The sequence below is a fragment of the Pseudonocardia sp. ZF1 genome, from assembly GCF_056835605.1.
Genome location: NZ_JAJNBY010000001.1, coordinates 2,551,974 through 2,609,644 on the forward strand (window position 1 = coordinate 2,551,974; position 57,671 = coordinate 2,609,644).

At 72.9% G+C, this 57,671-nt stretch carries 48 protein-coding genes, 1 tRNA gene, 3 rRNA genes and 1 pseudogene (1 of these 53 only partly in view); 40 read left to right on the forward strand and 13 right to left on the reverse strand.

Going from position 1 to position 57,671, the window contains the following annotated elements:
• The 23 genes from argC to ZF1_RS12590 all read left to right on the forward strand — a co-directional run.
• On the forward strand, positions 1–558 hold the 3' portion of the coding sequence (gene argC, locus ZF1_RS12480; protein ID WP_208823930.1) for an N-acetyl-gamma-glutamyl-phosphate reductase. Its footprint begins 477 nt before the window's first position; only the last 558 of its 1,035 coding nucleotides appear in the window; its start codon lies off the left edge, out of view; the stop codon is at positions 556–558.
• Positions 555–1,727: a bifunctional glutamate N-acetyltransferase/amino-acid acetyltransferase ArgJ gene (gene argJ / locus ZF1_RS12485; RefSeq protein WP_476654508.1), complete on the forward strand. Its 1,173-nt coding sequence runs from the start codon at positions 555–557 to the stop codon at positions 1,725–1,727. The genes argC and argJ overlap by 4 nt, the downstream gene beginning before the upstream one ends.
• 34 nt (positions 1,728–1,761) lie before the next feature.
• The gene (gene argB, locus ZF1_RS12490) at positions 1,762–2,682 is read left to right on the forward strand and encodes an acetylglutamate kinase (protein WP_062404726.1); all 921 of its coding nucleotides are present in this window, start codon (positions 1,762–1,764) and stop codon (positions 2,680–2,682) included.
• Positions 2,679–3,872 (forward strand): acetylornithine transaminase, encoded by a 1,194-nt coding sequence (locus ZF1_RS12495; RefSeq protein ID WP_482637321.1) that lies wholly within the window; start codon positions 2,679–2,681, stop codon positions 3,870–3,872. The genes argB and ZF1_RS12495 overlap by 4 nt, the downstream gene beginning before the upstream one ends.
• Positions 3,872–4,795: an ornithine carbamoyltransferase gene (argF, locus tag ZF1_RS12500; RefSeq protein ID WP_251786452.1), complete on the forward strand. Its 924-nt coding sequence runs from the start codon at positions 3,872–3,874 to the stop codon at positions 4,793–4,795. The genes ZF1_RS12495 and argF overlap by 1 nt, the downstream gene beginning before the upstream one ends.
• Positions 4,788–5,345: an arginine repressor gene (locus ZF1_RS12505; RefSeq protein ID WP_062402841.1), complete on the forward strand. Its 558-nt coding sequence runs from the start codon at positions 4,788–4,790 to the stop codon at positions 5,343–5,345. The genes argF and ZF1_RS12505 overlap by 8 nt, the downstream gene beginning before the upstream one ends.
• The gene (argH, locus tag ZF1_RS12510) at positions 5,342–6,787 is read left to right on the forward strand and encodes an argininosuccinate lyase (RefSeq protein WP_178375044.1); all 1,446 of its coding nucleotides are present in this window, start codon (positions 5,342–5,344) and stop codon (positions 6,785–6,787) included. The genes ZF1_RS12505 and argH overlap by 4 nt, the downstream gene beginning before the upstream one ends.
• Positions 6,784–8,007, forward strand: a complete 1,224-nt coding sequence (locus tag ZF1_RS12515) for an aspartate aminotransferase type Ic (protein WP_405417489.1) — start codon at positions 6,784–6,786, stop codon at positions 8,005–8,007. Before argH ends, ZF1_RS12515 begins: the two co-directional genes overlap by 4 nt.
• 2 nt (positions 8,008–8,009) lie before the next feature.
• Positions 8,010–8,675, forward strand: coding sequence for a DNA-3-methyladenine glycosylase (locus tag ZF1_RS12520; RefSeq protein WP_405417486.1), 666 nt, complete (start codon positions 8,010–8,012; stop codon positions 8,673–8,675).
• A gap of 46 nt (positions 8,676–8,721) precedes the next feature.
• Positions 8,722–9,996, forward strand: coding sequence for a tyrosine--tRNA ligase (tyrS, locus tag ZF1_RS12525; RefSeq protein WP_482637322.1), 1,275 nt, complete (start codon positions 8,722–8,724; stop codon positions 9,994–9,996).
• A 435-nt stretch (positions 9,997–10,431) separates the two neighbouring features.
• A 16S ribosomal RNA gene (locus ZF1_RS12530) occupies positions 10,432–11,951 on the forward strand.
• Positions 11,952–12,275: 324 nt separating this feature from the next.
• Positions 12,276–15,358 (forward strand): 23S ribosomal RNA (locus tag ZF1_RS12535).
• A gap of 145 nt (positions 15,359–15,503) precedes the next feature.
• A 5S ribosomal RNA gene (rrf, locus tag ZF1_RS12540) occupies positions 15,504–15,620 on the forward strand.
• Together the 16S, 23S and 5S rRNA genes form the textbook arrangement of a ribosomal RNA operon.
• A gap of 158 nt (positions 15,621–15,778) precedes the next feature.
• Positions 15,779–18,715 (forward strand): tetratricopeptide repeat protein, encoded by a 2,937-nt coding sequence (locus tag ZF1_RS12545; protein WP_482637323.1) that lies wholly within the window; start codon positions 15,779–15,781, stop codon positions 18,713–18,715.
• Positions 18,712–19,719 carry an HAD-IIA family hydrolase gene (locus ZF1_RS12550; protein WP_482637324.1) on the forward strand — a complete coding sequence of 336 codons (1,008 nt, stop codon included), beginning with the start codon at positions 18,712–18,714 and terminating at the stop codon, positions 19,717–19,719. Before ZF1_RS12545 ends, ZF1_RS12550 begins: the two co-directional genes overlap by 4 nt.
• A 70-nt stretch (positions 19,720–19,789) precedes the next feature.
• Entirely contained in the window at positions 19,790–19,996 is a 207-nt protein-coding gene (locus ZF1_RS12555; protein ID WP_062402852.1) for a hypothetical protein, read from the forward strand.
• A gap of 2 nt (positions 19,997–19,998) precedes the next feature.
• Positions 19,999–20,832: a TlyA family RNA methyltransferase gene (locus ZF1_RS12560; protein ID WP_251787150.1), complete on the forward strand. Its 834-nt coding sequence runs from the start codon at positions 19,999–20,001 to the stop codon at positions 20,830–20,832.
• Positions 20,829–21,755: an NAD kinase gene (locus ZF1_RS12565; protein ID WP_476654512.1), complete on the forward strand. Its 927-nt coding sequence runs from the start codon at positions 20,829–20,831 to the stop codon at positions 21,753–21,755. The genes ZF1_RS12560 and ZF1_RS12565 overlap by 4 nt, the downstream gene beginning before the upstream one ends.
• A 90-nt stretch (positions 21,756–21,845) precedes the next feature.
• Positions 21,846–23,819: a DNA repair protein RecN gene (gene recN / locus ZF1_RS12570; protein WP_476654513.1), complete on the forward strand. Its 1,974-nt coding sequence runs from the start codon at positions 21,846–21,848 to the stop codon at positions 23,817–23,819.
• Positions 23,820–23,993: 174 nt separating this feature from the next.
• The gene (gene steA / locus ZF1_RS12575; RefSeq protein ID WP_073575228.1) at positions 23,994–25,181 is read left to right on the forward strand and encodes a putative cytokinetic ring protein SteA; all 1,188 of its coding nucleotides are present in this window, start codon (positions 23,994–23,996) and stop codon (positions 25,179–25,181) included.
• The gene (locus tag ZF1_RS12580) at positions 25,178–26,101 is read left to right on the forward strand and encodes a copper transporter (protein ID WP_346105041.1); all 924 of its coding nucleotides are present in this window, start codon (positions 25,178–25,180) and stop codon (positions 26,099–26,101) included. Before steA ends, ZF1_RS12580 begins: the two co-directional genes overlap by 4 nt.
• A gap of 22 nt (positions 26,102–26,123) precedes the next feature.
• Complete coding sequence (locus ZF1_RS12585) at positions 26,124–27,893, forward strand: CTP synthase (RefSeq protein ID WP_405417473.1); 1,770 nt, start codon at positions 26,124–26,126, stop codon at positions 27,891–27,893.
• A 169-nt stretch (positions 27,894–28,062) separates the two neighbouring features.
• Positions 28,063–28,695: an NUDIX domain-containing protein gene (locus tag ZF1_RS12590; protein ID WP_073575225.1), complete on the forward strand. Its 633-nt coding sequence runs from the start codon at positions 28,063–28,065 to the stop codon at positions 28,693–28,695.
• Positions 28,696–28,825: 130 nt separating this feature from the next.
• On the opposite strand, the gene ZF1_RS12595 is transcribed toward ZF1_RS12590, so the two are convergent.
• Positions 28,826–29,833, reverse strand: a complete 1,008-nt coding sequence (locus ZF1_RS12595) for a DUF1707 domain-containing protein (RefSeq protein WP_482637325.1) — start codon at positions 29,831–29,833, stop codon at positions 28,826–28,828.
• A 19-nt stretch (positions 29,834–29,852) separates the two neighbouring features.
• Positions 29,853–30,170, reverse strand: coding sequence for a hypothetical protein (locus tag ZF1_RS12600; RefSeq protein WP_208823957.1), 318 nt, complete (start codon positions 30,168–30,170; stop codon positions 29,853–29,855).
• Between the two features lie 348 nt (positions 30,171–30,518).
• On the opposite strand from ZF1_RS12600, the gene ZF1_RS12605 reads away from it, so the two are divergent.
• The 17 genes and pseudogenes from ZF1_RS12605 (at position 30,519) to ZF1_RS12685 (ending at position 46,823) form a co-directional block, all read left to right on the forward strand.
• Entirely contained in the window at positions 30,519–31,511 is a 993-nt protein-coding gene (locus ZF1_RS12605; RefSeq protein ID WP_482637326.1) for an LLM class F420-dependent oxidoreductase, read from the forward strand.
• Between the two features lie 2 nt (positions 31,512–31,513).
• Complete coding sequence (locus ZF1_RS12610) at positions 31,514–32,437, forward strand: site-specific tyrosine recombinase XerD (RefSeq protein WP_178375003.1); 924 nt, start codon at positions 31,514–31,516, stop codon at positions 32,435–32,437.
• Between the two features lie 55 nt (positions 32,438–32,492).
• Positions 32,493–33,167: a DUF4097 family beta strand repeat-containing protein gene (locus ZF1_RS12615; protein WP_482637327.1), complete on the forward strand. Its 675-nt coding sequence runs from the start codon at positions 32,493–32,495 to the stop codon at positions 33,165–33,167.
• A gap of 190 nt (positions 33,168–33,357) precedes the next feature.
• A complete protein-coding gene (locus tag ZF1_RS12620) occupies positions 33,358–34,251 on the forward strand; it encodes a ParA family protein (protein ID WP_482637328.1) in 894 nt (297 codons plus the stop codon).
• Between the two features lie 2 nt (positions 34,252–34,253).
• A pseudogene (locus tag ZF1_RS12625) lies at positions 34,254–35,117 on the forward strand (segregation and condensation protein A); the annotation flags it as partial.
• Positions 35,118–35,370: 253 nt separating this feature from the next.
• A complete protein-coding gene (gene scpB, locus ZF1_RS12630; RefSeq protein WP_482637329.1) occupies positions 35,371–36,825 on the forward strand; it encodes an SMC-Scp complex subunit ScpB in 1,455 nt (484 codons plus the stop codon).
• Positions 36,826–36,830: 5 nt separating this feature from the next.
• Positions 36,831–37,592, forward strand: a complete 762-nt coding sequence (locus ZF1_RS12635; RefSeq protein ID WP_062394310.1) for a pseudouridine synthase — start codon at positions 36,831–36,833, stop codon at positions 37,590–37,592.
• The gene (aroH, locus tag ZF1_RS12640; protein ID WP_062394311.1) at positions 37,592–37,954 is read left to right on the forward strand and encodes a chorismate mutase; all 363 of its coding nucleotides are present in this window, start codon (positions 37,592–37,594) and stop codon (positions 37,952–37,954) included. The genes ZF1_RS12635 and aroH overlap by 1 nt, the downstream gene beginning before the upstream one ends.
• Before the next feature lie 39 nt (positions 37,955–37,993).
• Positions 37,994–38,731 (forward strand): (d)CMP kinase, encoded by a 738-nt coding sequence (gene cmk, locus ZF1_RS12645; RefSeq protein WP_062394313.1) that lies wholly within the window; start codon positions 37,994–37,996, stop codon positions 38,729–38,731.
• Positions 38,728–39,423 carry a lysophospholipid acyltransferase family protein gene (locus ZF1_RS12650; protein ID WP_208823969.1) on the forward strand — a complete coding sequence of 232 codons (696 nt, stop codon included), beginning with the start codon at positions 38,728–38,730 and terminating at the stop codon, positions 39,421–39,423. The genes cmk and ZF1_RS12650 overlap by 4 nt, the downstream gene beginning before the upstream one ends.
• A gap of 167 nt (positions 39,424–39,590) precedes the next feature.
• Positions 39,591–40,919, forward strand: a complete 1,329-nt coding sequence (der, locus tag ZF1_RS12655) for a ribosome biogenesis GTPase Der (protein WP_357547657.1) — start codon at positions 39,591–39,593, stop codon at positions 40,917–40,919.
• Positions 40,919–41,893: a quinone oxidoreductase family protein gene (locus ZF1_RS12660; RefSeq protein ID WP_482637330.1), complete on the forward strand. Its 975-nt coding sequence runs from the start codon at positions 40,919–40,921 to the stop codon at positions 41,891–41,893. The genes der and ZF1_RS12660 overlap by 1 nt, the downstream gene beginning before the upstream one ends.
• A 59-nt stretch (positions 41,894–41,952) precedes the next feature.
• Positions 41,953–42,186: a hypothetical protein gene (locus tag ZF1_RS12665; RefSeq protein WP_062394321.1), complete on the forward strand. Its 234-nt coding sequence runs from the start codon at positions 41,953–41,955 to the stop codon at positions 42,184–42,186.
• Between the two features lie 26 nt (positions 42,187–42,212).
• Complete coding sequence (locus ZF1_RS12670; protein WP_482637331.1) at positions 42,213–45,122, forward strand: ATP-binding protein; 2,910 nt, start codon at positions 42,213–42,215, stop codon at positions 45,120–45,122.
• A gap of 74 nt (positions 45,123–45,196) precedes the next feature.
• A complete protein-coding gene (locus tag ZF1_RS12675) occupies positions 45,197–45,970 on the forward strand; it encodes a DUF5995 family protein (RefSeq protein WP_482637332.1) in 774 nt (257 codons plus the stop codon).
• Positions 45,971–46,014: 44 nt separating this feature from the next.
• A complete protein-coding gene (locus tag ZF1_RS12680) occupies positions 46,015–46,722 on the forward strand; it encodes a LuxR C-terminal-related transcriptional regulator (protein ID WP_482637333.1) in 708 nt (235 codons plus the stop codon).
• A gap of 27 nt (positions 46,723–46,749) precedes the next feature.
• Positions 46,750–46,823 (forward strand) — tRNA-Pro (locus tag ZF1_RS12685).
• 352 nt (positions 46,824–47,175) lie between these two features.
• Here the strand turns inward: ZF1_RS12685 and ZF1_RS12690 are convergent.
• The 11 genes from ZF1_RS12690 to ZF1_RS12740 all read right to left on the reverse strand — a co-directional run bounded on the left by ZF1_RS12690 (position 47,176) and on the right by ZF1_RS12740 (position 57,642).
• The gene (locus ZF1_RS12690; RefSeq protein WP_482637334.1) at positions 47,176–49,104 is read right to left on the reverse strand and encodes an FAD-dependent monooxygenase; all 1,929 of its coding nucleotides are present in this window, start codon (positions 49,102–49,104) and stop codon (positions 47,176–47,178) included.
• Positions 49,105–49,107: 3 nt separating this feature from the next.
• Entirely contained in the window at positions 49,108–49,821 is a 714-nt protein-coding gene (locus ZF1_RS12695; protein ID WP_482637335.1) for a class II aldolase/adducin family protein, read from the reverse strand.
• 52 nt (positions 49,822–49,873) lie between these two features.
• The gene (locus ZF1_RS12700; RefSeq protein WP_482637336.1) at positions 49,874–50,665 is read right to left on the reverse strand and encodes an IclR family transcriptional regulator; all 792 of its coding nucleotides are present in this window, start codon (positions 50,663–50,665) and stop codon (positions 49,874–49,876) included.
• Between the two features lie 86 nt (positions 50,666–50,751).
• Positions 50,752–51,480 (reverse strand): 3,4-dihydroxyphthalate decarboxylase, encoded by a 729-nt coding sequence (phtC, locus tag ZF1_RS12705; protein ID WP_179760128.1) that lies wholly within the window; start codon positions 51,478–51,480, stop codon positions 50,752–50,754.
• Positions 51,477–52,721 carry an NAD(P)/FAD-dependent oxidoreductase gene (locus tag ZF1_RS12710; protein ID WP_482637337.1) on the reverse strand — a complete coding sequence of 415 codons (1,245 nt, stop codon included), beginning with the start codon at positions 52,719–52,721 and terminating at the stop codon, positions 51,477–51,479. Before ZF1_RS12710 ends, phtC begins: the two co-directional genes overlap by 4 nt.
• A complete protein-coding gene (locus tag ZF1_RS12715; RefSeq protein WP_010223632.1) occupies positions 52,721–52,915 on the reverse strand; it encodes a ferredoxin in 195 nt (64 codons plus the stop codon). Before ZF1_RS12715 ends, ZF1_RS12710 begins: the two co-directional genes overlap by 1 nt.
• A 32-nt stretch (positions 52,916–52,947) precedes the next feature.
• On the reverse strand, positions 52,948–53,751 hold the full coding sequence (hcaB, locus tag ZF1_RS12720) for a 3-(cis-5,6-dihydroxycyclohexa-1,3-dien-1-yl)propanoate dehydrogenase (protein WP_482637338.1): 804 nt from the start codon (positions 53,749–53,751) through the stop codon (positions 52,948–52,950).
• Complete coding sequence (locus ZF1_RS12725; RefSeq protein ID WP_482637339.1) at positions 53,748–54,083, reverse strand: hypothetical protein; 336 nt, start codon at positions 54,081–54,083, stop codon at positions 53,748–53,750. The genes hcaB and ZF1_RS12725 overlap by 4 nt, the downstream gene beginning before the upstream one ends.
• Positions 54,080–54,688, reverse strand: coding sequence for a 3-phenylpropionate/cinnamic acid dioxygenase subunit beta (locus ZF1_RS12730; protein WP_073575176.1), 609 nt, complete (start codon positions 54,686–54,688; stop codon positions 54,080–54,082). Before ZF1_RS12730 ends, ZF1_RS12725 begins: the two co-directional genes overlap by 4 nt.
• Entirely contained in the window at positions 54,685–56,067 is a 1,383-nt protein-coding gene (locus ZF1_RS12735) for a Rieske 2Fe-2S domain-containing protein (RefSeq protein WP_482637340.1), read from the reverse strand. Before ZF1_RS12735 ends, ZF1_RS12730 begins: the two co-directional genes overlap by 4 nt.
• Before the next feature lie 105 nt (positions 56,068–56,172).
• Positions 56,173–57,642 carry an aldehyde dehydrogenase family protein gene (locus tag ZF1_RS12740; protein WP_482637341.1) on the reverse strand — a complete coding sequence of 490 codons (1,470 nt, stop codon included), beginning with the start codon at positions 57,640–57,642 and terminating at the stop codon, positions 56,173–56,175.
• Positions 57,643–57,671: the final 29 nt, after the last annotated feature.

The window sequence follows — 57,671 nt, forward strand, 5'->3', positions numbered from 1 at the left end:
CTGGTCGCGGGCCTGGTCGCCCCCGAGGTCGTGATCACCGCGGTCACCGGCACCTCCGGCGCGGGCAAGTCGCCCAAGCCGCACCTGCTGGGCGCGGAGGTCATGGGGTCGCTGTCGGCCTACGGCGTCGGCGGCGTGCACCGGCACACCCCGGAGATCGCGCAGAACCTGTCCACCGCGCTCGGCTCTCCCGTGTCGGTGAGCTTCACACCGGTGCTCGCGCCGCTGCCGCGCGGCATCCTCGCCTCCTGCTCCGCCCCGCTGGCCGACCCGGCGACCGACGCCGAGGCGGTCCGGGCGGTCTACGAGAAGGCCTACGCCGACGAGCCGTTCGTGCGGCTGCTGCCCGAGGGCCAGTGGCCCACCACGGCGCAGACCCTCGGCTCCAACATGGTCGCGCTGCAGGTCACCGTCGACGTCGACGCCGCCCGGCTGGTCGTCGTCTCCGCGATCGACAACCTCACCAAGGGCACTGCGGGCGGCGCCGTCCAGTGCATGAACCTGGCCCTCGGTCTGCCCGAGACCACCGGCCTGCCGACGACGGGAGTGGCGCCGTGAGCGTGACCGCAGCCCAGGGCTTCCGGGCCGCCGGGATCGCCGCCGGGATCAAGAAGTCCGGGAGGGCCGACCTGGCGCTCGTCGTCAACGACGGCCCGCGCGCCGAGGCCGCCGGGGTCTTCACCCGCAACAAGGTCAAGGCCGCCCCCGTCCTCTGGTCCCAGCAGGTGCTGACCACCGGCTCGCTGCGCGCGGTCGTCCTCAACTCCGGCGGGGCGAACGCCTGCACCGGCCCCGAGGGCTTCCAGGTCGCGCACGCCACCGCGGAGCAGGTCGCCGAGGTGGTCGGCTGCGGCGCGATCGACGTCGCCGTGTGCTCCACCGGCCTGATCGGTGAGCAGCTCCCCCGGGAGACCGTGCTGGCCGGGGTCCGGTCGGCCGCCGCGGAGCTGGCGTCCGGGCCCGAGGCCGGTTCCGCCGTCGCCGCCGCGATCATGACGACCGACACCGTCCCGAAGGAGTCCGCGGTGACCGACCCGGCGGGCTGGACCGTCGGGGGCACCACCAAGGGCGCCGGGATGATCTCCCCGTCGATGGCGACCATGCTCAGCGTGCTCACCACCGACGCCGTCCTCGACCGGGCGACGCTCGACGCCGCGCTGCGCGAGGCGGTCCGCTACAGCTTCGACCGGCTCGACGTCGACGGCTCGATGTCCACCAACGACACCGTGCTGGTGCTGGCCTCCGGCGCGTCCGGCGTCGAGGCCGACCCGGCGGTGTTCACCGCCGCGCTCACCCGCGTGTGCCGCGACCTCGCCGAGCAGATGCAGGCCGACGCCGAGGGCGTCACCAAGCGGATCACCGTGCGGGTCACCGGCGCCGCCTCCGAGGACGACGCGGTCACCGTCGCCCGCACGATCGCCCGCGACTCCCTGGTCAAGACCGCGATGTTCGGGTCCGACCCGAACTGGGGCCGGGTCGCCGCCTCCGCCGGGTACGCCGACGCCGAGATCGACCCCGAGCGCCTCGACGTCACGATCAACGGCGTGCTGCTGTGCAAGGGCGCCGTCGTCGCCGGGGACCGGGCCGACTGCGACCTGTCCGGGAAGGACGTGCTGATCGAGGTCGAGCTGGGCCTGTCCGGTGGGGCCGACGGGCACACCGCCGAGATCCGGACCACCGACCTGTCGCACGCCTACGTGGAGGAGAACAGTGCCTACTCCTCCTGAGCCGGTCGCCCCGGACGCGCTGCCGCAGCCGCAGATCGCGCCGTCCCCGGAGACCCCGGCCCGGCTGAAGCGGGCGGGGGAGAAGGCCGGTGTGCTCGCCGAGGCGCTGCCCTGGCTGCAGCGCTTCCACGGCCGGATCGTCGTCGTCAAGTACGGCGGCAACGCCATGATCGACGACGAGCTGAAGCAGGCCTTCGCCCGGGACATGGTGTTCCTGCGGCTCGCGGGCATCCACCCGGTCGTCGTGCACGGCGGCGGGCCGCAGATCTCGGCGATGCTGAAGCGGCTCGGCATGCCCGGCGAGTTCCGCGGCGGCCTGCGCGTCACCACCCCGGAGACGATGGAGATCGTCCGGATGGTGCTGTTCGGCCAGGTCGGGCGCGAGCTCGTCGGGCTGATCAACGCCCACGGGCCGCTCGCCGTCGGCCTGTCCGGGGAGGACGCGGGCCTGTTCACGGCCGAGAAGCGCACCGCGCTGGTCGGGGGCGAGCCCGTCGACATCGGCCTGGTCGGTGACGTCACGAAGGTCAACCCGGACGCGGTGCTGGACATCATCGCGGCGGGTCGCATCCCGGTCGTCGCCGGGATCGCGCCGGACGCCGACGGCCAGGTCCACAACATCAACGCCGACAGCGCCGCCGCGGCGCTCGCCGGCGCGCTGGACGCCGCGAAGCTCGTGGTGCTCACCGACGTCGAGGGGCTCTACGCGAACTACCCCGACCCGGAGTCGATCATCACCTCGCTGACCGCGGACCAGCTCGAGCCGATGCTGCCCCGCCTGGAGAGCGGCATGGCCCCGAAGATGGAGGCCTGCCTGCGCGCCGTGCGGTCGGGCGTCGGACAGGCCCACGTGATCGACGGGCGGGTGCCGCACTCGGTCCTGCTCGAGGTGTTCACGCACGAAGGCGTCGGCACCATGGTGCTGCCGGACGCCACAGCTGGGGGAACGACATGACCACGCACGCGCAGCGGTGGCAGGCCGCACTGATGAACAACTACGGCACCCCGCCGCTGACCCTGGTCCGCGGCGAGGGCGCCCGCGTCTGGGACGCCGAGGGTCGCGCGTACCTGGACCTCTACTCCGGGATCGCGGTCAACGCGCTCGGACACGCGCACCCGGCCGTCGTCGAGGCGGTGTCCGAGCAGGTCCGCAGCCTGGGCCACACCTCGAACTTCTTCATCACCGAGCCCGCGCTGCAGCTCGCCGAGCGGCTGCAGGCACTGCTCGGCCGCGACGACGCCCGGACCCTGCTCTGCAACTCCGGCACCGAGGCCAACGAGGCCGCCTTCAAGATCGCCCGCCGGACCGGCCGGCCGGACATCGTCGCCTGCGAGGGCGCGTTCCACGGCCGCACGATGGGTGCGCTCGCGCTGACCGGGCAGCCCGCCAAGCGTGCCCCGTTCGAGCCGATGCCCGCCGGGGTGACCCACATCCCGTTCGGTGACGCCGCCGCACTCGACGCCGCCGTCACCGAACGGACCGCCGCGGTGTTCCTGGAGCCGATCCTCGGCGAGGCCGGGGTGATCGTGCCGCCCGAGGGGTACCTGGCGCAGGCCCGTCGGATCACCGCCGAGCGCGGCGCACTGCTGGTCCTCGACGAGGTGCAGACAGGCATCGGCCGTACCGGATACTGGTTCGCCCACCAGGCGCACGGCATCGTCCCCGACGTGATCACCCTGGCCAAGGGCCTCGGCGGCGGTCTCCCGATCGGGGCCTGCGTCGGGTTCGGCGACGCCGCAGCCCTGCTCGAGCCCGGCCAGCACGGCACCACCTTCGGCGGCAACCCGGTGTCGTGCGCCGCGGCGCTCGCCGTCCTCGACACGGTCGCCGCCGAGGGGCTGCTCGCCCACGTCGACCGGCTCGGCAAGGAGATCCGCAGCCGGATCGAGGGATTCGGCCACCCCCTGGTCGGCGACGTCTCCGGCGCCGGTCTGCACATCGGCGTCGGCCTCACCGCGCCGGTCGCCGCCCAGGCCGCCGCGGCCGCGCGCGACGCCGGGATCCTGGTGAACAACGCCACCCCGGACCGGCTGCGGCTGGCCCCGGCCCTGACCCTGACCGACGACGAGGCCGAGGAGTTCCTGACGGCGCTGCCCGCCGTCCTCGACGCGGCCGCCGCCCAGCACGAGGGGCAGGGGAACTGATGGTCCGCCACCTGCTCCGCGACGACGACCTGACCCCGGCCGAGCAGGCCGAGGTCCTCGACCTCGCCGACCGGCTCAAGGCCGACCCGTTCGCCGAGCGCCCGCTCGCCGGGCCGCGCGCCGTGGGGGTCGTGTTCGACAAGTCCTCCACCCGTACCCGGGTGTCGTTCGAGGCCGGGATCACCCAGCTCGGCGGCACCGCGATCATCCTCGACGGCACCACCAGCCAGCTGGGGCGCGGCGAGACGATCTCCGACACCTCCCGGGTGCTGTCGCGCTACGTCGACGCGATCGTGTGGCGCACCAGCGGCCAGGAGCGGATCCGGGAGATGGCCGGCGCGGCGACCGTGCCGGTCGTCAACGCGCTCACCGACCTGTTCCACCCGTGCCAGATCCTGGCGGACCTGCAGACCGTGCGGGAGCGGTTCGGCCGCCTCGCCGGGCTCACCCTGACCTACCTCGGCGACGGCGCGAACAACATCGCCCACTCGCTGCTGCTCGGCGGGGCCACCGCCGGGCTGCACGTCCGGATCGCCGCACCCGCCGGGTTCACCCCCGACGACGACGTGCTGCGCGATGCGAAGACCCGGGCCGAGCAGACCGGGGGATCGGTCACGCTCGTCGCGGACCCGGTCGCCGCCGTCGACGGCGCCCAGGTCGTCGTCACCGACACCTGGACCTCGATGGGCCAGGAGGACGACGGGCTGGACCGGGTGGCGCCGTTCCGGCCCTACCAGGTGAACGCCGCGCTGCTGGAGCGCGCCGCACCGGACGCGATCGTGCTGCACTGCCTGCCCGCCCACCGGGGCGACGAGATCACCGACGAGGTCCTCGACGGCCCCGCCAGCGCCGTCTGGGACGAGGCCGAGAACCGGTTGCACGCGCAGAAGGCGCTGCTCACCTGGCTCCTGCGGCATGGGTGAGGCGGACCGCGACCGCAGGAACCCGGTGAGCCGGGCCAGCCGGCAGGCGGCCGTCATCGACGTGGTCTGGAACTACGAGCTGAGCAGCCAGGTGGAGATCATCGGGTTGCTCCACGAGCGGCACGGCATCGAGACGACCCAGGCCACGCTCTCGCGAGACCTGGACGAACTGGGCGCGGTGAAGCTCCGCGGCGCGGACGGCGGGCAGCCGGTCTACCGCATCCCCGAGGACGGCAGCCCCGTGCGCGGGGTCGAGGGCGGCACCGGGCGGGTCGCCCGGTTGCTGGGGGAGCTGCTCGTGTCCGCCGACGCGAGTGGGAACCTGGCGGTCCTGCGGACCCCGCCGGGCGCGGCGCACTACCTCGCGAGCGCACTCGACCGGGCCGCACTGCACGACGTCGTCGGCACCATCGCCGGCGACGACACGGTCATCGTCGTCGCCCGCGAGCCCCTCACCGGGGCGGAGCTGGCCGAACGGCTGCAGGACCTGCCCCGGAGGGCCCACGCGGCCGCCGGGACGCACGACGAACGAGAAGGAGACCCGACATGACCGACGCGGACCCCCGACAGGGCGCGGTCGCCGGTGGCGGAGCGCTGTGGGGTGGCCGGTTCGCGTCCGGTCCGGCCGACGCGCTCGCGGCGCTGTCGAAGTCCACCCACTTCGACTGGGCACTGGCCCCCTACGACATCCGCGGCTCGAAGGCGCACGCCCGGGTCCTGCACCGCGCCGGTCTGCTGACCGACGAGGAGCTGTCGGGGATGCACAAGGCGCTCGACGAGCTCGCCGCCGACGTCGCCTCCGGGGCGTTCGGCCCCGACCCGGGCGACGAGGACGTGCACACCGCGCTGGAGCGCGGCCTCATCGAGCGGGCCGGTGCCGACCTGGGCGGCAAGCTGCGGGCCGGTCGCTCGCGCAACGACCAGGTCGCCACCCAGTTCCGGATGTGGCTGCGCGACGCCACGCGACGGGTCGGCTCCGGCGTGCTCGACGTCGTCGACGCCCTCGTCGCCCAGGCGCAGGCCCACCCCGGCGCGCCGATGCCCGGCCGCACCCACCTGCAGCACGCCCAGCCGGTGCTGCTCGGCCACCAGCTGGCCGCGCACGCCCAGGCCCTGCTGCGCGACGTCGACCGGCTCGCCGACTGGGACCGGCGCAGCGCCTGGTCGCCCTACGGCTCCGGCGCGCTCGCCGGGTCCTCGCTCGGGCTCGACCCGGAGGCCGTCGCCGCCGAGCTCGGCTTCACCGGGTCCTCGGCCAACTCGATCGACGGGACCGCCTCGCGGGACTTCGCCGCCGAGGCCGCGTTCGTCCTCGCGATGATCGGCGTCGACCTGTCGCGGCTGTCGGAGGAGATCATCCTCTGGGCGACGGCCGAGTTCGGCTACGTCACCCTCGACGACGCGTTCTCCACCGGCAGCTCGATCATGCCGCAGAAGAAGAACCCCGACGTCGCCGAGCTGGCCCGCGGCAAGTCCGGCCGGCTCGTCGGCAACCTCGCCGGGCTCATGACCACCCTCAAGGGGCTCCCGCTGGCCTACAACCGGGACCTCCAGGAGGACAAGGAGCCGCTGTTCGACTCCGTCGCGCAGCTGGAGCTCCTGCTCCCCGCGGTCGCCGGGATGGTGGCCACCCTGACCTTCCACACCGGGCGGCTCGCCGAGCTGGCCCCGGCCGGGTTCACCCTCGCCACCGACGTCGCCGAGTGGCTCGTCCGGCAGGGCGTCCCGTTCCGCGTGGCGCACGAGGCCGCGGGCGGCTGCGTCCGCGCCGCCGAGGCCCGCGGCGTCGGGCTGGAGGACCTGACCGACGCCGAGCTGGCCGCCGTGCACCCGGCACTCGACCCGAGTGTCCGCGACGTACTGACCGTGGAAGGCTCCATCGCGTCGCGGAACGCGCGCGGTGGGACGGCCGGCGACCGGGTCGCCGAGCAGCTCACCGACCTGCGTACCGCGGTCGCAGCAGCGCGAGAGTTCACCGGAGGAACCGCATGACCGACCCTGCCGCAGCCTACGAGGAGCTCAAGGCCGCCGGCCTGAAGCTCGACCTGACGCGGGGCAAGCCGTCCGCGCAGCAGCTGGACCTGTCCCACGAGCTGCTCGGTCTGCCGGGCGCGGGACAGTTCCGCGCGGCCGACGGCACCGACACCCGCAACTACGGCGGCGGCCAGGGTCTGCCCGAGCTGCGGGAGATCTTCGCGCCGTCGCTGCAGGTCCCGGTCGGGCAGCTGGTGGCATCGAACAACTCCAGCCTGGAGCTGATGCACGACACGCTCGTGCACGCGTTGCTGACCGCGCTGCCCGGCGCCCCGACCCGCTGGGTCGACGCCGGCCGGGTCGCGTTCATCGCCCCGGTCCCCGGCTACGACCGCCACTACGGCGTGTGCGAGCGGCTCGGGATCGACCTGGTCACCGTCCCGATGACCGCGGACGGCCCCGACATGGACGAGGTCGAGCGGCTCGTCGCCGAGGACCCGTCGATCAAGGGCATCTGGTGCGTGCCGAAGTACTCGAACCCCGACGGGGTCGTCTACTCCGACGAGGTCGTGCGCCGGCTGGCCACCATGCCGACGGCCGCGCCGGACTTCCGGATCATGTGGGACAACGCCTACGCGGTGCACCACCTGACCACCGAGGAGGTCGAGATCGCCGACGTCCTCACCCTGGCCGCCGACGCGGGCAACGCGGACCGCCCGTTCGTCTTCGGGTCCACCTCCAAGATCACCCTCGCCGGTGCGGGCGTCGCGTTCTTCGGTGCCTCGCCGGCGAACGTCGACTGGTGGCTGAAGCTGGCGTCGAAGAAGACGATCGGCCCGGACAAGGTCAACCACCTGCGGCACGCGCTGTTCCTCAAGGACGCCGCCGGGCTGCGGGCGCACATGGCCGCCCACCGCGAGCTGATCGCGCCGAAGTTCGCCGCGGTCGACCGGCTGCTGACCGAGGCGTTCTCCGACGTCGAGGGCGTGTCCTGGACCAAGCCCCGGGGCGGCTACTTCGTGAGCCTGACCGTCCCGGACGGCCTCGCCTCGGAGGTCGTGCGGCTGGCGAAGGAGGCGGGCGTCGTCCTGACCCCGGCCGGTGCGACGCACCCCTACGGCAAGGACCCGCAGGACGCGACCATCCGCCTCGCCCCGACCCTGCCCCCGCTCGACGAGGTCGAGAAGGCCATGGCCGGTGTCGTGACCTGCGTGCAGCTGGCGCTCGCGCGCCGCTGACGGTGGACGACCACACGGCGGGGCCCGGCCGGGACGACCGGCCGGGCCCCGCCGGTCTGCTGGACCGGTCCGCCCTGGCCGTCGACGTCCTGCCCGCCGCACGACGCCTGCTCGGCTGCGTCCTCGAGGCCGACACCCCCGACGGCACGGTCGCGGTGCGCCTCGTCGAGGTGGAGGCCTACCGGGGCCGCGACGACCCCGCGTCGCACTGCTACCGCGGCCGGACCCCGCGCAACGCGGTGATGTTCGGCCCGCCCGGGCACCTGTACGTCTACTTCGTCTACGGCATGCACTTCTGCGCGAACGTCTCGTGCCTGTCCGACGGCGAGCCGGGCGCGGTGCTGCTGCGCGCCGGGGAGCTGCTCACCGACCCGGGGGTGGCCCGGGAGCGCCGGCCCACCGCCCGTCGCGATGCGGACCTGGCCCGCGGACCCGCGCGCCTCGCCGCGCTCCTCGGGCTGCGCCGTGAGGACGACGGGACCGACGTCACCGACCCTGCCTCCCGGGTGCGGCTGCGCGCCGGGGCCCCGGTCGCCCCGGAGCTCGTCCGGACCGGCCCCCGGGTGGGCGTCGCCGCGGCGGCCGAGCTGCCGTGGCGCCACTGGGTCGACGGCTCACCGGCGGTCAGTCCGTACCGGGCCGGGACGCGCCGTCGTCGCAGCGCCTGAGGCACCCGCGTGCACGGGCCGCGGCGGCCCGACCAAGATGGGCACCGTGGGTACCGACATCCTCGACGACCTGGAGTGGCGCGGCCTGATCGCGCAGAGCACCGACCGCGACGCGCTCGCGAAGGAGCTCGCCGCCGACGACCCGGTGTCGATCTATGCGGGCTTCGACCCGACCGCGTCGAGCCTGCACGCCGGGCACCTGATCCCGATGCTGACCCTGCGTCGCTTCCAGGAGGCCGGGCACCGTCCGGTCATCCTCGCCGGCGGGGCGACCGGGATGATCGGGGACCCGCGCGACGTGGGGGAGCGGACGCTCAACGACGCCTCGACCGTCGCCGACTGGACGGTGCTCATCCGGGGCCAGCTGGAGCGGTTCGTGTCCTTCGACGACGGGCCGACCGGCGCCGTCGCCGTCAACAACCTGGACTGGACCGGGCAGCAGACGGTCCTGGAGTTCCTGCGCGATCTCGGCAAGCACTTCCCGGTCAGCACGATGATCTCGCGGGACACGGTGAAGCGCCGCCTCGCCGGCGACGGGATGTCCTACACCGAGTTCAGCTACCTGCTGCTCCAGGCCCAGGACTACCTGCACCTGTACCGCGAGCTCGGGGTGCGGCTTCAGATCGGCGGCTCCGACCAGTGGGGCAACATCGTCGGCGGTGTCGACCTCGTCCGGCGGGTGACCGGCGACCACGTCCACGCGTTGACGCTGCAGCTGGTCACCGACTCCGAGGGCCGCAAGTTCGGCAAGTCCACCGGGGGCGGCAACGTCTGGCTCGACCCGGAGCGCACCTCGCCGTACGCCTGGTACCAGTACTTCGTGAACGTCGCCGACGCCGACGCGATCACCTACCTCAAGCTGTTCACCTTCCTCGACCGCGCCGAGATCGAGGCACTGGAGACCCAGCTCGCCGAGAAGCCGCATCTGCGTGGCGCGCAGCGACGTCTCGCCGCCGAGCTGACGACGCTGGTGCACGGCGAGGAGCAGACGAAGCAGGTGACGACGGCGAGCCAGGCCCTGTTCGGCCGCGCGGAGCTCACCGACCTGGACGCGGCCACCCTCGGTGCTGCGCTCGCCGAGGTGCCGACGGCCGACGCAGGCCCGGCCGACACGATCGTCGACCTGCTCGTCGCCACCGGTCTGACCGACAGCAAGGGAGCCGCGCGCCGCGCCGTGAAGGAGGGCGGGGCGTACGTCAACAACGTCAAGGTCGTCGACGAGGAGTGGGTCCCGGGTGCCGGGGACGTCCTCGACGGCGGCTGGCTGGTGGTGCGGCGGGGGAAGCGCAACCTGGCCGGTGTGCGGGTCGGATCGGCATGATCGGCCGCTGACCTGCGGAAACGCTGAACAGGTACCCCCCTGTGAATCGCCTCCGGGCAGTCCTGTAACTTTCTCGTTGTCGCCAGGACGGGACGGACGAGAGCGAGACCGGCCGAGAGGCCAGGGACGCTGATCCGGCCCGGAGGCGACGGCCCACGAACTCCATCTCGGTGGAGATCCGGCCGCCCGGAGTAAGGTTTGACGCTGCTCTCCGGTACACGTAGCATAAGAGAGTTGCCTCCTAGCGAGGCCGACTCTGGCGCCCCGGGGCGACGGTCATCAGGTCCGGTCCTCGAGTGCGGGTGTCTTTTGAGAACTCAACAGTGTGTCGAGCTATTTTGATTCGGTTTGGCGTTTTGTGCCAAATTGTTTGTTTGGTTGCAGCATTCGATCCCGTCGGGTGTTGTGGCTAGTTGTTTGTTGCAAGTCAGGGTTTTGTTGGAGAGTTTGATCCTGGCTCAGGACGAACGCTGGCGGCGTGCTTAACACATGCAAGTCGAGCGGTAAGGCCCTTTCGGGGGTACACGAGCGGCGAACGGGTGAGTAACACGTGGGTGACCTGCCCTCCACTCTGGGATAAGCCCGGGAAACTGGGTCTAATACCGGATAGGACCACTGATCGCATGGTTGGTGGTGGAAAGTTTTTTCGGTGGGGGATGGGCCCGCGGCCTATCAGCTTGTTGGTGGGGTGATGGCCTACCAAGGCGGTGACGGGTAGCCGGCCTGAGAGGGCGACCGGCCACACTGGGACTGAGACACGGCCCAGACTCCTACGGGAGGCAGCAGTGGGGAATATTGCGCAATGGGCGGAAGCCTGACGCAGCGACGCCGCGTGGGGGATGACGGCCTTCGGGTTGTAAACCTCTTTCGCCAGGGACGAAGAGCGATTGACGGTACCTGGAGAAGAAGCACCGGCCAACTACGTGCCAGCAGCCGCGGTAACACGTAGGGTGCGAGCGTTGTCCGGAATTATTGGGCGTAAAGAGCTCGTAGGCGGTGTGTCGCGTCGGCCGTGAAAACTTGGGGCTTAACTCTGAGCGTGCGGTCGATACGGGCATCACTTGAGTTCGGCAGGGGAGACTGGAATTCCTGGTGTAGCGGTGAAATGCGCAGATATCAGGAGGAACACCGGTGGCGAAGGCGGGTCTCTGGGCCGATACTGACGCTGAGGAGCGAAAGCGTGGGGAGCGAACAGGATTAGATACCCTGGTAGTCCACGCCGTAAACGTTGGGCGCTAGGTGTGGGGACCATTCCACGGTTTCTGTGCCGCAGCTAACGCATTAAGCGCCCCGCCTGGGGAGTACGGCCGCAAGGCTAAAACTCAAAGGAATTGACGGGGGCCCGCACAAGCGGCGGAGCATGTGGATTAATTCGATGCAACGCGAAGAACCTTACCTGGGTTTGACATGCACCAGACATCCCTAGAGATAGGGCTTCCCTTGTGGTTGGTGTGCAGGTGGTGCATGGCTGTCGTCAGCTCGTGTCGTGAGATGTTGGGTTAAGTCCCGCAACGAGCGCAACCCTTGTTCCATGTTGCCAGCACGTAATGGTGGGGACTCATGGGAGACTGCCGGGGTCAACTCGGAGGAAGGTGGGGATGACGTCAAGTCATCATGCCCCTTATGTCCAGGGCTTCACACATGCTACAATGGCTCATACAGAGGGCTGCGAGACCGTGAGGTGGAGCGAATCCCTTAAAGTGAGTCTCAGTTCGGATCGGGGTCTGCAACTCGACCCCGTGAAGTTGGAGTCGCTAGTAATCGCAGATCAGCAACGCTGCGGTGAATACGTTCCCGGGCCTTGTACACACCGCCCGTCACGTCACGAAAGTTGGTAACACCCGAAGCCGGCGGCCCAACCCTTGTGGAGGGAGCTGTCGAAGGTGGGACTGGCGATTGGGACGAAGTCGTAACAAGGTAGCCGTACCGGAAGGTGCGGCTGGATCACCTCCTTTCTAAGGAGTCCCATCATGTGATGGGGCGCCACGATGCTCTGTGAGTTCTGCTCATGGTGAGTCTGTGGTTCCTTCATTGAATCGCATTTGCGGCCTCGTTCGTGGGTCGGGTGCGTTGGGTGGAACGCAGTACGTCGGACCGTTTGGCTTGGCACACTGTTGGGTCCTGAGAGGACATCTTGTGGTTCTTCGGAGCTGGGGTTGTTTTCTTTGGCCGCTCTGGTTGAGGGCTTCCTAACGCCTGCGTGTGTGGGTGGTGGTTGTTTCTTGGTTGGGTGTGGTTGTGGGTTGAGTGTTGCATAGTGGATGCGAGCATCTTGTTGTGGTCAAGTTGTTAAGAGCACATGGTGGATGCCTGGGCATCAGGAGCCGATGAAGGACGTGGGAGGCCGCGATAGGCCTCGGGGAGCTGTCAACCGAGCTGTGATCCGAGGGTGTCCGAATGGGGAAACCCAGCGCCCGTCATGGGGCGTTACCCGTACCTGAATTCATAGGGTGCGTGGAGGGAACGTGGGGAAGTGAAACATCTCAGTACCCACAGGAAGAGAAAACAATAGTGATTCCGTGAGTAGTGGCGAGCGAAAGCGGAAGAGGCTAAACCGTGTCCGTGTCAAGCCGGCAGGCGTTGCGGGTGCGGGGTTGTGAGACGTGTCGTTCATCTTCTGCCGAGGGTGGGACAGCAAGTGCCTGTGTTAGCGGAACGACTCTGGGATGGTCGGCCGTAGTGGGTGATAGCCCCGTACGCGAAAACACTGGGTTCTGTTGTGGGCGTGTTCTCGAGTAGCAGCGAGCCCGTGAAATTCGCTGTGAATCTGGCGGGACCACCCGTCAAGCCTAAATACTACCTGATGACCGATAGCGGACAAGTACCGTGAGGGAAAGGTGAAAAGTACCCCGGGAGGGGAGTGAAATAGTACCTGAAACCGTGTGCTTACAAGCCGTCAGAGCCTTTCGGGGTGATGGCGTGCCTTTTGAAGAATGAGCCTGCGAGTTATGCTTCGTGGCGAGGTTAACCTGTGTGGGGTAGCCGTAGCGAAAGCGAGTCCGAATAGGGCGTCTGAGTCGCGGGGTGTAGACCCGAAGCGGAGTGATCTACCCATGGCCAGGGTGAAGCGTCGGTAAGACGTCGTGGAGGCCCGAACCCACCAGGGTTGAAAACCTGGGGGATGAGCTGTGGGTAGGGGTGAAAGGCCAATCAAACTTCGTGATAGCTGGTTCTCCCCGAAATGCATTTAGGTGCAGCGTCGTGTGTTTCTCACCGGAGGTAGAGCACTGGATGGCCTAGGGGGCCGACAAGCTTACCGAAGTCAGCCAAACTCCGAATGCCGGTGAGTGAGAGCGCGGCAGTGAGACTGCGGGGGATAAGCTTCGTGGTCGAGAGGGAAACAGCCCAGATCACCGGCTAAGGCCCCTAAGCGTGCGCTAAGTGGGAAAGGATGTGGGATCGCCCGGACAACCAGGAGGTTGGCTTAGAAGCAGCCACCCTTGAAAGAGTGCGTAATAGCTCACTGGTCAAGTGGTCCTGCGCCGACAATGTAGCGGGGCTCAAGCGCACCGCCGAAGCCGTGGCAATGACACTTAGGTGTTGTTGGGTAGGGGAGCGTCCTGCATCTGGTGAAGCCCGGGAGTGATTTACGGGTGGAGGGTGTGGGAGTGAGAATGCAGGCATGAGTAGCGAATGCAGAGTGAGAATCTCTGCCGCCGGATGACCAAGGGTTCCTGGGCCAGGTTGTTCCGCCCAGGGTGAGCCGGGACCTAAGGCGAGGCCGTCAGGCGTAGTCGATGGACAACGGGTTGATATTCCCGTGCTCGTGATAGTGCGTCCATGCCGAGGCTGGTGATGCTAACCATCCGAACCCACCTTCGTTCCTTCGGGAGTGTTGTTTGTGGGGGAGCGTGGGATCCGATCTGGTAGTAGGCAAGTGATGGGGTGACGCAGGAGGGTAGCTCCGCCACGCGGTGGTTGTCGTGGTGTAAGCCTGTAGCCCGAGTCCTAGGTAAATCCGGGGCTCATCAAAGGGTGAGAGGTGATGCGTAGCCGATTGAGGCGAAGAGGGTGATCCCATGCTGTCGAGAAAAGCCTCTAGCGAGTGCTGTTGCGGCCCGTACCCCAAACCGACACAGGTGGTCAGGTAGAGAATACCGAGGCGATCGAGCGAACTGTGGTTAAGGAATTCGGCAAAATACCTCCGTAACTTCGGGAGAAGGAGGGCCGGTTGTCTTGAGGCTCCTTGCGGGCTAGGGACGGCCGGTCGCAGAGACCAGGCCCAAGCGACTGTTTACTAAAAACACAGGTCCGTGCGAAGTCGCAAGACGATGTATACGGACTGACGCCTGCCCGGTGCTGGAACGTTAAGAGGACCTGTTAGCTCTTCGGGGCGAAGCGGAGAATTTAAGCGCCAGTAAACGGCGGTGGTAACTATAACCATCCTAAGGTAGCGAAATTCCTTGTCGGGTAAGTTCCGACCTGCACGAATGGCGTAACGACTTGGGCGCTGTCTCGACCACAGACTCGGCGAAATTGCACTACGAGTAAAGATGCTCGTTACGCGCGGCAGGACGGAAAGACCCCGGGACCTTTACTATAGCTTGGTATTGGTGCTCGGTTCGGCTTGTGTAGGATAGGTGGGAGACTGTGAAGCTATCACGCCAGTGGTGGTGGAGTCGTTGTTGAAATACCACTCTGGTCGAATTGGGTGTCTTAACCTCGGGCCATGATCTGGTTCAGGGACAGTGCCTGGTGGGTAGTTTAACTGGGGCGGTTGCCTCCCAAAGAGTAACGGAGGCGCCCAAAGGTTCCCTCAGCCTGGTTGGCAATCAGGTGTTGAGTGTAAGTGCACAAGGGAGCTTGACTGTGAGACTGACGGGTCGAGCAGGGACGAAAGTCGGGACTAGTGATCCGGCACCACCTTGTGGAAGGGGTGTCGCTCAACGGATAAAAGGTACCCCGGGGATAACAGGCTGATCTTGCCCAAGAGTCCATATCGACGGCATGGTTTGGCACCTCGATGTCGGCTCGTCGCATCCTGGGGCTGGAGTAGGTCCCAAGGGTTGGGCTGTTCGCCCATTAAAGCGGTACGCGAGCTGGGTTTAGAACGTCGTGAGACAGTTCGGTCCCTATCCGCCGCGCGCGTTGGAGACTTGAGGAAGGCTGTCCCTAGTACGAGAGGACCGGGACGGACGAACCTCTGGTGTGCCAGTTGTCCCGCCAGGGGCACGGCTGGTTGGCTATGTTCGGGAGGGATAACCGCTGAAGGCATCTAAGCGGGAAGCCTGTTCCAAGATGAGGTCTCCCACCACCTTCGAGTGGGTAAGGCTCCCAGTAGATGACTGGGTTGATAGGCCGGAGATGGAAGCCCTGTGAGGGGTGGAGTTGACCGGTACTAATAGGCCGAGGGCTTGCCACAACGAGTTGTTCGCATCCACTGTGTGACCCTGAGTCCACAACCATCCACACCTTCCCCCCGGGTATGCCCGGGCCGGTGTGGAGTCGGTGTGTGTGCTCGACCCCCTGTCCCCGGGTTCGGGGTGGGGTGATAGTTGGATAGTGTTGTCGGTGGTCATTGCGGTAGGGAAACGCCCGGTCCCATTCCGAACCCGGTAGCTAAGCCTTCCAGCGCCGATGGTACTGCACTCGCCAGGGTGTGGGAGAGTAGGTCGCCGCCGACATTCAACCTCTGAAAGGGGAGTCCGCAACGGTGTAGAAGCCGCTGTGGACTCCCCTTTTTTCGTATGTCTGCAGCCGTGTCCGCCTCTCTGCGCGGACCGGTTCGCCCAGTGCGGTCGCCGACCGCGGAAGTGACGGTGTTGGTTTGTACCCTGACCACGTGACGGACGGGGAACGTCCCGGCAACGGCCGGGCAGGCGAGGAGCGCGGTTCGCGCAGCGGGTCGGGATGGTCGCGTGGTGACGACCAGCGGGGACGGCGCCGCGACGGCGACGACCGCACGCGTCGCGACGACCGGGGCACCCGTGGCGGCGGCGACCGTGCGCGCGACGACCGGGGACGTCCGGGCGAGCGCCGCACCGAGGGCCGCTCCTGGTCCGACCGGGGTGGACGCGACACCGGCCGGCGCGACAGCGGCTTCCGCGGCGACGACCGCTCCGACCGCGGGCCGCGTCGTGACGACGACCGTCGTCCCGCCCGCGACGACGACCGCCGTTCCGGCGGCACCGGCCGGCGTGACTCGTTCCGGGGTGGCCGCGACGACCGCGGTGGCCGGCCCTCCGGGGGCCGTGACGACCGCCGTCCCTACCGTGACCGTGACGACCGTGGCCCCCGTCCGCAGCGCGACGACGACCGCGGCGGGCGCTCGTACCGGGACCGCGACGACCGCGCCGGTCGTCCCTCCTCCGGCCGTGACGACCGTGGTGGCCGCTCGTTCTCCGGTCGCGAGGACCGTGGCGGGCGTTCCTTCCCCGGTCGCGACGACCGCGGGGAGCGTCCGTCCGGGGGCCGTGACGGTCGCTCCTTCGGCGGCCGAGACGACCGCCGTCCCGCCCGGGGCAGTGACGACCGGGGCAGCCGTCCGTTCCGTGGCGGTGACGACCGTGGCGGTCGGCCCTCCGGGGACCGTGACGACCGTGGTGCCCGCTCCTTCCGCGACCGTGACGACCGCGCCGGCCGTTCCTTCGGTGGCCGTGACGACCGTGGCGCCCGTCCGCAGCGCGACGACGACCGCGGTGGCCGTTCGTTCCGCGACCGTGACGACCGCGGGGGACGTCCGTCCGGCGACCGCGGTGCCCGTTCCTTCGGTGGCCGTGACGACCGTGGCGCCCGTCCGCAGCGCGACGACGACCGCGGTGGCCGTTCGTTCCGTGACCGCGACGACCGGGCCGGTCGGCCGTCCCGGGACCGTGACGACCGTGGCGGCCGTTCCTTCGGTGGTCGTGACGACCGTGGCCCCCGTCCGCAGCGCGACGACGACCGTGGCGCCCGTCCCCACCGGAACCGTGACGACCGCGCGCCCCGCGATCGCGACGACCGGCGCAGCTCGTCCCGGGACCGGGACGACCGCCCGTACCGCGCCCGCGAGGAGCGCCCGTCGCACGACCGCCCGGCCGAGCGGTCTGCGGCCGTCGAGCCCCGGGACGTCGCGCAGCCGGCCGCGGTGCAGGCCGAGCCGGCCGGTGACGCGCCTGCCGTGACGCCGTCGATGACCGACACACGGGAGGCGGCCACGTCGACCGGCGCAACCGCCTCCGACACCGCTGCCCGGGTTCCCGAGACCCCGCCCGCGGAGGCGGCCGACGCGCCGGTCACCCGCGACGAGCCCACCGACGACGCGGTCGGCACGGGCAGCACCGCGCCCGACGACCCCCGGTCCGGCAGCGGGGACCGGACCGACACCCCCGTGACCGACGCCCGCGGGGCCGGTACCGGGGCCGACGCCGTCGACCGCGCCGGGACCGCCCCGGGCACGACCGGATCGGGCGGCGACACCGTCGACGGTCCGCGCACCGACCGTGCCGAGCGTCCCGTCGGGCGCGACGAGCGTCGCCCGCTCCGTGACCGTGACGACCGTGGCCCGCTCCGTGACCGTGACGACCGTGGCCCGCGCCGGGAGCGTGACGACCGTGGCCCGCGTGGCGGCCGGGACGACCGGGGCCCGCGCTCCGGCCGTGACGACCGCAGGCGCGACGACCGTGACGACCGCAGGCGCGACGACCGTGGCCGGAACGACCGTGGCCGCGACGACCGCCGTGACCGCGACGCCCGTCCGCGACGGGCGATCCCGGAGTCGGCCGAGCGGACCTTCGTCGCCGAGCCGGACCTGCCGGACTCGGTGACGGCCGCCGAGCTCGACCCGAGCGTGCGCCGGGACCTGCGCGGCCTCCAGAAGGAGGCCGCCGAGGTCGTGGCGCGGCACCTCGTCGCCGCGGGGCTGCTCGTCGACGAGGACGCCGTGCAGGCGCTCGAACACGTGCGCTACGCGCGGCGCCGGGCGTCGCGGATCGCCGTCGTCCGGGAGGCCGCCGGCATCGTCGCCTACCACGCGGGGGAGTGGAACGAGGCTCTCGGCGAGTTCCGCGCCGCCCGCCGGATGGGCGGCGGACCGGGGCACGTGCACGTCATGGCCGACATCGAGCGCGCCCTCGGCCGTCCCGAGCGTGCTCTCGACCTGGCCCGCAGCCCGGAGGCCCGCGACCTCGGCCACGAGGAGCGGATCGAGCTGCTCATCGTCGCCGCGGGAGCCCGGCGCGACCTGGGCGAGGCCGACGCCGCCGTCGTCGGGCTCCAGGTCCCCGAGCTCGACCCGGTCCGCCGCGATCCGTGGAGCGCCCGGCTGTTCTACGCCTACGCCGACAACCTGCTCGCCGCGGGCCGGGAGTCGGAGGCCGTGCAGTGGTTCGTCCACGCCCACGACGCCGACCAGCACCGGGAGACCGACGCCGCCGCGCGAATCGCCGAGCTGACCGGTGACGAGCTCGAGGGCGCCGACGACGAGCTCTCCGTCGGCTGGGAGGACGTGCCCCCGGCCGCCGACGACCACGCCGAGGCGCCGCACACCGACGCCCCGGCGCCGTCCGGCCGGATCGACGCCGACGACCACGCCGGCGCGGTCGGCGATCCCGGCGCCGACGACGCGTCCGGGGCCGACGCCCCGAGCGCCGACGGGACCGACACCGACGGGACCGACGAGGTCCGCGGCGACACCGACGCGACCGACGGAGGCGCCGTGGCCGAGGAGCAGGACGCCTCCGGGGCGGCTCCCGCCACGGACCACCAGCAGGACCGGGACACCGGGGCCGGCGACCGGTGACCGACGACCTCCTGTCCCGCCACGACGTCCTCCTGGCCGACCTCGACGGCACCCTCTACCGGGGCCCCGAGGTCGTCCCGGGGGCCGTCGAGGCGGTGCGCGGGGCGGCGGACCGCGGCGTGCCCACGGTATACGTCACCAACAACGCCTCGCGCAGCCCCGCCGACGTCGCGGCGCACCTCGCCGAGCTCGGCTTCCCGGCGCGCGTCGAGGACGTCCGCACCAGTTCACAGGCCGCGGCCGCGATGCTGGCCGAGCAGCTCCCGCCGGGCGCGCGGGTGCTGGTCGTCGGCACGTCGGCGCTGGCCGACGAGGTCCGGGCCCGCGGGCTCGCCGTCGTCGGTGACGCCGAGGGCGCGGACGCCGTCGTCCAGGGGCACTCGCCCGACACCGGGTGGCGGATCCTGGCCGAGGCGGTCGTCGCCGTCCGGGCCGGAGCACTGTGGGTCGCCTCCAACGTCGATCCCACCCTGCCCACCGAGCGCGGGGCGCTGCCCGGCAACGGCTCGATGGTCCAGGTCGTGCGGACGGCGACCGGGGCGCGGCCGCAGGTGGCGGGCAAGCCCGCCGCCCGGCTGCTCCGCGAGGGGTGCGGCGACGCGCGGGCCCCGCTCGTCATCGGGGACCGCCTCGACACCGACATCGAGGGTGCCAACGCCATGGGCGCCCCGTCGCTGATGGTCCTGACCGGGGTCAGCGGCGCCGCGGAGCTGCTCGCCGCCGCCCCGGAGCTGCGGCCCACCCACATCGGCGCCGACCTCGCCGCGCTCACCCGCCCACCGGACGAGCTGGCCCCCGGGCCGCGGCCCGGCTGGGACGTCCGCGCCGACGGCGGCACGCTCGTGCTGTCCGGCGACGGGGACGGGCCCGAACCCATGGTGGACGCGCTGCGTGCCCTGTGCGCGGTGGCCTGGGAGCAGGGCGTCCACGACGTCCGCCCCGACGGTGCGGCCGCCGCCGCGGCACTGGCGGACCTCGGCCTGGCGGAGCGGCCAGGGCGGTGACGCCGCGTCGCGGCCGCGGTGGGGACCGTCGGCTACCGTGGCGTCAGAACCCCGTCCCCGGAGATCATCCATGAGCGTTCCCGCACCCGGACCCCGTCCGGGCGACCCGCGGCCCGAGCAGGACCGCCCCGTCGCGGCCCTGCGTGCCGAGGTCGACGCGGCCGTCGCGGCGCTCGACGCGCTGGACGACCGTCCGGTCTCCGAGCACCCGGCCGCGTTCGAGCGGGTGCACGCCGCGCTCGGCCGCGCGCTGAGCGCCGGCTCGGAACGGGAGTGACGATGGGCCCCACCCGCGCCCGGCTGGACGCCGAGCTCGTCCGCCGCAAGCTCGCCCGCTCCCGCGGCCAGGCCGCCGAGCTGATCGCCGCAGGCCGGGTCGTCGTCAACGGCATGCCGGCGGCGAAGCCCGCCACCGTGGTGGACCGGGACGCACCCGTCCTCGTCCGCCCGGACGACGACGGCGAACCCGACTGGGCCTCCCGCGGTGCCAAGAAGCTGCTCGGCGCCCTCGACGCGTTCACCGACGTCGACCCCGCCGGGCGGCGCTGCCTCGACGCCGGCGCCTCCACCGGCGGCTTCACCGACGTGCTGCTCACCCGCGGGGCGGCCGAGGTCGTCGCCGTCGACGTCGGGTACGGCCAGCTGGTGTGGCGGCTGCAGTCCGACGAGCGCGTCCACGTGCACGACCGCACCAACGTCCGGGCCCTCGAACCGGAGCAGATCGGCGGGACGGTCGACCTGACCGTCGCCGACCTGTCGTTCATCTCGCTGCGCACCGTGCTGCCGGCCCTCGCCGCCTGCACCGCGCCCGGAGGCGACCTGCTGCCCATGGTGAAACCACAGTTCGAGGTCGGGAAGGACCGACTCGGCTCCGGCGGGGTCGTACGGGACCCGGGCCTGCGCACCGAGGCGCTGCACGGGGTCGCGACCGCCGCCGCCGCAGCCGGGCTGCACGTCCTCGGCGCGACCGCGAGTCCGCTGCCCGGCCCGTCGGGCAACGTGGAATACTTCCTGCACCTGCGCCGGCCCGCCGCCGGCCCGGCCGGCGGCGCCCCCGAGCAGCCCGAGCTCGCGCCGATGCTGGCCGCCGCGGTCGCGGACGGCCCCGCATGAGGGAGGTCCTGCTGGTCCTGCACACCGGGCGGCCCACCAACCGCAAGACCGCGCTGCACGTGATGGGCGAGCTCGGGCGGCTCGGCCTGCGCACCCGGGTGCTCGCCGACGAGTGGGCCGAGCTCGCCGCGGACCCCGACGTCCCGGCGGGCTACGAGCCGGTCCCGGTCCCCGGGAGCCCCGAGTGCGCCCGCGGCGCCGAGGCGGTCCTGGTGCTCGGCGGTGACGGCACCCTGCTGCGCGCCGCCGACCTCGCCCGCCACGCCGGCGTGCCCCTGCTGGGCGTCAACCTCGGCCACGTCGGTTTCCTCGCCGAGGCCGAGGAGGACACGCTGCCCGAGGCGCTGCAGAAGCTCGCCGACGGCGACTACGAGGTCGAGGAACGGACCACCCTCGAGGCCGTCGTCACCGCCGCCGGGCAGGTGCTCGGCCGGGCGTGGGCGCTGAACGAGGCCGTCGTCGAGAAGACCACCCGCGGCCGCATCCTCGAGGTCGTCCTCGAGGTCGACGGTCGCCCGGTGTCCTCCTTCGGCTGCGACGGGGTGCTCTGCTCCACCCCGACCGGCTCGACCGCCTACGCCTTCTCCGCGGGCGGGCCGCTGATCTGGCCGCAGGTGCAGGCACTGCTGGTGGTCCCCAGCAACGCACACGCCCTGTTCGCCCGGCCGATGGTGATCGCGCCGGAGAGCACCGTCGCGATCGAGGTGTCCGCCGACGGCCCGTCCGCCGTGCTGGACTGCGACGGCCGTCGCACCGTCGCGGTGCCGCCCGGGGCCCGGGTGGAGCTGCGCCGCGCGTCGGAGCCCGTGCGGATGGTGCGCCTGGCCGCGCAGCCCTTCGCCGACCGGCTCGTCCGCAAGTTCGACCTGCCCGTCCGGGGCTGGCGCGGGGCCCGGACCCAGCCACCGGGTTCGAACACCTGATCGACCGTTCGGCGCACGGGAACATCCGTTCGGTGCCGTTCGCGTGTCGGGGCTCGAACGCTGTCGGTGTTCGAACGTATGGTCCCACGCATGTTGTCCGAGATGCGGATCCAGGGCCTCGGCGTGATCGACGACGCGACCCTGGAACTCGACCCGGGCCTGACCGTGCTCACCGGTGAGACCGGCGCCGGGAAGACCATGGTCGTGACCGGGCTGAACCTCCTCGGCGGTGGCCGCGCGGAGTCCTCGCGGGTGTCGGCCGGGGCGCGCCGCGCCGTCGTCGAGGGCCGGTTCGCGGCCTCGCCGGGGGCGCTGGAACTGGCCGAGGAGGTGGGCGCCGAGGCCGACGACGACGGGTCGCTGATCGCGGCCCGCACCGTGTCGGCCGACGGGCGCTCCCGGGCCCACCTGGGCGGCCGGTCGGTGCCCAACGGGGTGCTGGGCAGGCTCGCCGAGACCCAGCTCGCCGTGCACGGGCAGAACGACCAGCTGCGGCTGCTGCGCGGCTCCGACCAGCGGGCCCTGCTCGACCGCTTCGCCGGGGACCCCGTCGCGGTCCCGCTGGCCGCCTACCGGACGGTGCGCACCGAGTGGCTGCAGGTGGTCACCGAGCTCGCCGAGCGGCGGGACAACGCCCGCCGGCTCGCCCAGGAGGCGGACCTGCTGCGCCACGGTCTCGCCGAGATCGAGGCCGCCGACCCGCAGCCCGGTGAGGACCGCGAGCTCGTCGAACAGGCCCGCCGGATGGCCGAGGCCGACGACCTGCGAGCCGCCGCCGAGAGCGCACACCTCGCGCTGTCCGGCTCGGACGACGGCGAGGCCCCCGGCGCGGTCGGGCTCGCCGGGCAGGCCAAGGGGCTCGCCGAGGGCAGCGGCGACCCCGCGCTGGAGGAGCTCGGCCCGCGCCTCACCGAGGCCATCGCGGTGCTCGCCGACGCCGCGGCCGAGCTGAGCGGCTACCTCGACCGGCTCGACGCCGACCCCGAGCTGCTGTCCCGCGTCCTGACCCGCCAGGCCGAGCTCAAGGCACTCACCCGCAAGTACGCGGCGGACACCGACGGCGTGCTGGCCTGGGCGGACACCGCCCGCGAGCGGCTGTCCGGGCTCGACACCTCCGACGAGGCGCTCGCCGAGCTGTCGGCCCGCCGTGACGCGCTCGCCGGTGAGCTGGCCGGTCACGCCGCCGCGGTCACCGCGGCGCGCACCGCCGCCGCGTCCCGGCTGGCCGAGGCGACCACGGCGGAACTCGCCGGGCTCGCCATGAAGGACGCGACGCTGCAGGTCGGCGTGCAGCCGCGGCCCGCCGCCGACACCGGGCCGGTGCTCGAGGTCGGCGGGCGGCGCTGCCAGGCCGGGTCCAGCGGCGTCGACGAGGTCGAGATCCGGCTCGTCCCGCACGCCGGGGCGGTGGCCCAGCCGCTGCACAAGGGCGCCTCCGGCGGTGAGCTGTCCCGGGTCATGCTGGCCCTGGAGGTCGCGCTCGCCGGGGCCGACCCGGTGCCGACCATGGTGTTCGACGAGGTCGACGCCGGCGTCGGCGGCCGGGCCGCGGTGGAGATCGGCCGCCGGCTCGCGCAGCTCGCGGCCCGCCACCAGGTCATCGTCGTCACCCACCTGCCGCAGGTCGCTGCGTACGCCGACCGGCACCTCGTGGTGCAGAAGGCGTCCGGGGCGGGGGTCACCCGCTCCAGCGTGCGGCGGCTCACCGAGGAGGAGCGCACCGGGGAGCTGGCACGGATGCTGGCCGGGATGGACGACACCGACACCGGCCGCGCGCACGCGGAGGAGCTGCTCAGCGCCGCGACCGCGCACCGGGAGGCCGACCGCGCGGCGGCACGGCCCGCGGACCTCGCCGAGGCCCGGTCGCGTCGCGCGCAGTCCCGGCGCGGCCGGACCGTGCAGGACACGGACACCGGCGCCGCGACCGCGCCGGCGGAGGGTGCGGTCCCCGGGCCGCGCGGCACCGACTCCCGCGGCACCGACTCCCGCGGCGTCGACCCGGACGCTGCCGCGGGTCGTCCCTCCGCCGCATCGCGGCGCCGCCGGGTCGCCCGGGCCGGCTGAGCGGGCCCGGCCGACGGCCGCCCGGGCGGCCTGCCGTCGCTGTGGGTGAGCGGCGCGGGTGCTCCGGGCGCCGCCACCCGGGGGGCGACGGGGGATCGTCCGGGCCGGTGACGTCGCGGTCTCGCGCGGCGTGCCTGCGTGGTCACGGACGCCCCACCTGTCACAGTGCGCCACATGAAGCTGTCCGGCCTGCTGCATCGTTCCCGACCGGAGCTGCCGGGCCTGACCGGCCCGGCCCGCGCCGACCGCCGCATCGAGTCGGTGCTGCGGCGCCTGCGCCCCGGCGACATCGCCGTGATCGACCAGGTCGACCTGGACCGGGCGACCGCGGACGCGCTCGTCGCCGCCCGGGTCGCCGCGGTCGTCAACGCCGCCCCGTCGATCTCCGGCCGGTTCCCGAACCTCGGCCCGCAGGTGCTCGTCGAGGCGGGCATCCCGCTCGTCGACGACTGCGGTCCCGACACCCTGCGCGCGGTCAAGGACGGCATCCGGGTGCGGCTGCACGACGGCGTGCTCTACACCGGCGAACAGCCGCTGTGCGAGGGTCGCGAGCAGACCGAGGACACCGTCGCCGACGCCCTGGACGAGGCCAAGCAGGGCCTGACCCACCAGCTCGAGGCGTTCGCCGCGAACACCATCGAGTTCATGCGCCGCGAGCGCTCGCTGCTCCTCGACGGGCACGGCGTTCCCGAGGTCGATGTCGCCCTCGACGGGCGGCCGGTGCTCGTCGTCGCCGCCGGGTTCGAGCACCTCGCCGTGCTGAAGCGGCTCAAGACCTACATCAAGGAGTACCGGCCGGTGCTCGTCGGCGTCGGGGCGGGCGCGGACGCGCTGCTCAACGCGCGCCACCGCCCGGACCTCATCGTCGCCGACCCGTCCGAGGTGTCGAACCAGGCGCTGACCAGCGGCGCCGACGTCGTCGTCCCGGCATTCCCCGACGGGCACGCCCCGGGGCTGCACCGTGTGCAGGACCTGGGCGCCAGCGCCGTGACGTTCCCGTCGATGGCCAACCCCGAGGACCTCGCCCTGCTGCTCGCCCACCACCGCGGCGCCTCGATGATCGTCACGGTCGGGCTGTCGGCGTCGATGGGGGAGTTCCTCGACCGCGGGCGGTCGGGCAGCAACGCCTCGACGTTCCTGACCCGGCTGCAGGCGGGGGGCAGCGTCGTCGACGGCGCGATGATCGCCCAGATGTACCGGAGCCGGACCTCGTTCGCCCCGCTGCTGCTGCTCGTCGCGGCCGCGGTGGTCGCGGTCGTCGTCGCCGTGCTCGTGTCCGGCGGCGGCCCCGCGGTGCTGGAGTGGCTGCGTGGCGTGCTGGAGAGCCTGCGGGCCCTGGTCGCCGGATGGTTCCCGGCGTGATCTCGCGGCGCCACCACCGCATCGCCCTGGTCGCGGTGTTCGTGCTGGCCCTCGCGGCCGGGTTCGTCCTCGCCGTCGTCGGGCTGCCGCAGCGCATCGCCGACGTCGCGGCCTCGGGGACGGACACGGGCGAGACCGCCCGGCTGAGCGTCGAACGCGACACCCTGGCCGCGCAGCTGCACGCCAGTGACGAGTTCGCCGGCCGCGTCGGACCCGATCTGGTGCGCGGGAAGCTCACCGGGGTGCCCGTGACCGTCGTGGCGCTCGGTGCCGACCCGGCCGACACGCGCGCGGTCGCGGAGCTCGTCGTCGCCGCGGGGGGCAGCGTCGCGGGGGAGGTCGTGCTCACCCCGGCCGTCACCGACCCGGCCCGCGCCGACCAGCTGCGCGACCTGTCCGCACGGCTGCTGCCGTCGGGGGCCCAGCTCCCCACCGCCACCGACGCCGGTGCGCTCGCCGGGGGCCTGCTCGGCTCCGCGCTGCTGGCCCCGCCCGACGGCCCCGCACCCGCCCCGGACGGGGCCGGCGCGGTGCTCGCCGGGCTCGCCGGCGGCGGCTTCGCCGAGGCACCGCAGGGCAGTCCCGCGGCCGGGCGGGTGGCCGTCGTCGTCACCGGTGCCGCGTACTCCGGCGTGGACGCCGGCGCCTCGGCGTCCACCGCGGCGGCACTGGCCGCGGAGCTCGACCGTCGTGGGGCGGGAGCCGTGCTGGCCGGGCGGGACGCCGCGGACGGTTCGGCCGTCGCCGCCGCCCGCTCGTCCGGGGCCGGTCCGGTGGGACGCCTCGCCACCGTCGACGGCGTCGGTACCGGGGCCGGGCGGGTCGCGACCGTGCTCGCGCTCGCCGAACGACAGGCAGGAGGCACCGGCCGCTACGGTTCCGGGGCCGGAACGGTGGGGCCGGTTCCCGCCGCCCCTTGACCGATCGGTAGGCTGAAACTCCGTGCAGACTCGCGCCACCCGTCATCTCTTCGTCACCGGTGGGGTCGCGTCCTCGCTGGGTAAGGGCCTGACCGCCTCCAGTCTCGGTCAGTTGCTCACCGCGCGCGGGCTTCGCGTCACCATGCAGAAGCTCGACCCCTACTTGAACGTCGACCCCGGGACCATGAACCCGTTCCAGCACGGCGAGGTGTTCGTCACCGAGGACGGTGCCGAGACCGACCTCGACGTCGGCCACTACGAGCGGTTCCTGGACCGTGACCTCGCCGGGCGGGCCAACGTCACCACCGGCCAGGTCTACTCCGAGGTCATCGCCAAGGAGCGTCGCGGCGAGTACCTCGGCGACACCGTCCAGGTGATCCCGCACATCACCAACGAGATCAAGGACCGCGTCCTCGCGATGGCCGAGCCCGACGCCGAGGGCCTGGCCCCCGACGTCGTCATCACCGAGGTCGGCGGCACCATCGGCGACATCGAGTCGCTTCCGTTCGTCGAGGCCGCCCGCCAGGTCCGCCACGAGGTCGGCCGGGACAACTGCTTCTTCCTGCACGTGTCGCTGGTGCCGTACCTGGCGCCGTCGGGCGAGCTGAAGACCAAGCCGACCCAGCACTCCGTCGCGGCGCTGCGCAACATCGGCATCCAGCCCGACGCGGTGGTCCTGCGTGCCGACCGGGAGATCCCCGAGGGCATGAAGCGCAAGATCTCCCTGATGTGCGACATCGAGCTCGACGGCGTCGCCGCGTGCCCGGACGCCCCGTCGATCTACGACATCCCGAAGGTGCTGCACGGCGAGGGCCTCGACGCCTACGTCGTGCGCCGGCTGGGGCTGCCGTTCCGCGACGTCGACTGGACCGTGTGGGGCGACCTGCTCGACCGCGTCCACCACCCGCGGGAGACCGCGACGATCGCGCTGGTCGGCAAGTACGTCGACCTGCCCGACGCCTACCTCTCGGTCACCGAGGCGCTGCGGGCCGGCGGCTTCGCCCACCACGCCAAGGTGGCGATCCGCTGGGTGCCGTCGGACTCCTGCGAGACCCCGGCCGGCGCGGCCGAGGCGCTCGACGGCGTCGACGGGGTGCTCGTCCCCGGCGGCTTCGGCATCCGCGGGATCGAGGGCAAGCTCGGCGCCATCACCCACGCCCGCACCCGGCGCATCCCCACCCTGGGGCTGTGCCTGGGCCTGCAGTGCATGGTCATCGAGACCGCGCGCACCGTCGCCGGCCTGGAGGACGCCAGCTCGACCGAGTTCGACCCGGAGACCGCGCACCCGGTGATCTCGACGATGGCGACCCAGCGCGACGTCGTCGCGGGCGAGCGGGACATGGGCGGGACCATGCGCCTGGGCGCCTACCCGGCGGTGCTGCAGCCCGGCTCGGTCGCGGCGAAGGCCTACGGGTCGCGCGAGATCTCCGAGCGGCACCGGCACCGCTTCGAGGTGAACAACGCCTACCGGCAGCAGCTCACCGAGGCGGGCCTGGTGTTCGGGACCTCCCCGGACGGGACGCTCGTGGAGTTCGTGGAGCTGACGTCGTCGCAGCACCCGTTCTTCGTCGGGACCCAGGCGCACCCCGAGCTCAAGAGCCGCCCGACCCGGCCGCACCCGCTGTTCGCGGCGTTCGTGAAGGCGGCGCTGCGCTACCGGGCCGAGGACCGGCTGCCGGTGCACCTGCCCGGCCGGGACAACACCGACGCCGAGACGGTCGAGGGCGACGACGTCGCCGTCGGCGCGGGCGGCAACGGCGTGGCCCGGGCCGAGAGCACCTCCGCCCGCTGACCCCGACCGGACCGGGCCGCCGACGGTGGCCCGGTCCGGCACGGCGGCCCGGGGCCCTGCCGCCGGGCGCGGCACGCGGCCCGCACGGCCCGCGCGCCCCGCACGGGCCGGGCCCGGCGACTACTGTCCGACGGGTGATCGAACTGCGCATCCGCCGGGCGGTGACCCGGTGACCCGCCCCGGTGAGCACGACTTCCCGGTCCGCTCGGCCACCGACATCTACTCCGGCCGCGTCATGGCGCTGCGGTCGGACCGCGTCGTCATGCCCGGCGGCCGGGTCGCGACCCGCGAGATCCTGGAGCACCCGGGGGCGGTCGCCGTCGTCGCGGTGGACGAGGCCGGGCGGGTCCGGATGCTGCACCAGTACCGCCACGCCGTCCGGCGACGGCTGTGGGAGCTCCCCGCCGGCCTGCTCGACGTGGCGGGGGAGGACCCCGCGGTCACCGCCGACCGGGAGCTGACCGAGGAGGCCGGGCTGTCGGCGTCGGACTGGTCGGTGCTGCTCGACGTCGTGCCCTCACCCGGGTTCTCCGACGAGTCGGTCCGCATCTTCCTCGCCCGCGAGCTCGTCGAGAAGCCCCGCCCCGACCTGGGCGACGACGAGGAGGCCGACCTCGAGCTGCGCTGGATCCCGATCGCCGAGGCCGTCGGGATGGTGTTCTCCGGCGAGATCGTCAACGCGGTGTCCTGCGCCGGGCTGCTCGCGGCCCGCGCGGTGCTGGCCGGGGAGTTCGACCCGCGCCCGGTCGACGCCGAGTGGGCCGACCGCCCGTTCCGCTTCGCCCGCCGCGCCGACGAGTGATCCTCCGCCGCGCCGACGGGTGACCGCGGGCCGCGGCGACGCGTCACCGCGCCGGGTCTCCGGGTGACGGCCTGCCGGGCCGGCGGGTGTCCGCCCGGCGGCGCCCACGGGTGACCGCGCCGGGCGGTGGTCAGGGCCGCAGCGGACGACCCGCCGGGTCCCGGGGCGATCCGGCGAGCACCACGATCCCGTCCACGAACGACCAGATCGCACCGATCCCGAAGGTCAGGAACGTGACCAGCAGCTGCGCGACGGCCAGCCCGGTGTGGCCCGAGTAGAACCGGCCGATGCCGAACGGCAGGAACAGCTGCAGCAGCCCCGCCACGATCTTCTGCTTGTCCGAGTACGGCAGCCCCGAGTAGGGCTCGCGGCCGTAGGGCGCGGTCGGGTCGTAGCCGTAGGAGCCGTAGGACGGGGGCCCGGGGTGCGGCGGGTAGGCCGCGCCCGGGTGCTGCGGCTGCCCGGACGCCCAGCCCGGCGCACCGGCCGCCCACGCCGGCCCGCCGGGGAACCCGCCGCCGGGGGACATGCCCGCGGGGCCGCCGTCCGGGTACGGCCCGGACGGGTACGTCCCGCCGGGGTACCCCGCGCCCGGGTACCCGGGCGCCCCGGGGGCCGGCCACGGCGGGCGGGGACCGGCGGTCGTCGGCGACGGGTCCGGGTAGGGGCCCGCCGCGGGGTGACCCGACGGATCCGGGTACGGGGTGGCCCGGGTCGGGCCGGGGACCGCGAAGCGCGCGGTGCGCTCGGCGTCACCGCCGTGCCCGTCGTCGTGGGCGTCCGCGGAGCCGCTGCCGGTGGACGTCCCGGTGCGCGCGGTCGCGCCGGTGGTGGCCGGATCTGCGGAGGTGGGATCCGCGCCGGTGGGACCGGTGGTCGCGGGACCCGCACCGGCGGGACCGCCGCCCGGGTCGTCGCCGGCCGCGGACGGGGACGGCGCCACCCCGGTGAGCGACGCCGGGTGCGGCTCGGGCAGGTCGGTGAACAGGGCCGCCAGCTCCGACCGCGTCGTCGCCGCCCGGGCCCGGCGCACCCGCGCGTCGAACGCGTCGACGTCCAGCGCCCCGCCCGTGTAGTGGCGGGACAGCGCCCGCACCGTCTCCTCCTGCTCGGCGTAGCCGATCGGGTCCGCGCTCATACCCCGACCGTAGCCGCGATCAGCTGTGGAACAGCACGCTGCGACACGCGCGATGCAGGGCGAGGCGCTCGTCCGGGTCGGCGAGGTCGGCGCCGAGCACGTGGCGTACCCGTTCGGGCCGGGCCGCGTCCCCGGCCTCGCCGAGGGTGCGGGCCGGCCCGCCCGCCCCGCGGTGCACCCGTACCACCCCGGTCGAGCCGAAGCCCCACAGCACGATCATGGTGACGACCAGGCCGAACACCAGCGACCACGCCCGGACCGGCAGCCCGCCGATCAGCGTGACCAGGCCCTCGGCCGAGACCCCGGACCGCACGCCGAACCAGTCGACGAGGCTCACCCCCGATCGCGACGCCGATCAGCGCGCCGCCGCCGTGGCCGCAGCCGGTCCAGCGGGCCAGCAGCGAGGTGTTCAGGCCCTCCTCGCAGCCGATGACCCCGACGCGGATCGAGACCAGCTCCAGGATCACCGCGCCGAGGGTGACGGCGACGAAGGCGTCCCAGAACCCATCCCGAGACCGGGTGTCGAGCCGAGCAGGAACTGGCTCAGGGCCGACTCCCGCCTGGTTGCGAGAACGGTAGGTGCAGGTCAGAGCCCGGTCACGGGGCGATGTGCCCGTCCCGGGGCCGACCACTGTGCAGACTGCCCTCACGGGCCGCCGCGCGACGGCCGTCCTAGGCTCTGCGCATGCGTTTCGGACTCTTCGTGCCCCAGGGCTGGCGTCTCGACCTCGTCGGCATCGACCCCGCCGCCCAGTGGGACGTGATGCGCGGCCTCGCCGAGCACGCCGACCGCGGCGACGTCTGGGAGTCGGTCTGGGTCTACGACCACTTCCACACCGTCCCCGCGCCCACCGACGAGGCCTGCCACGAGGCGTGGAGCCTGATGGCCGCCTTCGCCGCGACGACCGAGCGGGTGCGGCTGGGCCAGATGTGCACCTGCATGGCCTACCGCAACCCCGCGTACCTGGCGAAGGTCGCCGCCACCACCGACGTCATCTCCAAGGGCCGCGTCGAGATGGGCATCGGCGGCGGCTGGTACGAGCACGAGTGGCGCGCCTACGGCTACGGCTTCCCCCGGCCCGGCGAGCGGCTCGGCATGCTCGACGAGGGCGTGCAGATCTTCGCCCAGGCCTGGCGCGAGGGCCGGGCCACCCTGCACGGGAAGCACTACACCGTCGACGACGCCATCGTCGCGCCCCGCCCGCTCCAGGACGGCGGCATCCCGCTGTGGATCGCCGGCGGCGGCGAGAAGGTGACCCTCAAGATCGCCGCGAAGTACGCGCAGTACACCAATTTCGACGGCACCCTCGACGGCTTCCGGCACAAGTCGGCGCTGCTCGCCGACCACTGCCGCGACGTCGGCACCGACTACGACGCCATCGTCCGCTCGGCCAACTACAACGTCGCGATCGGGCACACCGAGGCCGAGGTGGAGGAGCGGCTCGCCCGGCTCGTCGCCCGGCTGGAGCCGATCGTCGGTGCGGAGAAGGCCCAGGGCGCGCTGGGTGCGTTCCGCGGGATGCCCGGTGTCGGGACCCCGGAGCAGATCGTGGACAAGCTCTCCGCGCTGCAGGCCGTCGGCATGGGCTACGGCATCTTCTACTTCCCCGAGGCCGCCTACGACCGGTCGGGCATCGAGCTGTTCGAGCGCGAGGTCGTCCCGGCCCTGCGGGACTGACGGTGCCGACCGTGCGCCGGGTGGCCGAGGACTACCTGGACCACCTGGCCGTCGAGCGGGGGCGGGCGCAGAACACGCTGCGCTCCTACCGGCTCGATCTCGGGCGCTACCTCGACCACCTCGACCACCTGGGACGCGCGGAGCTGACCCAGGTGGCCGAGGCCGACGTCGCCGCGTTCGTCACGGCGCTGCGCACGGGGGAGCGCCCGCTGGCCGCGTCCTCGGCGGCGCGGGCGCTGGCCGCGGTGCGCGGGCTGCACCGGTTCGCGCTGCACGAGGGGCTCACCCCGACCGACGTCGCGGCCGGAGTGGCGCCGCCGGCACTGGGCTCGCGGCTGCCGTCCGCGCTGTCGGTCGACCAGGTCGACCAGCTCCTCGCCGGCTGCGTGTCCGACGGCCCGGTCGGGCTGCGCGACCGGGCCCTGCTGGAGCTGCTGTACTCCACCGGCGCCCGGATCTCCGAGGTCGTCGGCGCCGACCTCGACGACCTGGACCCGGACGCGCGGACGATCCTGCTGCACGGCAAGGGGAACAAGCAGCGGATCGTGCCCGTCGGGCGTCCCGCGCTGGCCGCCGTCGACGCCTACCGGGTCCGGGCCCGGCCCGACCTCGCCGGACGGGGCACGGGCAGCCCGGCGCTGCTGCTCAACGCCCGCGGCAACCGGCTGTCCCGGCAGAGCGCCTGGCACGTGCTGCGCGCCGCCGCCGAGGCGTCCGGGCTGCCCGGCGACGTCGTCGCCGCGGTCTCCCCGCACACCCTGCGGCACTGCTTCGCCACCCACCTGCTCTCCGGCGGCGCCGACGTGCGGGTGGTGCAGGAGCTGCTCGGGCACGCAAGCGTCGCGACCACGCAGATCTACACCCACGTCACCGTCGACACGCTGCGCGAGGTCTACGCCACCGCGCACCCCCGCGCCCGCGGCTGAGAGGCGCGGGCACTACGTTCCGGGACCCATGCGGCACGGAGCGTGGGCGACACGGGTGACGACACTGGCGGCGGCCGGACTCCTCCTGGCCGGATGCGGTGGTGTCGCCGCCGGGCAGGAGCGGCAGGAGGCGGTGAACGAGCCCGTCGACGGGACGGTCACCCGGGTCGAGGTCGACTCCGACGCCGGGGCGCTGCGCCTGGTCGCGGGGGAGAAGGCGTCGGTCGAGCAGGACCTGCGGTGGACCGGCGAGGCCCGCCCGCAGGTCGAGCAGAAGGTCGACGGCGGCGTCCTGCGGGTCACCGTCCGCTGCCCGGACCAGGGCAGCGACCGCTGCCAGGCCGGTCTCGCGGTGACCGTGCCCGCCGCGTCGTCGGCGCTGGTCGACGTGCGTGCGGGCGGCATCGAGGTCCAGGGGCTGACCGGGGCGCTGGACCTGACGTCGTCGGCGGGCGAGGTCAGCGCCACCGGTGCCGGACCGGGCGACGTGCGGGCGAGGTCCAGCGCCGGCGCGGTCGAGCTGACCTTCGCCGCGGCGGCCGCGGACGTGACCGCGGAGTCCAGCGCCGGCGGCGTCGGGATCCGGGTCCCGGTCGGTCCGGCCTACGAGGTGACCGCCGAGAGCTCCGCCGGATCGACCGAGGTCGGCGTCCCCGACCAGCCCGGTGCCGACCACCGGATCACCGCGAAGAGCAGCGCGGGCGGGGTCTCGGTCCTGCCCGCCCGCTGAGGCGCGACACGCCGGGGCGCACCGTCGGCCGGACGGCGCCCGCCCGCAGGTAGGGTGACCGGGAAATCCATACCGCGACGTGGCCCGACGGGGACGTCGCCGCACGTGGGGACATCTCCTGCAGTGCGGTCTCAGGCCCTGACCGGGACCCGGGACCCGGCACGGTACCCGCGACGAGACCGGAGACCGCATGAACCCGACGCGGCCGGAGGCCCAGGGCAGGCTCGACGACCCGAGCGACGAGCCGACGCCGGATCACGGGCGAGGCACCCAGACCACCAGCGCGCGCGCTCCCGAGCCCGCACCGCTGTCGGTGCACGGCCCGGCCCGCGTGATCGCGGTGGCGAACCAGAAGGGCGGCGTCGGGAAGACGACGTCGACGATCAACCTCGGGGCCGCGCTCGCCGAGTACGGCCGCAGGGTCCTGCTCGTCGACTTCGACCCGCAGGGCGCGCTGTCGGTGGGCCTCGGCGTGCAGCCCCACCAGCTCGAGTCCACCGTCTACAACCTGCTGATGGAACGCGGCGTCGAGGCCGACGAGGTGCTCCAGGACACCGGCGTCGAGAACCTGGACCTGCTGCCGTCGAACATCGACCTGTCGGCGGCCGAGGTCCAGCTCGTCACCGAGGTCGGCCGGGAGCAGGCACTCGGCCGTGCCCTCAAGCGGTTCCTGCCCGACTACGACATCGTCCTCGTTGACTGCCAGCCGTCGCTGGGCCTGCTCACGATCAACGCGCTCGCCTGCGCCGACGAGGTCCTCATCCCGCTGGCGTGCGAGTTCTTCTCGCTGCGCGGCGTGGCACTGCTGATGGACACCATCGACAAGGTCACCGAGCGGCTCAACCCGGACCTGCGCCTGCTCGGCGTGCTGCCGACGATGTTCGACACCCGCACGCTGCACACCCGTGAGGTCCACGACCGCGTGGTGGAGGCGTTCGGGGACAAGGTGTTCGACGCCGTCATCAACCGGACGATCAAGTTCCCGGAGACCACGGTCGCCGGTGAGCCGATCACGACGTGGGCGCCCACGTCGTACGCCGCGGAGGCGTACCGGATGCTCGCCCGCGAGGTCATCGCCCGGTGACACTGCTCGCCGACGGTGCTCCCGAAGGTCTGGGCGACGGTCTCGACGACAACGACGTCGCCGCGCCGCGGACCCGTCGTTTCACCGTCCGGCTGTACAACTTCGAGGGCCCGTTCGACCTGCTGCTGCAGCTGATCGGCAAGCACGAGCTCGACCTCACCGAGATGGCCCTGCACAAGGTCACCGACGACTTCATCGCCCATCTCACCGACCTCGGCGACGACGCCGACCTCGACGAGATCACCGAGTTCCTGGTCGTCGCGGCGACCCTGCTCGACCTGAAGGCCGCGCGGCTCGTGCCCGGCGCCGAGGTCGACGACGAGGACGACCTCGCCCTGCTCGAGGCCCGTGACCTGCTGTTCGCCCGGCTGCTGCAGTACCGCGCCTACAAGGAGGCCGCGGCGCTGTTCGTCGAGCTCGAGAACGGCGCGATGCGCCGCTTCCCGCGCTCGGTCGCGATCGAGGACCGCTACGCCGAGCTCCTGCCCGAGGTGCTGCTCGGCGTCGACGCGCAGGCCTTCGCCGAGCTCGCCGCCGCGGTGTTCCGGCCCCGCCCGCCCGACGAGGTCGGCGTCGACCACCTGCACGCGGTGCACGTGTCGGTGCCCGAGCACGCGGCGATCCTGCGGGAGCGGCTCGCGCTCGCCGGGACGGCCACCTTCGCCGACCTGACCGCCGACTGCGTCGCGACGCTGGAGGTCATCGCCCGGTTCATGGCGCTGCTGGAGCTGTACCGGGAGCGCTCGGTCGCCCTGGAGCAGCCGGAGGCGTTCGCCGACCTGACGGTCACCTGGACCGCGGACCGCGAGGACGACCCGGTCGCCTACGCCGCCGCGCTGGAGGACGAGGCCGCGGCCGCCGAGGAGGCGGTGCGGGCGCGCAACCGGCGCCGCCGGAAGAGGAACCGCGTCGACGAGTCGGTCGCGTCCGGCCCCGGCTCCGCCCCTGACTCCGTCGCCGACTCCGATCCCGATGCCGACTCCGATTCCGGAGCGGACCCGGAGGCTCGGGACGCGGACCCGGACGACCCGGATACGGACCTGGACGACCCGGACGCCGACCTCGACGGTCTGCACGTGCTCCATCCCGACCCCGACGACGAGAGGACCGGAACCACCGGTGACTGAGCCGGACGACCGGCCGGGCTCCGACGACCCGGAGGACCCCTCCGAGCTGCTGCGCCTGATCGGCCGTACGGTGCCGCGCAGCCCGCACGCCACCGCGTCGCCGCAGGTCGCGCCGGGCGCGGACGAGCGAGCCGCCCCGGAGCCGGAGGCCACGGCCGACGCCGCCGACGAGGACGCGACCACTGCCGACGCCGAGCTCGCCCGCACCGCGGAGCCCGCCGACGACGTGGATCCGTCGGCCGACAGCGACGGCGCCGTGGCAGATGGCGTCGTCGCCGATCGCGCGGCTGCCGACGGCGTCGCTGTTGATCGAGCCGGGGCACATCACACAGATGCCGGCGCCGCCACCGGGGCGGCCGGGGCGCACACCTCGGAGCAGCCCGAGCCCGCCACCGCCACACCTGTGACGCCCCGTCCGGGCGATCGAGACGCACGTTCCGGCCCTGCCGAGGGCGGAAACGTGCATCTCGATGGGTTCGGGGACCCCACCGTCGGCGATGCCACCGCCTCCGACACGTCGGCGGACCATCGAGCGCTGCGAAACGGTGCTCGCGACGACGCATTCGCAACGCTCGACGCCGACGCCGACGGCGACTGGTCCGGGCGCCCCGGCGGGCGCGAGTCCGGCCACGTCGCCCCGGCGACCGAGCACCCCGCGGCGGGGCCCGGTGACACAACGGTTGTCCCGGCAGCCGGGACCGCGACCGGCGCCGCGGCCGGGCCGGCCAACGCAGCCGGGCCGGCCAACGCAGCCGGGCCGGCCAACGCGGCCGGGCCGGAGAACACAGCCCACGGAGCCGAGGGCCCGCGAACAGCGGACCCAGGAACCGAGGAACCCGGAACCGAGGAACCCGGAACCCGGGACGAGCCGGAACCCGAGGAGCCCGAGTTCCACGAGCTCGCCGACGACACCGAGCTCGAGCACGCCCTGGAGGCGCTGCTCCTCGTCGTCGACGCCCCCGTCGACGAGCCGTCCCTGGCCACGGCGCTGCACCAGACGCCGTCGCGGATCCGGCAGACGCTGCACCGGATGTCGCTGGCCTACACCGCCGACCGGCGCGGCATCGACCTGCGCCGCGCGGGGGAGGGCTGGCGGTTCTACACCCGCGACCGCTACGCCCCCTACGTCGAGAAGATGCTGATGGACGGCCAGCGCGCCCGTCTGACCCGGGCCGCGCTGGAGACCCTCGCCGTCGTCGCCTACCGGCAGCCGGTCACCCGTGCACGGGTCTCCGCGGTCCGCGGCGTCAACTGCGACGGCGTGCTCCGCACCCTGCTCACCCGTGGACTGGTGGAGGAGGCCGGCACCGAGGAACACACAGGGGCGACACTGTTCAGGACGACCGAGCTGTTCCTCGAACGGCTCGGGATCTCCTCCGTGGCCGAGCTGCCCCCGCTGGCACCGCTGCTGCCCGACATCGACGCGATCGACGACCTGGAAAGCTAGGCACCATGAGCAACACACACGACCCCGACGGCGTCCGGCTCCAGAAGGTGCTGGCCCGCGCGGGCGTCGCCTCCCGGCGCGCGGCCGAGGACCTCATCGCGCAGGGACGCGTGCAGGTCGACGGCGAGACCGTCCGCGAGCAGGGCCGCCGGATCGACCCGGACACCGCGGTCGTCCACGTCGACGGCGCCCGGGTCACCCTGCGCGACGACCAGGTCTACCTGGCGCTGAACAAGCCGTTCGGGCTGCACTCCACGATGTCCGACGACATGGGCCGACCCTGCGTCGGTGACCTGCTCGCCGACCGCGTCGAGATCATGAACACCGCGCAGCGGCTGTTCCACGTCGGCCGGCTCGACGCCGAGACCGAGGGGCTGCTGCTGCTCACCAACGACGGCGAGCTCGGCCACCGGCTGATGCACCCGTCCTACGAGGTGCCCAAGACCTACCTCGCCGAGATCGAGGGCAAGATCGCCCGCGATCTCGGGCGACGCCTGCGCGACGGCATCGAGCTGGACGACGGCATCGCCCGTGTCGACTCGTTCAAGCTCGTCGACGCCGTCCCCGGCCGGGCCACGGTGCAGCTGGTCCTGCACGAGGGCCGCAAGCACATCGTGCGGCGGATGCTCGCCGAGGTCGGCCACCCGGTGCAGCGCCTGGTCCGGACCCACGTGGGCACCGTGGCCCTGGGCAACCAGCGTCCCGGCAAGCTCCGTCCCCTCGACCGCGTCGAGGTGGGCTCCCTGTACAAGGCGGTGGGTCTCTGATGGCCGTGCGGGCACTGCGGGGCGCGACCCAGGTCGACGCCGACGACCGCGGGCAGATCCTCGACCGCTCCGCCGAGCTGGTCACCGCGGTGCTGGAGCGCAACGAGCTGGTGTCCGACGACATCATCTCGATCTGGTTCACCGCGACCCCGGACCTCACCGCCGAGTTCCCGGCCTACGCGGCACGGCTGCTCGGGCTGACCGACGTGCCGCTGATGTGCGCCACCGAGATGTCGGTGCCCGGCGCGCTGCCGCGGGTGCTGCGGCTGCTCGCCCACGTGGACACCCCGAAGCCGCGCTCGGCGATGCGGCACGTCTACCTGCACGGGGCGCGGGCGCTGCGCACCGATCTGCCCCAGTAGGACACCCCGCCCCGTCGTGGCGGGGGCCGACCGGCGACAATGCCGGACGCAGCAACTCGAACACGGTGGGGGAACAAGGTGGCCTTGCGGGGCGTCGTCGCGATGGACGGTCCGTCCGGGACGGGCAAGTCGACCGTCTCCCGACGGCTGGCGCAGGCCTGCTCGGCGGCCTATCTGGACACCGGGGCCATGTACCGCGCCGCGACGCTGGCCGCGCTGCGCGCCGGGCTGGGCGAGGGCGCGACCGAGGACGAGATCGCCCGCGCCGCGATCGGGGCCCGTCTGGAGTCGGGCACCGACCCGGTCGCCCCGACGATCACCCTGGACGGCGAGGACGTCTCCGGCCCGATCCGCGGCCCCGAGGTGACCGGGTTCGTCTCGGCCGTCTCGGCGGTGCCGCAGGTCCGGGCCGAGATGGTCGCCCGCCAGCACGCCCTGATCCGCACGGCGGTCGAGAGCGGCGGCGGGATGGTCGTCGAGGGGCGCGACATCGGTACCGTCGTGGTGCCGGACGCGCCCCTCAAGGTCTACCTGACGGCGTCGCCGGAGGTCCGCGCGGCGCGGCGCGGGCGGCAGGACGAGAAGGCGGGCCGCAAGGCCGACCTGCACGTCACCCTCGCCGACGTCGAACGCCGGGACCGGCTCGACTCGTCGCGCCGGGTCTCCCCGCTCTACGCGGCGGCGGACGCGCTGGTGCTCGACACCGACCACCTGTCGGCGGACGCGGTGCTGGCGAAGCTGCGCGAGCTCGTGTCCGCGCGGGGGCTGGACGGGTGAGCCGGGCGCGTGCGCTGCCGGAGGACGCTCTCGGGTGGCTGCACGACCTCGGCCGCTGGATCGGCACCTGGCTGTGGGTCCCGTTCTTCCGGGTGCGGATCCGGCACCGGGAGCGGATCCCGGCGACCGGTCCGGTGGTGCTCGTCGCGAACCACAGCGCGTTCGTCGACGGACCTCTGCTGTTCGGCATGTTCGGGCGCCGCGTGGTGTTCCTCGTGAAGGCGGAGATGTTCTCCGGGATCGTGGGGACACTGCTGCGGTGGCTGGGGCAGGTGCCGGTGCGGCGGGACGTCGTCGACCGGCGGCCGCTGACGACCCTGCTGGAGGTCCTGCGCGACGGCGGCATGGTCGCCGTCTTCCCGGAGGGCACCCGCGGCACCGGCGAGGTCGGCAGCGACATCGGCAGTGCCCGGCAGGGCGCGGCCTGGCTGGCCCGCTCGGCATCGGCGCCGCTGCTGCCGGTGGCGGTGCGCGGTACGCACCGCCCGGCGGGTGCGGCCCGCCGCCTCCGCCCCCGGGTGGACGTGCTGGTCGGCGACCCGCTGCCGGCGCCGACGGCGCCGGGACGGAACGGCCTGGCCGCCGCGACCACCGAGGTCACGGAGGCCCTGCGGACACTGGTCCGCGAACTGGACAACGAACACAGGCAAGTGACACGGCCCGACGCGGCCGGGGACGTGAGAGAGCAGTGAGCGAGAGCAGCGAACGCGGAACGAGCCTCGGCGGGGCGTACCGCAGCGGCGTCGAGATCGGTGACGCGGCCGACCGGGCCGAGATGGACCGGCTCGGGCTGGACCCGGCGGAGTTCGTGGCCGTCGACGAGGAGGGCGTCGTCACCGCGGGGATCGACCCCGACGAGATGCTGGCGACCCCGACCCTGGCCGTCGTCGGCCGCCCGAACGTCGGCAAGTCGACCCTGGTCAACCGCATGCTGGGCCGTCGCGAGGCGGTCGTGCAGGACGTGCCGGGGGTGACCCGCGACCGCGTCGTCTACGACGCGCTGTGGAACGGCCGCCGGTTCAAGCTGATGGACACCGGTGGCTGGGAGCCCGACGCCGCCGGCCTGCAGGGGTTCGTCGCGAAGCAGGCCGAGACCGCGATGCGCCTCGCCGACGCCGTGCTGCTCGTCGTCGACGCCTCGGTCGGCGCCACCGCGACCGACCAGGCCGTCGCGCGGGTCCTGCGCCGCGCCGACGTGCCGGTGATGCTGTGCGCCACCAAGGTCGACGACGACCGGCTCACCTCCGACACCGCCGACCTGTGGCGGCTCGGGCTCGGCGAGCCGCACCCGGTGTCCGGCCTGCACGGCCGCGGCTCCGGTGACCTGCTCGACGCGATCCTGGAGATCCTCCCCGAGACCCCGCGTGACGACTTCGGCGCCTCCGGGGGCGGTCCGCGCCGCGTCGCGCTCGTCGGCAAGCCGAACGTCGGCAAGTCCAGCCTGCTGAACAAGCTGGCGGGCGAGGAGCGGTCGGTCGTCCACGACGTCGCGGGCACCACCGTCGACCCGGTCGACTCCCTGGTCGAGCTCGACGGCCAGGTGTTCCGCTTCGTCGACACCGCCGGCCTGCGCAAGCGGGTCAAGATGGCCTCGGGCATGGAGTACTACGCCTCGCTCCGGACGAGCTCCGCGATCGAGTCCGCCGAGGTCGCGCTGGTGCTGATCGACGCCTCCGAGCCGATCGCCGAGCAGGACCAGCGGGTCCTGACGATGGTGGTGGAGTCCGGGCGCGCCCTGGTCATCCTGTTCAACAAGTGGGACAAGGTCGACGAGGAGCGCCGCCACCAGCTCACCCGTGAGCTGGAGCGCGACCTGATCAGCGTGCGCTGGGCGGAGCGGGTCAACGTCTCCGCGCTGACCGGGCGGTCGACCCAGCGGATCGCGCCCGCGCTGAACCGCGCACTGGAGTCGTGGGACACCCGGGTGCCGACCGGGCGGCTCAACCAGTGGCTCAACGACCTCGTCGCCGCGACCCCGCCGCCGGTCCGCGGCGGCAAGCAGCCGAAGATCATGTTCGCGACGCAGGCGCAGACCCGCCCGCCGACGTTCGTGCTGTTCACCAGCGGGTTCCTCGAGGCGGGCTACCGGCGCTTCGTCGAGCGCCGGCTGCGCGAGGAGTTCGGGTTCGGCGGGACGCCGATCCGCGTCTCGGTCCGGGTCCGCGAGAAGCGCCCCCGGAGGAAGTGATGCGGGCCCTGCGTGGCCGTCCCGGTGCCCGGACCTGGGAGGTCGACGAGATCGACACCCCGGTCCCGGGCCCGGGGGAGCTGCTCGTGCGGGTCCGGGCGGCCGGGGTGAACCGGGCCGACCTGCTGGCGCTGGGCGGCGGCTATCCCGTCCCGCACGCCGGCGACGACGGCTCGTTCACCGCGGGCATGGAGCTCGCCGGTGAGGTCGTGGACGCCGGTCCGGGCGTCACCGGTGCCCCGGGCCGCGGGCCGGGGGACCGGGTGTTCGCGTCCGCGCCCGCCGCGTTCGCCGAGTACGCCGTCGTCGACGCCCGCCGCGCCCTGCCGGTCCCGTCCGGCCTGTCCTGGACCGACGCCGCCGCCCTGCCGGTCGCGCTGGAGACCGCGCACGACGCGCTGGTCACCCAGGCCGGGTTCGGCGCCGACGGCGGCGCCGTGCTGGTGCTCGGTGGCAGTACGGGGGTCGGGCAGGTCGCGATCCGGCTCGCCGCCGCGCTGGGCGCCGCACCGGTCCTCGCGACGACGACCTCGCCCGCCAAGCGCGCCGCGCTCGTCGACGCGGGGGCGGTCCCGCTCGTCGGGGTGGAGGCGCTGGGCGACCTCGACGGGCCCGTCGACGTCGTGCTGGACCTCGTCGGCGGCGACCACCTGGCCGCCGCCCTGCCCGCCGTGCGGATCGGCGGGACCGTCGTGCAGATCGGCCGGCTCGCCGGGCCGTCGGCGACGCTGGACCTCGACACCCTGTCCTTCCGCAGGCTCCGCCTGATCGGGACCACCTTCAGCGTCCGCAGCGCCGACGAGCGGGCGGCCGTCGCCGCCGCGCTGACGCCGGTCCTCGGCCTGGTCGGCGACGGCCGGGTGCGCGCCACCGTCGACCGGGTCGTGTCCCTGGACGACGCCCCCGGCGCCGTCGCGCACCTGCGGTCCGGCGGGGCCGTCGGCAAGGTCGTGATCGAGGTCGCCGGATCGTGACGCCGCGCCTGTAACCACCGGCACCGCCCCGGCGAGTGCCCGGGCGTGACGGTGTCGGGGTGACGGTGTTCGAGCGGCTCTGGGTGTGGCGAGTGCGCGCCGCCTGCGAGATGGCGCTGGCCCTGTGCGGCGGCGACGACCTCGTCGACGACGCCCGCACCGAGGCCTCCTGGTACGCCGACCTGCTGCACCCGTGGGACGGCCGGGGCTGCGAGCCCGACGCCCGCGTCCACGCCTGGCTGTCGATCCTGCTCGCCCGGCGCACCGTCGCCGCGGGACCCCTGGAACGGTGACGACACCGTCACTATCGTGGCCGGGCGTGAGGGAGACCCCGGCCGAGGTGTTCCACGGCCGAGTCGCGGAGCTGGACCTGCTCGCCGACGCGCTGCGTGACGCCGTCGCCGGCGGGGCCTCGGCCGTGCTCCTCGGCGGCGACGCGGGGGTCGGCAAGACCCGGCTGGTGTCGGAGTTCGGCCGCACCGCGACGGGCGGCGGCGCGGTCGTGCTGTCCGGCCGCGCGCTGGACATCGCCGACGCCCCGCCGTTCTGGCCCGTCGTGTCGGCGCTGCGCGAGCAGTCCCGCACCCGCGGCGCGCTGGGCCGGGAGTGCGCGGCCGCGCTGTCCCGGCTGGACCGCGCCGACGGGCCGGCCGGGCGGGTCGAGATGCTGGGCGAGCTGGCCGCCGTCGTCGAGCGCGCGGCCCGCCGGGCACCGGTGGTGCTCGTCGTCGACGACCTGCACCGCGCCGACCGCTCCACCCGCGACCTGTTCGCCTACCTGCTGGCGGCGCTGTCGTCGTCGCCGGTGCTGCTGGTCGGCACCTACCGCGACGACCCGGCCGGTGGCGTCCCGATCGACCTGCTCGGGCTCACCGGGGAGCTGCGCCGCCACCGCGGCGTGCGCTTCGCCCGGGTGGAGCCGCTGCCCCGGCACGAGCTGGCCGAGCTGGTCGCGCAGTGGGCACCGGGGCGCCACGACGTCGAGGACCTGGTGTGGCGGCACTCCGGCGGGAACGTGTTCCTGGCCCGCGAGACCGTCCGTGCCGTGCTCGACGGGGACCCGAGGGGAGTGCCGCAGACCGTCCGCGAGCTGGTGCGGGCGGGCGCCGCCGGGCTGTCGACGGGAGCGGTGGAGGTCGTGCGGGCCGTGGCGGCCGGTGTCGGGGAGGTCGAGCACACGCTGCTGGCCGCCGTCGTCGACGTCGACGGGCCGGAGCTGGCCGCGGCCGTGCGGGAGGCGGCCGACGCCGGGTTCGTCGTCGTCGCCGGTGCCGACGGCTACACGCTGCGGCACGGCCTGATGACCGAGGTCGTCTCCGCGGACCTGCTCCCCGCCGAGCGGGTCGAGCTGCACGGCCGCTACGCCACCGCGCTGCACGGCGGCCACCGCGTCCCCGGGTCGGCGGCCCGCCTCGCCCACCACTGGCAGCTCGCCGGGCGCCCGGACGAGGCGCTGGAAGCGACCCTCGACGCGGCGCAGGAGGCCGAACGGCTGCGCGGCTACGCCGAGGCGCACCGGCACTGGCTGCGCGCGGCGACGCTGCCGGTCCCCGATGCCGTCCGCGACCGCGGCCGCTACCTGGAGCGGGCCGCGTCCGCGGCGGCCCTGGCGGGCGACCACGGCTCGGCCGTGGCGCTGCTCTCCGAACGGCTCGGCGAGCCCGACGCGCCCCCCGGCACCGAACAGGCGGTGCTCCGCTCCCGGCTCGGGCGCTACCTCGGCGCGGCGGGCCAGCTGGCCGAGGCCGAGGAGGCCTACCGGCGCGCCGTCGCCACCCTGCCCGCCGGCGACGACCCGGCCGACACCGCCGTCGCCGCCCGCGCCGAGGTCCTCGCCGGCTACGCGGCCGCGCTGCTCGACCGGGCCGACTACGCCGGTGCCCGCGCCGTCGCCGAGGACGCACTGGTCGCGGCACGCCGGGTGGGGGAGCCGCGGGCACTGGCGTCGGTACTGGCGACGCTCGGGTTCGGGGCCGCGCACTCCCGCGACGGCGCCGCCGGACTCGACGCGCTGACCGAGGCCGTCGCCGTCGCCGAGGCCGACGGCGACCCGGAGACGCTGGGGGAGTGCCTGGCCCGGCGCGCGGAGCTGCTGACCGGCCCGCTCAACGCCCTCGACGACGGCGTCGCCGCGGCCCGGGCGGGAGCCGAGCGGATGGCCGGGCTGGGGCTGGGCCGGACCTCGTCGGTGTCGCTGCGGGTGGTGGCGGCGAACGGGCTGTTCCGCGCCGGTGCCTGGGACGAGGCCGAACGGGAGGTGGCGACGGCATGGTCGGCCGGCCCGTCCGGGGCGCAGATGCTGGAGCTGCGCCTGGCCCGCGCCCGGCTGCGGATGGGCCGTGGCGACCTCGACGGCTCCGACGTCGACCTCACCGCGGCCGAGCTGATCGCCGGATCGACGGGCCTGCCCAAGCAGCGGTTGCCGCTGCTGATCCTGCGCGCCGGGCTGGAGATGTGGCGGGGCAACCCGGAGCTGGCGTTCGCCCACGTCGGGAAGGGGCTCGACGTCGTCGAGTCCGGCATCGACGACGTATTCGCAGTCGCGCCGCTGCTCTGGCACGGTGCCCGCGCGCACGCCCAGGCCGTCCTCTCCGGACGTCCCCCCGACGCCAGCGGGCTGCGGCGGCTGCGCCGCCACCGGCGCGACCTCCTCGACCGCGGGGACCGCTCGGCCCCGGCGCTGCGCGGGGTGATCGCGGGCTACGAGGCCATGTGCTCCGCCGAGGACACCCGGATCACCGCCGGGTCCGACCCGGGCACCTGGCGAGGCGTCGCCGACCTGCTGGACGGCCTCGGCCAGCCCTACCCGGGCGCCTACGCCCGGCTGCGCAGCGCCGAGGCGCTGCTCGCGGGCCGCCGCACCGAGGACGGCACCGCGGACCTGCGCCGCGCCGCTCGGCTCGCCGCGGGCCTGCGGGCCGGTCCGCTGCTCAGCGAGATCGCCGAGGTCGCCCACCGGGCCCGGATCGAGGTGCCCGAGCTCGCCGCGGTCGCGACGGACGGCCGCGCCCCGGTCGCCGTGGACGGTCCGCTGGCCCGGCTCACCGACCGGGAGCGGGAGGTGCTGGAGGTCCTCGCCGACGGCGCCACCAACAAGCAGATCGCGGCCCGGCTGTTCATCACCCCGAAGACGGTCGGCGCCCACCTCGCCTCGGTCTTCGCCAAGCTCGACGTCACCAACCGCACCAGCGCCGCGGCCGTCCTCCGCGAGCACCGCACCGACATCTAGGTCATTCGCCCTATACCGTCGCCAGGCACGCTCGACCAGGCTGATCACCGGATCGAGCGACACGGAGGCAGGCGATGACGGCCACCATCGAGACGCCCTCCGGTGAGGGCACGGCCCCGGCGGGCCGGGCGCGCGTCGGAGCGCTGCTCGCGACGCCACCGGAGACGATCGACGGCGTCGTCGCGCATCTGGAGCACCTCCAGGAGATCCTCGAGTGCGAGTACGGACCCGGCGACGGCGTCGCCTCGTTCAACCGGCTCTACCTGCGCATCACCCGCGGCATCCGGGACCAGCTCGACGACGACCTGTTCGCCGACCGGGACTTCCTGGTCCGGCTCGACGTCGAGTTCGCCCGCCGCTACTTCCGGGCCCTGCACGCCGAGGCGACCGGGGGGACCCCGCCGCGGTCCTGGGGGGTGCTGCTGGAACGCCGCCACCACGAGCGGATCTCCCCGGTGGAGTACGCGGTGGTCGGGGTGAACGCGCACGTCAACTTCGATCTGGCGCCCGCGGTCGTGCGTACCTGCACGGTCCTCGGGCGCGGTACCCCCGGTCCGGCCGAGCGGGCCGACTACCGGGCCGTGAACGACGTGTTCTCGCTGCACATGGTCCGCCTGCTCGACGGCTTCGACCGGAAGGACCCCGGCGAGACCTCGCTGTCCGAGCAGCTGCTCGGCTGCGTCGCCGACGTTCCGGTGGTGCTGGCCCGTGACGTCGCCTGGCGGCAGGCCCTCGAGCTGTGGGAGCTCCGCTCCCGGCCGATGGAGTACGAGAACGAGGTCGCGGCGCTCGACCGCCGGACCGCGCTCCTGGGGCGTGGCCTGCTCACGCTGGGAGCCCTGACGTGACACCCGCCCGAGTGGGGGGCGGGCGGGTGTCACACCCTCGGACGGTGGCGGTCGCACCGCTCGGGACGGTGCTGATCATCGACGACCACGAGCTCGTCGGGTCGTCGCTGGCGCTGGCCCTGCGCGCGGAGGGCGAACCGGCCTCGTTCCGTCCCGCGCACTCGCACGTCGACGTGCACCGCGCCGTCGCCGGGGTCGAGCCCGGACTGCTGGTCCTCGACCTGGACGTCGGACGCGACGCCGAGGGCCGCCGGATCGACACCATCCCGCTCATCCCGGGGCTGCGCGCCCAGGGGTGGCGGGTTCTCGTGCTCTCGGGCAGCTCCAGCCCCACCCGGATCGGCGCGGCCCTGCACCAGGGCGGCTTCACCTGGGTGTCGAAGACGGCCTCGATGCCCGCACTGGTCGTCGCGATCCGGGAGGCCCGCGTCGGGCGGTCGCTGCTGCACACCACCCACCGCGACGAGCTCGTGCAGCGCTACGTCGAGTGGGACCGCCGTCAGCGCGCCGTCCGCGGACGCATCGCGACCCTGACCCGCCGCGAGCGGGAGGTCCTCGAACTGCTCGCCGGCGGGGTGCGGGTGCACGCCATCGCCGAGCACTTCGTCGTGTCGCTCCCGACGGTCCGCACGCAGGTCAGGGCGGTGCTCGCGAAGCTCGACGTCGGGTCGCAGCTCGAGGCCGTCGCGCTCGTACGCAGCGTCGACGCCACGGACGACACCCCCGGTGGGATGCTGCCGTGGGTACGGTAAGGTTCCACGTGCCCCGCGAGGGGTGGCCGGGACGTGGCGCAGCTTGGTAGCGCACTTGACTGGGGGTCAAGGGGTCGCAGGTTCAAATCCTGTCGTCCCGACTGTCGGAAACGGGCGGTATCACCTTCGGGTGGTGCCGCCTTTTCTGTTTCTGACCTGGGGATACGTCGACGGTGATGATCCTCGGACGATCATCCTCAATGATCACACTGGAGTCCACTGTGGTCGTATTGTGGAGCAGACGTGAAGCACGTTGCTCCATGGCGCGAACTGAGGTCATGGTCGTGCTCCACGATCGTTGTGCCGTCGGGTGATTCTGGTGTGGTGTGGTGCGGTGGGGTGGTCACGTCCCGCCGACGCACGGTTGCTCGGATTGCGTGGACGGTGAGCATCGCCACCGCGACCGGGCAGTCGACTCTTCGGCGTCCGATTGGCGCACCGGGTGATCGGAGCTCATCGCGCCGGTAGCAGGACTCCGGACAGGAAATCGGTCAGTTCCTCGTGTCCGTGCAGGGGGAGTACGTGCGCGACGTAGTGGTCCGGGCGGACGAGAACCATGCATCCGGTCTCGCGGTCCACGCCCCGGATGTCGAAGACGTCGTCCTCGGCGGGGTCCGGGCAGAACATCTTCTCGTAGTCGACCAGGCCGAACCTGCCCTTGCGGGGCAACAGGACCGCAGGCATCCGGTCAAGGGCCAGGTCGCGGTGGTGCTGCTGGAACACGGCCCGGACATCGATCACGGAGTCCGGCTCGGTGCCCGCGGGGGTGAACCGCGTCAGTGCCGACCGGTCCGAGCCGAGGACCTCGCACAGCTGCCGGAGCGCGGAACGGGTGGCGGCGGGATCCGCCCGGTCGGCGAAGAGGTAGAGGCGCCAGGCGCCGTCGGCCCGGGCGACGTGTCCGAGGTGCATCGGTGCGGCGTCGGCCAGCCGGACGACGGGGGCGGAGTGGAACCGCATCCCCACCGGGAACCCGGGGGCGAGGTGCTGGGACGACCCGGCCGCGGTGATCATCGACGGTGGGTAGCGGACGGCGACGCCCGCGGTGAAGCGTCCCTGGTCGCGGAAGTACTGCTGGAACGTGGCGGGGTCGACGCCGTCCCCGTCGGCAGCGTCGGACTCCGACGGGCGGGCGCTGAACATAGCGGCGAACTCGCGGTCGAAGTCGATGAGCTCCTGGGCGACCTCCTGGCGCTCCTGGCTGTAGGTGTGCAGGAGCTCGGGTCGGGCCGTTCCGCGTAGCACCGAGCCCAGCTTCCAGCCGAGGTTCCAGGTGTCGGCCATCGACACGTTCATGCCCTGCCCGGCCTTGGCGCTGTGGGTGTGGCAGGCGTCGCCGGCGATGAACACCCGCGGCAGGCGGGTGTCGGTCTCACCGGCGGGGACGTCGTCGAACTTGTCGCACAGGCGCTGGCCGATCGCGTAGACCGCCCACCACCCGACGTCGTGCACCTCGAGGGTGTACGGGTGCAGGATCCGGTTCGCCACGGCGGTGAGCTTCTCCGGGGTGGCGTCCTGGTTCCGGAGCATGTCCCGGTCGCGGACGTTGTCGAGCTCGATGTAGAGCCGGACCAGGTAGCCGCCCTCCCGCGGGATGATCAGGATGTTGCCGTCGTTGGCGGAGTGGACGGCGCACTTGAGGCGGATATCGGGGAAATCGGTCACCGCCAGGACGTCGAGGACGCCCCAGGACTGGTTCATCGGATCGCCGACCAGGCTGCGGCCGATCGCCTGGCGGGTACCGCTGCGCGATCCGTCGCAGCCGACCACATACCTGGCCCGGATCGTCGAGGACTCGCCGGTCGGCTGCAAGCCCTCGAGGTGCACGAGCTCGACGGTGACCGGGTGGTCGGACGAGCCGCTGGTGTCGATATCGATGTCGTCGGCCTGCAGGCCGTAGAACGGTGTCGTCCGGCTCGCCGACCGCTCCATGTGCTCGCGCAGGTGGGCGAGCATCCGGGCCTGGTTGACGATCACGTGCGGCATCTCGGAGAGGCCCTCCTCGACGTCGTCGACACGACCGGCGCGCACGATCCGGGACCGGTCCTCCGGGTCCGGACGCCAGAAGCTGACCTCGTTGACCCGGTACGCCTCGTCGATCAAGCGGTTGGCCAGGCCGAACGCCTCGAACATCTCGACGGTGCGGCAGGCGACCCCGTCGGCCTGTCCGACCTCGAGGGGGCCGTCCTTGCGGTCGACCACCACCGTCCGGATGTCGGGGAAGTTGGCCAGCTGCGCCGCCAGGACGAGACCGGCGGGACCGCAGCCGACGATCAACACGTCGGTCTCGTCCGGCAGGCCGGACGGCCGCTCCCGTACCCACGGGTGCGCGTCCTCGACGAGGGGATCGCCTGTCCGGTAGCCGTCGAGATGGAACTGCATGGCTCAGCCTCCCCACCGGCGCACGAGGTAGTCCCAGGCTGCCTGCACGGCGCGGTCGTTGTAGATGTGGTCCCGCTTGGCCAGCGACTCCTCGGGCGGCGACCAGGTCGGCCATCCACCGGCGGCGTGCGTGCGCAGCTGCTGCTCGCACGCCTGCTCGAGCAGCACCGCGGCGACGGTGGCCGCCGGCAGCGTTGCACCGACGGCCACGATGCCGTGGTTGACCAGGAACACCGCCCGGGCGTCGCCGAGTGTGAGCGCGACCGATCGGCCCAGGTCCGGGGTGAGGACGAGGTCCGCGGTATCGGTGAAGCGCGGGACCGCCGGTGGAACGAAGTAGTTGGCCGCGTGGCTGACCGGGCGCAGGTCCTGCCCGCTGGCGGCCAGGGCGACGGCATGTGGTGGGTGCGTGTGCACGACCGCGCCGACGTCCGGGCGGGCCGCCATGATCTCGGTGTGGATCGGGTACTCACTGTGCCGTGCGCCGTCGCCCTCGAGCACCGTTCCGGACGGGTCGACCAGGTGCACCCGCTCCGGGGTGACCTCGTCGAGCCCCCACTCCGCGGTCTTGAGCCAGACGCCGCGGCCGTGCGGGTCGCGGACCGAGGCGTGCCCCCAGATCAGGTCGTGGTGGCCGGTGGCGGCGAGCACCCGGCACGACGTGGCCACCAGCTGGCGGAGGTCGGTCGTCGTCGGGGTTACGGACTCGATGGTCATGCGGATGCGGTCTCCGATCGTGTGGACGTCTTTCGCCCCACGATGTGGAGCGTCAGAGCAGGAGCTTGTCGATCTCCTCGGCTGCGGCGAGCAGCTGCGCGAGGACGGTTTCGCGGGTACAGGCCGTCATCCGGCTGACCGGGGCGGAGGCCGTCACGGCCAGCGGCGTCGGGCCGGAGGACAGCGCGACGGCGAGGGAGCTCACGCCCTCCTCGCTCTCCTCCTGGCTGGTCGCGAAACCTTGGCTGCGAACCTCGGCGAGCTCGCGCACCAGATCGGTGCGGGTCCCCACGGAGTTGGGGGTCAGGCGGGTCAGCTCCTCGTCGGGGTAGATGCGGAACAGGTCCGCCTCGGTGAGGGTGGCCAGCATCGCCTTGCCGTTGGACGTGCAGTGCGCCGGCATCGTCCGGCCCAGCCGGCCCCCGACGCGCAGCGCCCGGCCGCTCTCGATCGAATCGATGAAATGCACGTCGCTGCCCTCGAGCCGGCCCAGGTGCACCGTCTCGTTCAGGTCGGCGTTGAGCCTCTCCAGCACCGGCCTCGCGCGGGTGCGTACATCGAGCCGACGGAGGACGCCGAAGGCGAGCCCGTCCAGCGTCGGCCCCGGGATGTAGCCGCGGGTGCTGGGCTCCTGCCGAACGAACCCGCGGTACTGCAGCATCATCAGCAATCGGTGCGCGGTCGATGAGGCGACGTCGAGATACTGGCTGACGTCGGTGAGCCGCAGCCGCGGTCGCTCGCCGAGCAGCAGCAGGATCCGCAACGCGTTGTCGACCGACTCGATCGGATACCGCGGCGACTCGCCGTACTCCGGTGAGGGCGGAAAGCCCTCGACTCCGTCCATGGCACGACCCTACGCGATGTCTGCTGTGCAGAGAGTCGCACTCGGCATGGGTGGTGGCCGGGTCCGAACTCCGGTGCTCGCTCATGTCAGGCCAACCGTGCGAGCTCGTGCCGCCAGGCCGTGTCATGGTTGAACGAGCCGCCGAGATCGGGCAGCTCGGCCATGTCGGCCTCGGGCAGGTCCCGCAGCCGCCCGCCGGCCGAGACGACGGTCAGGGACAGCCGCGCGATCCGTTCCACCGACACCGCGTTCAGTACCGCCTCCGGCACGCCGGCGCCGGCGCTGGTCAGACCGTGCCCCCGCAGCAGCACCACCGGGCAGCTGCCCATGGCGGCCAGCATCTCCGCGGCCAGTGTGCGGTTGCGGATCAGTACCGCGCGGGGATACACCGGTACACCCGCGTGGGCCAGCTTCGTGCCGGGCATGTCGAACGCGCCGATGATCGGGCGGATACCCAGCCCGGCGAGGTCGGCTGCGACCACCGTCTCCGGGTGTGCGTGTACGACGGCTGTGACCTCGGGCCGGGTCCGGAGCACCTCGGCGTGCAGCGGCAGCTCGTTCGGAGGGTCCCACCCCTGCAGCTCGTCCGGGGTGCCCGGCTCGCCGTCGAGCGTGACCAGGTGCACGTCCTGCGCCGTGGTCCAGGCGAGCCCGCGCTCCTGCGGTCCCCGGCAGCGCACCAGCAGCCGGCGTTCGTCGATCCGCAGGCTGATGTGTCCGAGATAGCCGGGGGCCAGGTCGCGAGCGGCCAGGACCCGGCAGGCGTCGGCGACCTGCCGGCGGAGCGGGGCCAGCTCCGTGCTCGGGTCGGTCACGACGTGCTCGCCGCGCGGCGGGCCGGGAGCCCGGCGAGCTGGGCCACGGCGTCGTCGAACGTCGCGGCAGTGCCCATCAGCCTGCGGCAGACGACCAGCGCCTTCGGCCAGTTCACCGTGACCGCGCCGCACAGCAGGCCGCTGTCGTCGGTGTAGACCGCGGCGCCGCGCGCCTGCGCGCCGTCGAGGTCGCCGAGCAGCTCGTGCCGGGTCGCGGCACCCGGCCGTCCGACGATCTGGATCCGCCAGTCGTACTGGTCGCTCCACACGTACTCGACCGGGCGGTGTGCGCGGAGGTCGTCGGGGTGCACAAGGTTGTGCGCGACGACGGCGGCCTGCTCGACGGCGTTGGTCCAGTGCTCGACGCGCCGGTGCTCCTCGAGGCCGGGGTGGTACCAGCGGGCCACGTCGCCCACCGCGTACACGTCGGGGGATCCCGGTGCGCGGCCGTGCTCGTCGCAGACGACGCCGTCGTCGACCAGCAGGCCGGAGTCCTGCAGCCAGGCATCGTTCGGGATCGCGCCGATCCCGACCACCACCGTGCCCGCGCCGAGCTCGGTGCCGTCGGTGAGCCGTACCCGTAGGTCTCCGGCCCGCCCGTGCACGTCCTCCACGCCCACCCCGAAGCGGGTGGCGACGTCGTGCCGGTGGTGCAGCGTGGTGACGTGCTCGGCCACGGCGTCGCCGACCACCCGGCCGATCGGAGCCGGCAGCGGGTCGACGACGGTCACCTCCCGGCCCAGTGAGCGGGCGGTCGCGGCCACCTCGGCCCCGATGAAACCGCCGCCGACGATGACCACGGGGCTCTGCGCGTCGAGGTCACGGCGCAGCGTGGTGGCGTCGGCGAGCGAGCGGAGCACGTGCACCCCGGACTCGGCGATCCAGGGGGAGGGCCGGGCGTCGGCTCCGGTGGCGAGGACGACGGCGTCGTAGCCCAGCGCCGTGCCGTCGGCGAGCTCGATACGCCGGCCGGCGACGTCGAGCCGCGCCGCGCCGACGCCCAACCGCAGCTCGATGCCGGCCGCCTCGGCGGCCGCGGTGCCGAGCAGCGTGATCCGGTCGGTGTCCCACACACCGGCCAACAGCTGCTTGGACAGCGGCGGCTTGTCGTAGGGGAGGTCGGCCTCCTGCCCCACCAGCACGATCCGGCCGGTGAATCCTTCGGTGCGCAGCGCCTGCGCGGTGCGTACACCGCCGACGGAGCTGCCGACCACGACGACGGTGCCGGTGGTCCGGTCCATCAGTCCTCGATGCCCAGCGCGTCGACCGGGCAGCTGCGGGCCGCTTCCTGCACCCGCGGGCGGTCCTCGTCGGCGATCTCCGTCCGGAGCAGCACGACCTTGCCGTCGTCGTCGATGTCGTAGACGTCCGGGGCGCCGGTGATGCAGTTGCCGTATCCCTGGCATGCTTCGACGTCGGCCAGTAGCCGGGCCATGGTGGTCCTCTCTGTGGGGTGGGTCGGGTTCGTCACGAACGCTTTCGCGGCGCGGAGACGCCGGTTCCGCCGTCGGGGTGCACGACGCCGCCGGTGATGCCGCGCGCGCGTTCGGAGGCGAGGAAGACATAGCTCCAGGCGTGGTCCTCGCCGGACAGCGCCACCTGCAGCGGCACCCGGGCGGCCAGCTCCTGCTCCCGGCCGGGGGTGTCACCGAGGCTGCGGTCGGCGGTGCCCAGGCTCGGCAGTCCGCGGAGGTCGGTGCCCACCGTGCCGCCGGGCGCGACGCCGTTGACCCGTACCTCGGGCGCCAGGTCGTGGGCGAGGGCGGTGACCAGTCCGCGGACGGCGAACTTGGAGGACATGTAGAGGATCCCGCCGCGGCCGGGGGAGTAGGACGAGGTCGACTCGGTGAGCAGCACGACCCCGCGTCCGGACTCCTGCAGGTGACCCAGCGCCGCCTTCACCGAGTGCAGGTGGCTCAGGACGTTGGTCCGGAACATCTCGTCGAAGGCGGTGTCCAGGACGTCGGCGTCGAGCTCGGTGATGCTGCGGTAGAAGTCGAACACCCCGACGCAGTTGACCAGGACGTCCAGCCCGCCGAAGGCCTCCACCGCGGCTGCGACGGCACGGTCGTTGTCGTGGCGGGTCGTCGCGTCGCCGACGGTGACCGGCACCTCGGGTCGGGCCGCCGCGAGGGCGGCCGACTTCTCGGCGTCCCGTTCGAGGACCGCGACCCGGGCGCCCTCGGCCCGGAACACGTCGACGACCGCGCGGCCGATGCCCGACCCGGCCCCGACGACCAGGGCGCGCCTGCCCTCCAGCCACCCGGTCACGAGCCGGCCCCGCTCGGTGCGGGCGGTGTGTCCTCGTCGGGGATCAACGGGGCGAACGGGGTGCCGATCATCGCGGAGAACGTGGCGGTGTTCTGCCAGGTCAGCGACTCGAGCTCGAGCGGGCACAGGGTGACCCACTGCCCGGACTTGGGCGACTCGACCAGCAGCCGCGCCCCGTTGCGGGTGCGGACCAGACGCACCCGGACCTCGGCGAACTCGTTCGCCACCGTGATCGGCTCGCCGGCGGCGTTCTCCAGCAGCTCGGCGTGCTCGGACGCGGCCCGGCGCGCGGCCCGCGCGTCGGCCTGCTCGCCCTCCCACCTCAGCGTCACAGGAAGATCGCCAGGTTCTGCATCCGCATGACCGAGTCGTCGACCAGGATCGTGCGGCGGGCCAGCTTCCAGCCCTCGGGTGTGGAGCGCAGCAGGTCCTCGCGCCCGGCGGAGACGAACGAACCCTCGCGGACGTCGCCCCGGTTGCGGAACAGCAGCGTCGCCGACTCCACCACCAGGTGATCGGGGTCGTCGGCGGCGAACGTGCGCACGTTGCTCAGGTGGTGGCGCAGCCGCGACGGGGGGTCCTCGGTCCAGGCGTGCTCGGTGAGAAACCGGGCCACCCGGCGCGAGAGCGAGTACTTGTCCTCGTCGAAGTGGGCCATGCCCGGCGAGGTGTCGTAACCGGCGCCCAGGGCGGTGGTGACCCGTACCGGCATCAGGTAGTGGATGTCGTCGGTGAGCAGGTCGAGCCACTCGCTGTAGGCCTGGGCGTCGAGCAGCCACGCCTCGTCGACCAGCCACTGGTGGGCCGTCAGGTGGCGCTCGTCGCCGAAGCCGATGGTGGTCCCGGTGCGCTGCACGCGGGAGGCGTGCCCGCCGAGGGCGGACCGCGACGAATGCGTCCCGGGACCGGTCGGTGCGGTCGTGGTCGGGTTGTTCATGCCGGGGTCACCGCCTCGGGCTCACCGACGGTCAGGGTGCCGGCGGCCGCCTGTGGGGTCGCCAGATCGTCGGCCCAGCGATGGAGCAGTGCCCGCTGGTTGTACTCGCTGTAGCCCGTGTGGGCCGAGCCCGGGCCGTGGAACTGCTCGGGCGTCAGCTGGGGGACGACCTCGGTGTCGTCCTCGAGGATCCCCATCCGGCTGTTGAGCTGGAGCCGCCGTGCCATCGAGCCGGCGGCGGTGTTGGTGAGCGAGACCCAGTTCTCCACGTCGTCCTGCTCGAACATGCCGGTCGAGCCGAAGCACATCAGATAGGCCTTGTAGGACAACGCCTTGAACTCCTCCGGGGCCTCGGCGTCGACCGCGAACCAGGACAGCACCTCGGTCTCGTCCTCACTGATCGGCTGCCACTGCCGGATCGAGATGAACGGCAGCACGTCGTCCGACTCGGCCACCCGGGGCCAGTTGTGGACGAACGACAGGTTCGGGTAGATCGACGCCGCGCTGATCATGAAGCCGTCGGTGCCGACGAGGTCACGCTGGTCCTGCGACCACTGTTGCGTCATCCGGTCGACCATCTCCTGGGGGTAGCCGACGTAGCGCAGCCGCTCGTCCAGGGTGCCCGGCGGGAGCTTGTAGGTCGTCCCGCCGCCGGCCCCGGCCCAGTAGGTGGCGCCGTCCTTGCGCTTCTCCGCCTTGGGCTCGCGGAACAGGCCGATCTCCACGACCGAGGTGTGGGTCTGCGGGGTGTGGTACATGTCGCCGGCGAAGTTCTCCGCGCCGATCTTCCAGTTCGCCTTGACCCGCCACCGCTGCGGGCCGCGCAGCTCGATGCCGCTGGCGCTCTGCTTGGTGTAGTAGTCCAGGTAGAACCGGAAGTCGCCGAGGAACTCCTCCAGCGGAGGAGCCTGCGGGTCCATGCTGAGGAAGATCATGCCGTTGTAGGTGGCCAGGTTCGGGGCCGGCAGCAGCCGCTGACCCTTGCGCTTGAAGCCCGCCTCGCCGCCGTAGGCGTCCTGGTGGAACGGCAGGCCGACGATCCGGCCGTCATTGCGGTAGGACCAGCCGTGGTACGGGCAGCGGAAGTGCGAGGCGTTGCCCATCTCGGCGCGGCAGACCTGCATGCCGCGGTGCAGGCACATGTTGAAGTGCGCGCGGATCTCGCCCTGCTCGTCCCGGGTGACGATGAACGAGTCCTCCAGCACCCTGCGGACCACGTAGTCGCCGGGCCGGGCGATCTCGGACTCGTGCCCGACGAAGACCCACGCGCGGGAGAAGACGCGCTCCTTCTCGAGTTCGAAGATCTCCCGGTCGTTGTAGACGTGCGCGGGGATCATCCCGCGACGCACGGCGTCGAGAACGTCGGTCTGGTCGGTCATCGATCCGTCCCCTCGGGCGCCCGTGGGCCGCCCCGATGCGTGTTCTGCTTAGAAGAGTCCATCTCTGTCCAGTAGAGCAACTTGCTCTGGGTGCGTCAACCGGGTTCAGCCCTGCAGAGCGACTGTCACGGCCTTGGTCTCGCTGTAGGACAGCAGTTCCTCGACGGACTCCTCGCGCCCGACGCCGGAGGACTTCGTCCCGCCGAAGGGGAGTCCCCAGTAGTGGCGGGAGCTGCCGTTGATCCAGACGTAGCCGGCCTGCAGTCGCCCGGCCATCCGGTACGCGCGGGTGACGTCGCTCGTCCACACCCCGGCAGTGAGGCCGTAGTCGGTGCGGTTGGCGATCTCGACCGCGTCGGCCTCGTCGGCGAACGTGAGCACCGAGAGCACCGGGCCGAAGATCTCCTCCATGGCAGCGGGGTTGTCCGGTGCCATGTGGGCGAGCACGGTCGGAGCGACGTACCAGCCCTGCTCGCCGACGGTGTCGGGGCGCCCGCCACCGGCGACCACCTCGGCGCCGGCATCGGTCGCGGCGTGGATCGCACCGAGCGTCTTGTCGTACTGTCTGCGGTCGATCACGGGGCCCATCTGGGTCCCGTCGGTCAGCGGGTGCCCGACCCGGACGGCGCGCACCTGATCGACCACGGAGGCCAGAACCTCGTCCGCGATCGACTCGTGCAGCAGCAGCCGGCTGGTCGATCCGCAGGACTGTCCGGCGGTGGCGGTGAAGTTCATCCCGGAGACGGCGCTCGCCGCCGCCGCGTCGAGGTCGGCGTCGGGCATGACGACCAGGGCGTTCTTGCCGCCGAGTTCCAGGGTCACGTACTTCACGCCGGACTCCGCGGCCTCGCGCTGGATGAGCCGTCCGGTGTCGGGTGCCCCGATGAAGCCGATCCTGCGGATCAGGGGGTGTCTGACCAGCGCCTGTCCGCTGACCGCGCCACGCCCCGACACGACCGCGCACAGATCTGGCCCGAACACCTCGGCGGCGAGCTCGGCCATTCGGAGCGAGGACAACGGCGCCTGGTCGGGAGCCTTGAGGACGACGGCGTTACCGGCGACCAGGGGAGCGGCGACCTTCCCTGCGGCGAAGAACAGCGGATGGTTGAACGGGACGATCCGGCCCACGACGCCGTAGGGTTCCTGCACGCTGTAGTGCAGGTTCTCCGACAGCGGGTAGGTCGCCCCACCCAGGGCCAGGGCGTGGTCGGCCATGATCTCGAGCAGGGTCGCCGCCGCGTCGACGTCGGCCCGCATGACCGGCAGCGGGAACCCGGCATCGACCGCGTCGAGGGTGGCGAGTTCGTCGGTGTGTGCCCGCAGCAGAGCCGCGAAGTCGCGCACCGTCGCCGCGCGCGCTCTCGGCGGGAGCGATCCCCAGGCGCGCTGTGCCCCGGCGGCGGCCGCCACGATCCGGTCCACGTCCTCGACCGAGCAGTCCGGGGCGTCGGTCAGGATGCCGCCGGTCGTCGGGTCCTCCACCTCGTAGCGGGCCGTACCGCCCAGCGGCCGACCGCCCAGGAGAACCTCGAAACGGCCGTCGACGACGGCGCGAGGGGTGTCGGACACGGTCATGGGTGAGTCCTTCCGGAAGAACGAGCCGG

Excerpts from the sequence above, each read along its gene's own strand:
- ZF1_RS12515 (WP_405417489.1), top strand. The coding sequence starts at position 6,784 with ATGACCGACCCTGCCGCAGCCTACGAGGAGCTCAAGGCCGCCGGCCTG.
- ZF1_RS12735 (WP_482637340.1), bottom strand. The coding sequence starts at position 56,067 with ATGACCGACCAGACCGACGTTCTCGACGCCGTGCGTCGCGGGATGATC.
- ZF1_RS12715 (WP_010223632.1), bottom strand. The coding sequence starts at position 52,915 with ATGGCCCGGCTACTGGCCGACGTCGAAGCATGCCAGGGATACGGCAAC.
- ZF1_RS12605 (WP_482637326.1), top strand. The coding sequence starts at position 30,519 with ATGCGTTTCGGACTCTTCGTGCCCCAGGGCTGGCGTCTCGACCTCGTC.
- ZF1_RS12505 (WP_062402841.1), top strand. The coding sequence starts at position 4,788 with ATGGGTGAGGCGGACCGCGACCGCAGGAACCCGGTGAGCCGGGCCAGC.
- ZF1_RS12740 (WP_482637341.1), bottom strand. The coding sequence starts at position 57,642 with ATGACCGTGTCCGACACCCCTCGCGCCGTCGTCGACGGCCGTTTCGAG.
- ZF1_RS12675 (WP_482637332.1), top strand. The coding sequence starts at position 45,197 with ATGACGGCCACCATCGAGACGCCCTCCGGTGAGGGCACGGCCCCGGCG.
- steA (WP_073575228.1), top strand. The coding sequence starts at position 23,994 with ATGAAGCTGTCCGGCCTGCTGCATCGTTCCCGACCGGAGCTGCCGGGC.
- ZF1_RS12710 (WP_482637337.1), bottom strand. The coding sequence starts at position 52,721 with ATGGACCGGACCACCGGCACCGTCGTCGTGGTCGGCAGCTCCGTCGGC.
- ZF1_RS12635 (WP_062394310.1), top strand. The coding sequence starts at position 36,831 with ATGAGCAACACACACGACCCCGACGGCGTCCGGCTCCAGAAGGTGCTG.
- ZF1_RS12690 (WP_482637334.1), bottom strand. The coding sequence starts at position 49,104 with ATGCAGTTCCATCTCGACGGCTACCGGACAGGCGATCCCCTCGTCGAG.
- ZF1_RS12620 (WP_482637328.1), top strand. The coding sequence starts at position 33,358 with ATGAACCCGACGCGGCCGGAGGCCCAGGGCAGGCTCGACGACCCGAGC.
- cmk (WP_062394313.1), top strand. The coding sequence starts at position 37,994 with ATGCCGGACGCAGCAACTCGAACACGGTGGGGGAACAAGGTGGCCTTG.
- der (WP_357547657.1), top strand. The coding sequence starts at position 39,591 with ATGCTGGCGACCCCGACCCTGGCCGTCGTCGGCCGCCCGAACGTCGGC.
- ZF1_RS12565 (WP_476654512.1), top strand. The coding sequence starts at position 20,829 with ATGAGGGAGGTCCTGCTGGTCCTGCACACCGGGCGGCCCACCAACCGC.
- aroH (WP_062394311.1), top strand. The coding sequence starts at position 37,592 with ATGGCCGTGCGGGCACTGCGGGGCGCGACCCAGGTCGACGCCGACGAC.
- ZF1_RS12730 (WP_073575176.1), bottom strand. The coding sequence starts at position 54,688 with ATGAACAACCCGACCACGACCGCACCGACCGGTCCCGGGACGCATTCG.
- ZF1_RS12700 (WP_482637336.1), bottom strand. The coding sequence starts at position 50,665 with ATGGACGGAGTCGAGGGCTTTCCGCCCTCACCGGAGTACGGCGAGTCG.
- ZF1_RS12560 (WP_251787150.1), top strand. The coding sequence starts at position 19,999 with ATGGGCCCCACCCGCGCCCGGCTGGACGCCGAGCTCGTCCGCCGCAAG.
- argH (WP_178375044.1), top strand. The coding sequence starts at position 5,342 with ATGACCGACGCGGACCCCCGACAGGGCGCGGTCGCCGGTGGCGGAGCG.
- ZF1_RS12495 (WP_482637321.1), top strand. The coding sequence starts at position 2,679 with ATGACCACGCACGCGCAGCGGTGGCAGGCCGCACTGATGAACAACTAC.
- ZF1_RS12695 (WP_482637335.1), bottom strand. The coding sequence starts at position 49,821 with ATGACCATCGAGTCCGTAACCCCGACGACGACCGACCTCCGCCAGCTG.
- ZF1_RS12660 (WP_482637330.1), top strand. The coding sequence starts at position 40,919 with ATGCGGGCCCTGCGTGGCCGTCCCGGTGCCCGGACCTGGGAGGTCGAC.
- ZF1_RS12595 (WP_482637325.1), bottom strand. The coding sequence starts at position 29,833 with ATGAGCGCGGACCCGATCGGCTACGCCGAGCAGGAGGAGACGGTGCGG.
- ZF1_RS12555 (WP_062402852.1), top strand. The coding sequence starts at position 19,790 with ATGAGCGTTCCCGCACCCGGACCCCGTCCGGGCGACCCGCGGCCCGAG.
- recN (WP_476654513.1), top strand. The coding sequence starts at position 21,846 with ATGTTGTCCGAGATGCGGATCCAGGGCCTCGGCGTGATCGACGACGCG.
- argF (WP_251786452.1), top strand. The coding sequence starts at position 3,872 with ATGGTCCGCCACCTGCTCCGCGACGACGACCTGACCCCGGCCGAGCAG.